The organism is Streptomyces sp. NPDC094448, assembly GCF_044763775.1.
Lineage (GTDB): Bacteria > Actinomycetota > Actinomycetes > Streptomycetales > Streptomycetaceae > Streptomyces.
In genome coordinates, this window is the sequence record NZ_JBIWGU010000003.1 from 57,672 (window position 1) to 113,076 (window position 55,405).

Sequence of the window (55,405 nt, forward strand, 5' to 3'; positions counted from 1 at the left end):
GTGCCCGGTGGCACCACCGAATTTATCGAAGGGATCCTCTCGGAGGACCGGATGCCCCGGGGATGGCCCAAGGGCAGGCCTGCGTGGAAGTCGATCGAGGACTCTCCGCTCATCTGAGAGGCAGTCCTCAGCGCGACCTTGCGAGGGCATGGACCGTCCGGCTCGCCGGCCGGGGCCCCCTTTGACGGGCGCCGGCGGCGTGCTGGTGTGCACGGACGATCGTGGAGTCGACGGCAACAACCCAGTCCAGGTCGCCCTCGACGTCGGCCTGGGCGAGCAGGGCGGCGAAGACGTGGTCCCACGTGCGTCGATCGCTCACATCCGCAGCCGGCTGTAGGCGCCCTTCCACGACCCGTACCGCTCGGGCAGGTCCATCCACGACGTCCCGGTGCGGTACTTGAACGCGATCGCGTCGATCACCTGCCGGTGATCACGCTACCGGCCACCGCGCCTCGGCGTCCGGTCAGGCAGCAACGGCTCGATCCGTGCCCACTGCGCATCAGCCAACGACACACATCAACCAACGATCCGGTGATCGATAAGAAACGGCCTACTGATCTTTTGGTTAGTTCTGTGGGTGTAGTGGGTGGATGGTCAGCCCGGTGTGGGCGATGAATGACCATGGCAGTTGTGGGTTGTGGTTGATGCGGTGGATGCCCTCTTCGGTGGCGTCGGCGAGGTGGTCGCCGGCGAGGTTGGCGAGTTCGCGTTTCTTGAGTGAGGACCACAGCAGTTCCACCGGGTTCAGCTCGGGAGCGTAGGCGGGCAGCCGTTCCAGGGTGAGCCAGTCCTCCCCGGCGACCCAGGCCCGCGTCGCCCGGCTCCAGTGCGCGGACAGGCCGTCCCGGACCAGGACCACCCGCTCACCGCGGTAAAACACCTTCATCTGCTCCAGGACCTCGATGAGCCCGGCGGTGTCGTAGCTGCCGGGCCTGAGGTGGAAGCACAGACGGGCCCCGCGGGCGGGGTCGGTGGAGTAGTAGCCCAGCGCGGCGGCCATCGACGCGCGCTTCCAGTTCAGCCGGTGCCTCAGCAGCGGGGTCCGACCCCGGGGAGCGTAGGTACGGCGGACCTGCGGCAGCAGGGAGACACCCGATTCGTCGAGGAAAACGATCCAGGCACGTGTGTTCACGGCCCCTCTTTGATGCGCGGCCACTCGTGCGCGATCCAGCGGGCGAACTCCGACTCGTCCCGCTCGACCGCCCGACGCTCCGGCCGCTGCAGACTCCACCCGAGCCGGCCGGTCAGCAACCGCCACACCGACGCCCTCGCCAGCACCACCCCCGTCACCCGCTCCACGACGGCGCCGACCCGCTCCAGAGTCCACAGGTCAGCCTCGAACCCGTGCGCCTGAGCACCTTGCTCCAGCGCGGTCCGCACCCGCTCGACCTGGCCGTTGTCCAGCTGGGGCGGACGGCCGGTGGCCGAACGCCGGCGCAGGGCGGCAGCGCCGCCCTCCTCCCACACCCGCTTCCACCACCGTACGCTCTCGTCTCTGACTTCCAGCATCCGTGCAAGATCTCGCATGAATCGGTGGCACTCAGGACTTCGCATGCGCAGCAAGCTGCCGCCAAGCTTCAGATAACGCCGCTCGGGCGTGACATAGCGGCGAACCAGAGCCAGCAACTCGGCATCGTCACGAGGATCGCGTATCACACGGCTGATCCTGCCTTGCCGGTGCAAAACGAGGCCATCCCATTCTTGCCTCCTCGTCCGCCGCCGCCGCCACCGCCACCGCCACCGCCACCGCCACCGCCACCGCCACCGCCACCGCCACCGCCACCGCCACCAGCGCGACGGACTGAACGAGATTCGTCAAGCGGGACTGGACCGGGCCGCATCAGCAGCCCGCGAAGGGACAGCTGAGAAGTCGGTTTCCCTCGGGGGTGAGCCCCGACATCATGGTCGTCGGTATGTCCATACGCCAGATGGGCGAGTGCGGCGGGTGTCTGGAGACGGGCAGGCGGATTTGGCGGAGCTGTGGCAGCAGCGTTGGCCCAGTTGCCCTCCAGTTGGGTACAAGCTTCGTGACCCGTACCGGGATGTCTGGGTACGTTTTCACAGCCTGCCGGAGTCGAAGCGGTATCCCGAGGACGAGAGCGAGTACACCATCGTCCTGGAGCGTTACAACACCGTCCTCGATGAGTTGTTCGCTGGTGCGGACGTGTACGTCATCACTCCGACCTGGACGACTGAAGCCGTGGTTCCGTCAGTGAAACCCGGAACGGGGTATTGGCAGAGCCTGCTGGCGGAGGACGATCCCGACCCTGAGTTCCGCACGTACTGCCACCTCTTAGCCGCCCACCGGCCCTGGCACGGTGGCTGCGTCGACGACTTGCTCCGAGATACCGCCGACGACAAGGTGGCCGGAATCCTCATCACCGATACCCGCATGCAGCGCATCCACCACCCCTACGACGGTGGCGCCGACGTCTTCCTCACCACATCCGACGAGCGGAACCAGATGCGCGATCGGAATACCGACTGGCTCTCCCGTCACCCCTCGGGTCTCTGACCGGCTCGGATCGCCGCCCCGCTCAGAATCGTCTCCACTGCAAGTACCGGGTTGAGGGACTCCACGAGCACTCTGGTGGCGACAGCCACGAGACGCGCGGGCACATCACCATCCAGCAAGGCGCTCACATATTCGATGGCCTCCGCAGGCGAAAACATCGGCAGCCTCTGGCGCAATGTCCGCACAGCGTGCACGCGTCCGCGCGCAGCGGCAACTTCGCACAGCGTATCGTGTAGATCGTCTACCGCGGTGCGCACCGGCAGCCCACGTATCCGGACTCGATAGTCGGCCTCCCACTCCCCGGTTACCGCAGAGACGACGCCGACCCGGTGAAGTCCACCGTCGACACGGTCGACCAGATAAGGCCCGTGACCGGCCAGCATGAACTCCGGGTTCCGGGTGCGCACGAACTCCTCGGAGGTCCAGGAGACGATCCACACCAGCTCGTGCTCCTCGACGTCGACCACAGCCATCCGCATCGCGTCCACACTCGCAGCCCGCCACTGCCGATAGTCGCGCTCCAGCTGCTCCTCGACAGCCTGAACGGCAGCCTCTCGCTCGATCACGCATGCAGCTTCCCGCGCCAACCCCCCTCTCGACCAGCGAATTTGCACGACCCCGGGGGTACGTACGAGCCGTCTGACGGACCTTCTCGGCCAGGAATACGACAGCAACGGAACAAGCGCTCTGCGCCAATACCGCTGCGCACCCAGGGCTGCTGCGACCTCTGCGCCCGCGGCTACGAGCCCAGCCCCGACACCTACATGGCGTCCACGCCCCCGTGGCCCACCGGCTCGCCGCCTTAACGACCCCGCCCCGGCCACGCAGGCCGGGGCGGAGCCCGATCACGGGTCGGCCGCAGCATCGGCAAGAGGCCGGCCGCCCCGCTCCCCTCACCCGAAAATTTCGAGATCAGGAGAACACCAGCATGCCTCGTCTGCCCCTCACCACCGAGCGTCTGGCCCTCTTCGGCACCCTGCTCGCCACCTTCGGCGAGCTCCACCCCGCCTGCGACCACTGGGTCCAGGAAATCGAAGACGGCTTCGCGCAAGTGTCTGTACGGCGACGACCTGGTCCACGCCGACGGCTCCCCCGCCACCGAGGACTCCACCCGCCCGACCATGACCGCCGGCACCCTCGGCCGCCGCGCCGTTGCCTGCCACGTCATTTCTGTCGGACTTCTCGGAGGACGAGCTGTGGGCGCCCTTACGTATGTCGTGATCAGTGCCTCTGCTCCGGGCCGCTGCGGTGCACGACACGTGATGCGGACCGCGGCGGCTTGATGTGGCGACGTAGGCGCGGCCCACCGGCCCTACCCCGAAAAATCAAGTGAGCCCTTCGCCGTAGGCGAGGCACAATCCCAGGGGAATTTGGGGCGAGGGGGAGTTTGTTTGGACGTGTTCGCGTGTGCCGAGTGCGGCTCGGAGCTGACGGCGCCGATGTCCCGAGTGGCCCTCCCGGTCCACACCCATCACGGGGGATGGGAGGAACTTCATCCTCCGCTGATGGAGCCCGCGACGTACGCCGTCGACCCCCGACCCACAGGACCGCCGTGGCGGTTGTGGGAGGAGGTCGGAGAGGACGCTGCTGCCAGGCAGGGCGTGTACGCGCCGGTGTACTCCGTCTCCTTCGGCGCGCGGAACAGGATCGTCATCGCCCCCGGCGACTCCCGGTCCATGACTCTGATACCCGAGAAGTGCGAGGGCTACTGCCAGGGGTTGGACGGCCGGGCCGGCCCCAACCTGGCGTGCGAGGGGTGCGGGCGGGCCGTGGCGACCCGCCTGGACGACTGCGGACTGTGGCAGACCGTGTGGCTGGAGCCCGATGCGGTCGTACGCCGCCCCTCGGGGTTCCCCGCCGGTCCACCTCTCGACTGGGACGAGCTCGAGCGCGCCGAACACCGCGTACTACCCGTCGAACCCGACGGGTCGTGGAGCCGTCGCTGGGAGGCAGCGGTCGGGGTCGCGCTGGCCCACCTCGTGGCAGCCACCGAGGACCGCCCTGTGATCCTTCCCGCAGGTCCCGTCACCGAGCTGCTAGGCCACGCCGCCGGCCGGTACCTGCCGGCCGGGCCCGATGCCCGTACCGTGGGGCTGGCCGGCCCAGGAATCTGCCCGCCCCGGCCCCGTCCCGACATCCTCCTCGTCCCCTGCCACCCCCTCACGGGCGCACCCTGGCGTCCACCCGGCGACGACGCGGCCGTGGTGCCGCTGGACAGCGGAGTCTGGGCGTACCTCGCCTACCCGGGCGAAACCTCACCGATGCCCGCTGCGGGGGTACTTCCGGACGGCGTCCTGCGCGACGACTATCCCCTGCCGCCGCGCCCCTGGCGCCCGCTGACGCCCCACCACCGCGCCTTCGTGTACACCCTGGTCGGACTGCCCGCCATACGCACTCCCCGGCTGCGCAGGCACCACGACGCGTACCGATCATGAACGCCTGACCGGGCGTCCAGGGCGCCGCGATCGCAACGGTCCGCTCATCCTTCGGTTCGGATCACAGGTCCCTCTGATCCTCCAGGCCCTTCCTGGTGGTTCCCGTAGGACGGGGGTGGGATTCCTCGGTGTGAGTAGCGGCTCAGCGGGGTCGGCATACAGAGCTTTTGAGCTGGCCCATCAGTCCTCAAAGGCGCTGGTGCCAACCACATCGAGACCCTACGCGCCGAGAGCCACATGACCCGTGGCGCGGTCACCCGCCCGCTGGTCGCCCTGCGAGTCCTCTTCGAGGACCAGGCCGTGCGCGCCGCCGCCGACCACATGATCACGCTCACCTACGCGATCCGGAACGCGTACGCCACCACCGAGGACCTGACCGCCGCCCGCGAAGCAGCGAAGGACGCGCACGACCAGTTCGTCAAGGCCGCCGCCCGCGACCTCAGCCCCGCCCCGTCGGGCATTGAGGCCAACCGCACCCCCGAATAGGAGCCACCCGATGAAGCGCCCTCTCTTCCGCCGCTGCGGGACCGCTCCCGGCGCTCTCTCCCCCAAAGACCAGGCCGTCCTCGACGAGTTCCGCGCGATGCTCGCCGCCGTACGCACCCCGAAGCCGTGGACGCCCGGCAACGGCCGGGACGTCGCCGTGAGGGTCGGCCCGTTCATCGAGCGCGCCCACGCCCGGCCCGGCGACGACCACGGCCCCGACCTGATCGCCGTCACCCTGGTCCACCCCGACACCCCGCACGCCGCGGCCTACCTCCACGGCCACCAGCTCGGCTACACCGGCAAGGGCTGGCTACGCTGCGAGGCGACCGCGATCCTCGACACCTGGCAGCCGGCCTACACGATGCTCACTCACGCCGCCGCCAACCTGCCGCTCCCCGACGACGTCGGCATGGCCCCCGCCCGCTACGGAGTCCACGTCGAAGCCCGCCGAGCCGACGGCACCGGCCACACGCTGCTGCGCCTCGGGCCGTACTTCCAGACCTGGGTCGCCTCCCACGACGCCGACCACCTCAACAACGCGCTCGCGGGCCGGGCGGCCACCGTCATCCCCGGGGTCACAGTCACCGCGAAGGAAGCGCTGTTCGACATCAGCGACCACGAGAGCTACACCGACCCGTACCTCGCCGACGTCACCGCGCTCCTGACCGACGCCCTTGCGGGCGGCCAGGAGACAGACGACCGTCGGCGTCTGCGGCCGTTGTGGTCCAGCACCAGCGGCTGTCCCGGAGATCCCATCCCACACTCACACAGGAGGAGTTGTTCATGGCCCAGGCCCGAATCACCACCGCTGTCGCCACCCGGAATGGCACCCGCAAGTACAGCTGCGACGCCGCCTGGGTCCACCGGGCCCCCGGCACCGATATGGTGGCCGCCGTCATCGTGGACGGCATCGGCAACACCCCGAAGAAGGCCGCGTTCTCCCGCTTGGCCGCCGACTGCATCGCCCGCCTCTCCCTCCGCCGCGACCCCCTCCTCGGCATCCTCCACGGCGCCGCTCTCAACGCCATGCCCGTGGGAATCCGCATCCCGGAGGACGGGGTCGCCGTTGCGGCCGTGGCCACCCCGAACGGGCGCACCGCCATCGCCCGGACCGGAGATGCCCTCATCTCCGGCTGGACGGTGAGAAGCTGGTGCACCGCTCCACCGTGCAGACCATGGGCACGTGGCTGCGGGCCTGGGGCGGGACGGCGTCACCCTCCACCCCCAGGACGGCCCTGACGAGACCATGCCAGTGGAACAGGGAGCCCTGGTCCTGGACGATCTGGCGCGCTCGACGCTGGGAAGGTGCAGCGCCGACACCATCCCCCTGTGCTTCATCGAGGACCCGGTCGTGATCCTCACGAGCGACGGCGCCCACGGGCAGATCCCCCACCAGGTCATGGAAGACCTGGCCCGCGAGCACGCCGAAAACCCCCGCGCCCTGGCGGACGCGACCGTCGCCGCCGCCAGGCCGGACAAGACCGGCTACAGGGATGACGCCACCGTGATCGTGCTGAAGACCCGGGCGTAGCTGTACGCCTGGCTCCTCCGATGAGAGCAATCAGTTCCCCGTGAAGCCCTGCCCCGGACTCCGGGGCAGGGCTTTTTCCATTTTAGGAGGTTTTTGGTGATCTGTCTGTCTGCCGTTTCCAAGGGAAACGACAGACAGGATCCCGACCCGGTTCGAGCACGGCCCTCCGTCAACCCCCAGACAGGACAACGTGATCCCCCAATCCCTTCCCCTGCCGGCCAGGCCTGGCCACACTAGTGCGATGCCGATAGACCCCAGAACGGTCCTCGTGGTAACAACGGAAACTGACGGCTTCGACTACGGGCGAACTGTCCTGCACCGGTGGCTGGTGTGGAGTGGGTTGCAAGCTGATGTGGCCGACTGCCTGACAGAGATTCAACAGCAGGCAGCCTCCGGAGGCGCCACAGCAGTCGTGGCTGCGCGAATCACGACCGAATCGAACACCTACACCGCCATACCTCGCGCCTCTGACCGCGTAGAGACAACGGTGCTCTACCAGATGTACGGCACCGCCGTCAGATACGAATAGTCCCAGAGTTCCCTCCCACGACGGTGCGGCGCAGAATGCCGGTGTTCAGCGCGGGGCTGCAACCGCTGCCGCGGCCGCAGTCAGGATGCGGCGAAGGACGGGGAGCGGGATGGCCGGGTTGGTGACCGCAGCACGTGCCGTGTCGCGGTCGTGCAGCAATCCGGCCAGGACGCGGGCCGGCAGCCGCGGATTGCGCACCGCAGCGTCGCGGACGCAGGCCTCCGGGTCGTTCAGCAACCGGACCGCATCGGCCGGCGCCAGCCGTGGGTCCTGCGCCGCGCGGCGGCGCACCTCGGCTTCGGGATCCCGGGCCAGGCGCGCGACGTCGGCCGGTGCCGACTCAGGATCATCCAGGGCCAGACGGCGCATCCGCCCGCTGGGGTCGGCGATATGGCGCAGCAGCCCAGTACGGGGGAAGTTGGGGTGGCTGCGGGGCCGGTCGGGACGGCTGAGGCTCCCGTCCCACCAGCGCCAGACCTCAAGCAGCACGTCGGCCGGGGCGTCCTCGCACGATTCGGCGAGGAAGAGGCGGACCACCTGGTCCTCGTCCCGGGCCAAGAGCGCGACGACATCCTGCGGGAGGTGCCGGGCCCGGGCCACACTGCGGCGGACCAGCGGATGGGACGATGCGGCGAGACGACGCATCGCGTCGGCGTCACCGTGCAGGTCTTCGACCCAGGGCAGGGTGTGCGACATCAGGGACGGGTCGAAATCGTGGCACACGGCCGCACGCTGCTCCTCGGTGAGATCGGCGCGCCGCGCCACCTCGGAGCGGATGTCACCCCGCAGGTCCTGCGCCAGCACGATGACACCGTGTTCGCCCAGGCCCGGGTTGGCGGCCAGGGTCCGGCGTACTTCCGCGTCCCCGTCGCCGACCAGCTCCGTCTCCAGCTCGGGTGCGAGACGGCACCGTTCGAGCGCTCGCCGCGGTTCGGGCAGGGCGGCGAAAACCTCCCGGGGCATGGGTACCCCGGTGTGGTGGGCGAGCAGCGCGGCCGTACGCACCGCCTGGTCGGCATCGGCAGCAACCGTTCCCGCAGCGGCGCAGCGAGATCCTCCCAACGGGCGCAGACCGCCGCCCGCACCCGAGGATCGGCGTCGGCCGCAAGGCCGGGGAGGTGCTGCACGGGGAGCCCCGGGAGCTCGGCGGCCCACGCGCGGGACGGGCCGGCAAGGAGATCGTCGTACAGGTCCTCGGGAAGCTCGGCACCCTGGAAGCAGGCGCGCTCCGCCCAGAGCACACGTCGGTACGGCGACGGCTCGGCACGGACCAGGCGTACCCAGTGTTCCGACGTGAGCCCGGACCGGCAGCTGTCGGCGACCCTCGACCGTACCTGCGGATCGGGGTGCGCCACGGCGGCGTCGAGGACGGGGACCGATCGCATCCGTGCAGAAAGTCCTCGTGCACATCCAGCAGCCTGATCAGCATCTCATCCGTCGCGGATGGATTTGCCCCTATCCCCTCCGCCCAGTGCACAGGCCACGCACGCCGGCCCGGCACCGCCGCCCACACCTCGGCGCGCTCGCACTCCGTCTCGATCCCGGAGGCCGCAGCGCCCTCCTCCAGCCGCTCCGGCAGCCGGTCGAGGGCGGTCACCCGAGGCCCGCCCGCGCCGGGCAGCTCCGCCAGCAGCACCTGCCCGTCGAGGGAGAGCGCCACGAACCCGGGTTCACCGGTCAACTCCGGTACGCCGCTCCCGGTGTACCGGACCCGGGTCCACTGGGCGTCGTTGCCGCCGATCCGATGTCCGAGGACCGCCACCAGGAACTGGCCGTCGGCATCGCAGAGACGGCGCCACCACGCGGCATCGAGTGCTTCGCGGCCCACTCCGTCGGGCGCGGCGATCCCCCGCGCAATCCGCCAGCCGGCCTCCGGCGGGAACAACCTGCCCGGGCGTACGTCCTCGACGACCATGAGTCCGGCGCACGCGAGGAGCTCACGGAGTTTCTCTTGTCGCTGCACACGGCCATGATCCCCGTCGGCTCACACCCGAACAAGATCGAGCACATCGACCCCGCACGCAGATCTGACCGCTCCGCTCCCCCAGCCGGAGACCCGTGCCCAGAGCGACTGCCCCCATCTCTCCTGGCGGTCAGGGCGCTTCGGCGCATTCGTCGACGTACGCGCAAACCCGATGAACCCCAAGCTCGGTAGTCGGCCTCCCATGCCCCCGTCACCGCGGAGACGACGCCGACCTGATGCAGTCCCCCGTCGACACCGGACTTGACGAGCACCAGGTCCGCCGCTGGACCTCCTGGCATCGCTGGACCACCCTGGCCTTGCTCGCTCACGCCTTCCTGGTGGTCACGGCCGCTCTCGAACGCGCTGCCACAGCAACAGCCACCGAGCTCACCCCACTGACCTGCGGAGAGATCCAACGCCTCTTCGCCGCATTCGCCGCGGCCCGGCGCATCGACTCGACTGGTCACGCTGGCGCCGAAGACATCAGCCCCGTGCGCGCAGCAGCCATTACCAGCGCCAGGCCCTCCAACAGTAACCTTCCTGTCACGGCACTAGCTTTCCCCATCGTCGGCCGGAGCGATGTCAACGTGAAGGAACACGGATGAGCGTGATGGGGGTCTGGGTGGTCGGCGTCGTGGCGGACGACGTCGTTGAGGAAGCACGCCGCCGATTCCCCGACGCTGCCGGAGCCCACGGCACGTGGCCGGAGTCGTCCGCCGACATGATCCAGTGGCGCGAGCGTTTCGAGCCCGCAGGGTTGTTCGAAGGGATGCCCGAACGGCCGTCGCGCACCGGCGAAATCGTGCGCTTCGCCGACGCGGTCAACAAAGTTCGTAACGACGAGACCGAGGTGGATGAATTCCAGGACTATTTGCTGCAAGCGGGCCCTCAGCAAGACGGCGAAGGCCTGTTCTGCGCTGCCGTACCCAGGGGCGACGGCGCGGCGGCGCTCATGTGGGCGCTCGGCCTCGACACGACGCTCCGACTCCCAGGGTGCTGCGGACAGTTCCTGTTCGATGCTGCCCAGGTATGTGCCGCGCTCCCCGCGGCCGAACAAGCGCTCGTTCTTCACCCGCTGCGTCGGGCCCACGTGGCCGCCCGGGTACGGCTGTGGCTGGACGAGATGGCGGACGACCCAAACCACGACGTCGACGAGCTGATCGACGGCCCGCTTCGGGTGCTGCGTTACGCGGCGCGCACGGGAGTTGGCGCGGTCGGTCTCACCCTGTGGTACTGAGAGGAACTCAGGGAGCAATGCTCAAGACCTGTCGATCGGTTTCGGAAGGGACGCGAAGGGCGTACCTTCCCGAATGATCCTTTGATGGTCACCGAGTAGGCCCGTGTTCGCAGCGCGGGTCGGGAAGGCACGCCCGTGACCCGTCTGACGAAGCAGTGGCAGGAGAACCACGCCGCCTTCCAGGACCGAGACCTGTCCGACCGGGACTTCGTCTGCGTATGGGCCGACGGGGTCCACCCGAAGGTCGGGCTCGGCCAGGCGCACTCGTACGTGCTGGTCCTTCTCGGCGTCCGCCTGGACGGCACCAAAGAGCTGATCGCTCCGGCTGAGGGGCTGCGGGAGTCCACCGAGTCGTGGGCCGACCTGCTGCGCGACTGCCGCCGCCACGGCATGCGCGATCCCGAACTGGTCATCAGTGACGGCGCGATGGGGCTGTGGAAGGCGCTCATCGAGGTGTTCCCCGCCGCCCGGCACCAGCGCTGCTGGGTCCACAGAGCCCGGAACGTCACAAACTGTCTTCCGACAGAGCACTGGGTCCACCTGCGGACCACGAACCCGATCGAGTCCACGTTCTCCACGGTCAAGCTGTTGACCAAGGTCACTTGCGGGGCTGGCAGCCCCGCCGCGGTCCTCGCGATGGTCTTCAAGCTCGTCGAGTCCGCCCAGACCCGCTGGCGCGCGATCCCCAGGGCCCATCTCGTCGCCGTTGTCCGTTCCGGAGCCCTCTTCGAGAGCGGCGTCCTGGTCGAGCGCGCCGAGGCGGCGGCATGACCGCGCACGCCAACCCGGACAAGCACGCAGTCAAGGTCGAACTGCAGATCGACCAGGTCGCCGTCGTGACCGCGACCGAGGCAACTGCCACCGTGCGCTGCACACTCGGGCCCGTTCGTCGCGGAGCGCGCTTCGACCGCATCCGCGACGCCGTGGAAGCCATCGACCTGGAACTGACGCAGATCCTCGCCTACCACCGCTCCGCCGAGGAGCTCGACCCCGTCCACACCGCACTCGTGACCCTCCGAGGCCGAGGCGTCCAACACCTCACGTCAGCCACCCCGGGCTCCCGCTGGCAGACGATCCAGGGAACCAACCCTCCAACATCATGAGCAACCCATCCACAGATATTGACTATTGCTCCCTTCCCCGCACCGCATGGCGACTACTCGACAATGACGGGTTCTTCGTCAGCAACCCCCGGATTTCAGCACTGCACAAACGCCACCTGCGCTTGGCGCAAGGTCGGATAACAACACCTGACGGAGTGTGGGGCCGACACGAGTCGCCCCACGCACACACATCACGCCGTGAAGGCATCCCAGGGCGCCTCCGGGTCCGCCCAGGTTGGCGGCCCCCACGCCAGCGCACCGTTCACCAGCCCCGCCATGGCCCCCGTCACCAGTGACGGCACCTCAAGCGCATCGGCAGTCTCCTGCAAATACTCCGTCAGCGATCCGAACTCGCACCGCCGGTCCGCGTACCGGCTCCAGAACCACAACTGCCCCGTCTCCATGTCCACGCACAGCCCCGACGTGCGATCGTCGGCCCCGAACGAGCACACCGGAATCCGCACGGGCCGCCAGGTGACGATCTCCTGATGCGGCGAGTGCCGGCCTCCGCCGAATTCATCCCTCGGCTCGCGGACGGCCTGCGCCGCATCAACCCGCGCCACCCCCAAGCCCCGATCCCCGCGGGCCTCTACCTGAGCTGCCTGGCCGACCTCGACGACCCCCGCGCCGTACCCGTGATCGCCTCAACCCTGGACTGGGCCGTCGGCCAGGAATGCTGGAGCGTGGTGACTGAGTGCCACAAAGCCCTCACCGCCTTCGGTCCGCCGCAGCATCCACCCGGAGCCTCGTCAAGCCCCTGGCCAGTCGCGATCACCCGAGCAGCCTACCGAGATGCCCGGCGGGAAGTCCTGAGGCGAGTCCTTGACGCGGATGCCTGGCCGGTCTCGGACCTGGCCTGTTCCGGATGCGCGTACAGGGGGCGTCTTGTCAGGGATTGCGGGCGATGGCGGCGTAGGTGGAGGCTTCGGCGTCGGTGACGGTGTCCATGGGGCCGTCGGGGTCGGGGCGCCAGGTGCGGGTGGGGACGAGTCCGGGTTCGGCGAGGTCCCGGCCGGTGAAGAACTCAGCGATCTCCTCACGGGTGCGGGGCGTACGGGGGTTCCGGCGGCGGCGTAGGTCTCGGTGACCCGGGCGACGCCGACGGGGTCGAAGTCGGGGGTGGCGTGGCTGATGCCCTGCTGGGCTGCGTGGCGGGTGCCCCGGCGCATGAAGCGGCGGTTGACGCGGGCGGCGACGAATGCCGAGGGGAAGATCTGGAGGGTTTTGACGGCGGTTTCCCGGTCGGCGGGGAAGTTGGTGATCCCAGCAAGGTAGAAGTCGTACATGCGGGCCGAGTGCGCACGGTCCATCGCAAGATCGACTTTATCGTTCATGCACGCTGAGCCCCCTGTTGCTGATTTTTTCGGCCGCACACCGGCCGAATTGATGGAACTGGCATCATTTTGCGCAGGGTCACAGAGGACGGGAGCCGAGTCTCCGACCCTTCTCAGGCAACCTCGGTCGCGCTCCTCGTACACGGGCTCAGTCTTCACGAACACGACCATGGGCCTGACCCAACGTATCCACGACCTCAGCGCGGGCACCCCAGTTCATGCCCGGGGGGCCCGCACCGGGGCACCGCCAACTCCGCACCTTGTCGACTTCGCACAAAGAGGCAGACCGAACGCCACGATCTCCGCAACCCGAACATGGGCGGCCGCTTCCCGGCTCGGACTGCACCCATCGCGTACGAGCCCCCACGCCGCCTCACCCCACGGCCAACTCACCATCGCCACCTGACGCCCCGCCAGTAAAGGCAGCAAAAGTCAGCAAGCGTTCTGCCACAGCCAGCCACAACCGACCACAGCCCGGACTGCCGCGAGCGCCGCGTACCAGCTACCGAACAGGCCGGGGGCCCACCGCGCACAGAGACGGAACGTGAGAGCAAAGCGCAGCCGCAGGTAACTCATCCGCCACGGGCGCACCTTCATTCATACAGGTCAGCGCACTCTTCCCCGGGGTTTCAAGGGCACCGGCGGCAGCTCGGGGGCCGGGAGGGGATCGCCGTCGTAACCCATGACCTCGCCGAAGCGTGTGCCTTCCATCCAGTCTTGGCGCGCCTGCACGATCTCCTCCTGGGACCTTCCGATCCAGTTCCAGAACATGATCAGCTCCTCCTCGAAGGGCTCCCCGCCGAGGAGCATCAGAGCGGCGTCGGACCCGGCGCGCAGGGCGAGGCCGGTCCGGCCGCAGCCGAGGTAGAGCATGGAGCCGGGGAGGACGGGAACGCCGTCCACCACGGCCTCTCCGGACATCGCCAGGACCGCGTACTCGAAGTCGCGGTCGAGGGGGAGGCGCAGCTCCGCGCCGTCACTGAGCGTGAGGTCGGCGCCGACGATGGGGGTGTAGGCGGTGCCCGGTGAGGTGGTGCCGTCGAGGGTGCCCAGGATCACCGTGGCGGTCAGGCCCGGGGCGGTGACGGCGGGCAGGTCGGGGTGGTGTTCGAAGTGGGGGTCCACCTGGCGGTGGGCGTCCGGGAGCGCGACCCAGAGCTGGGCGCCGTGGAGGTAGCGGGCGTGGGAGCGGGGGCTCTCCTCGGAGTGGCTGATCGCCCGGCCGGAGGTCATCAGGCCCAGTTCGCGGGGGCGGATGGTGGCGAGGCTGCCGGTGCTGTCGCGGTGCAGCACCTCGCCCTGGTGGAGCCAGCTCACCGTCTGGAGGCCCATATGGGGGTGGGGCGGTACCTGCATACCGGGCTCGTCGGCGATGTCGTCGGGGCCGTAGTGGTCGACGAAGGCCCAGGCGCCCACCATCCGGCGGCCCAGATTGGGCAGCAGCCTGCGGACCTCCGTGGACTCCCCGAGGCGGACCGTACGGGGGCTGAGGAGTTCGCGTACCGGCTCGGCGACGACGAATCCACGACCGCCGCAGACGGAGAGGGCGGCCTGACGATCGAGATTGCTCATGGCGCTCAACCTATTCCCGCGGGGGCGCGCCGGGCAGCCCCCACGCCTCGCGGAGGGGACGGATGCCGGAGCGGCCGTACCCCGGAACCGGGTAGTGGAATATTGAACGAGCTGCTCGGGTTGGCAGGGACAGCGGCGATCGGAAGCCGCCCGAAGCCACCCGAGGGAAGGAAAGCCGTGAGCGAGACCTACTACGAGTTCGGCACCCCCGCCGAGCGGTGGGACCGGGCGCAGATGTTCTTCGACAGCAAGGAATACCTGACCGCCGCCCGGATCCTGCGCGGACTCGTCGAGGAGGCGCCGGAGCAGCTCGCGGCGCGTCTGCTGCTCGCGCGGGCGTACTACCACTCCGCCCGGCTCGGGCCGGCCGAGACCGAGCTGCGGACCGTCCTGGAGCAGAACCCCTCCGAGTACTACGCCCGGCTGATGCTGGGGCGGACGCTGGAGCGGCAGGGACGGGCCGCCGAGGCGGCGCCGCATCTGCGGATGGCCGCCGTGATGAACGGCGACTGAACCGCTCCGGCGGCGCAGAGCAGGGAAACACCGCACCGGCGGGCGAGAACGCCCGCCGGTGCGGTGCTGTGCCGTGGGGCGGCTCAGCTCAGGGCGCTGCGCTTCTGCCACTGCTCCCAGGTCTCGTTCCAGTTGCTGAAGCCGTTGCCCTGGACCGGGATGCCCTTGTGGTCCTTGCCGGTGGTCTCGAACGGCGTACCGACCTTGATGTCCTTGTAGAAGGAAGAAGCCTCGGCGGTGCTCATGCCGATGCAGCCGGAGCTCTTGTTCGCCCTGCCGAAGTACGAGGCGTTCCACGGCGCGGCGTGGACATACATCCCCGACCAGGTCAGCCGCATCGAGTAGTCGACCATCTTGTTGTAGGCGTCGCCCAGGCCCACGGTCTCGGAGTTCATGTTGATGGTGCCCTCCTTGGAGATGAGCACCGTGGTTCCGCCCCAGGACCGCTTGTCGCCGCCGGGAGTGCCGCCGGAGACCGGGATGGTACGGACGGGGCTGCCGTTCCGCTCCAGGACGAGCTTCTTCCGGTCGAGGTCGACCTTGACGACCTCCTGGGCTCCGATGGTGAACTTCGTCGCGTAGTCGCGGGCGAACATCCGCTTCTCGGACGTGGCGATGCCGTTCAGCGGGGCGTCGACGGTGACCTGGGTGCCCGGCTTCCAGTACTCCTCGGGCCGCCAGTCGATGCGGTCCTTGCCGTCGTAGTGCTTCAGCCAGCCCCAGGAGCCCACGGTGTTGTTGGAGGTGGTGACCTTGAGGGCCTTCTCCACCTCGGCCCGGCTTTCGGCCCCGACGGGGTAGTCGAAGACGAGGGAGATCGGCTGCCCGATGCCGACGGTGGTGTTCTTGCCGGGCCACCAGGTGACCAGGTTCTTCTTCTCCGCCTTGGCGGTGGTGAAGGCGGCGTTCGTGCTGCCCGCGGTGCCGCCCTCGGTTGTGGTGGCCGCGGTGATCCGGTAGGAGGCGCCGGCTCCGGCCTTGCGGTCCGAGGTCCAGACCGTGTCGTTCGCCGACAGCTTTCCGGTGACCGCACCGCCGTCGCCGTCGGTGACCTGTACGGAGGTCAGCTTGCCGCCCTGGGCGGTCACCTTGATGGGCTGACCGGCCTTCACACCGCTGCCGCTCGGGGTCACCGCCACCGTCGCCGGCTTGTCCGCCGCCTTGGCCGAGCCCGCCTTGCCGTCGCCGCCCGAACCGTCGGAGGAGCAGCCGGCGAGGGCGAGGGGAGCGAGCACGGCGGCCGCCACCGCGAGGCGTGTGGCCGGGTGACGAACGGGGCGCGCGGATATCGGGCGCAACGGATCCTCCGTGGGGAGCGGGGATTCGAGCCCGCCGGCAGGGTCCGGCGAGTTCGGCGAATCCGGGATTCGGCGGTTGTCGGTGGTGTCCGTCCGGTGTCGAGGGGGTGGGTGCACGGCGCGTTCCAACGCAACACCCGTCCACCGCTCAAACGTTCCATGGGGACATCCCTGACCCTAATGCCGAAAACCAGCAGGTGAACGCCCTGACCCCGATGTAACGGCCTCTGATGAGGAACGGTCATCGTTCTGTCACATTCCTCGCGCGATGCGGTCATGGGCCGCTGTGAGCATCCTGCCGTCCCCGCCGTCCGGCGGGCTCCAGGATCACGACCGGAAGGCGGCTCACACCGTGTCAGCACTTCTTGTGACAGGCCGGGACGGACGAGAGGACTCCACCGGCCCGCGTATCCGGCTGGCGCCCGTCGACGCGGTGACGTATCGCGCGTTCCTCGGCTCCGCCCGCGGGGTGGCACTCGGCGCCGGTTTCCTCCAGTGCCCTTCCTGGGCCGAGGTCAAGGAGGGCTGGCAGTCCCTGCTGCTGGGCTGGGGGCCCGATCCGGCGGCGGGCCCGGCCGGGCTCACCGGGGTCGCCCTGGTCCTGCTGCGCCAGTTCCCCGGCACCCGGCGCTGTTTCGCCTATCTGCCCGAGGGCCCGGTGGCCGACTGGTCGGACCCGGAGCCGGACCTCTGGCTGGAACCGCTGCTGGAGTATCTCCGCGGCGCGGGTGTCTTCGCGGTACGGATCGGCCCCTCCCCCGCCTACCGGACCTGGCGGGGCGGCGCCCTGAAATCGGCTACGGGGCCGGGCCGGAGGCTGGCCGATGTCCTCGACTGCGAGGTCGATCCGCTGGGCACGGCCGTGGCGGAGCGGCTGCGCGCCCGGGGCTGGCGGCGCTGCGGCGGTGCCGACGGCGGCGATGCCCAGCCGCGTCACGTCTTCCGGGTGCCGCTCGCCGGGCGGTCCCCGGAAGAGCTGTGGGACGGGCTCAACCAGGAGTGGCGGCGCAATGTGCGGCGGGCCCGCAAGGAGGGTGTGGAGGTGGTCGTCGGCAGCGCGGCCGAGCTGCCCGACTTCTTCCGGCTGCTGGAGGTGACCGAGCGGCGCGACGGGTTCCGGCTGGGCCGCTCCCTGGCGTACTACCAGCGTCAGTACGCGGCCCTGAACGCCGAGGAGCCGGGCCGGATGAAGCTCTGTCTGGCCCGGCACCGGGGCGAGATCCTGGCCGCGCACACCATGGTGACCGTGGGCCGGCGGGTCTGGTACCAGACCGGCGCCTCCGCCGACCACCGCCGCGAGGTCCGGCCGTCGAACGCGCTCCAGTGGCGGATGCTGATGGACGCCCACGCTTCCGGCGCACAGGTGTACGACATGCGCGGGGTACCCTCCACACTCGACCCCTCGGACCGTTCGTACGGGCTTCTGCGCTGGAAGCTCGGCACCGGGGGGCATGTTGTGGAGACGCTGGGGGAATGGGAGAGACCGCTGGGCGGGGCCACCAACCATGCGCTGTACCGGGCGTTCCAGGCCTATCTGGCACGCCGGTGAGTCCGGCGCCCACGGCCACCGCGCCGGCGGAGCCGGGGGCCGGGCGGAAGAAGGCCCCTTCCGTCGCGCGCAGCGGCGCCCTGATGGCCGCCGGGTCGATCGTCTCCCGGGCGACCGGTTTCGTCCGCTCGGCGGTGGTCGCCGCCGCCCTGGGCATCGGGCTGACCGCCGACGGTTACGCGGTGGCCAACGCCGTGCCCATGATCCTCTACATGCTGCTGGTCGGCGGGGCGCTGAACGCCGTCTTCGTGCCCGAACTGGTCCGGGCCGCGAAGGAGCACGCGGACGGCGGCATCGCCTACACCCAGCGCCTGCTGACCGTGTGCGCCGTCGCCCTGCTGGCGATCACCGGGGCGGCGGTCGCCGCCGCCCCGCAGATCGTGGAGCTGTACACGGGCTACCGCGGTGCGCAGGCGGAGCTGACGGTGGCCTTCGCCCGCTACTGCCTGCCCCAGATCTTCTTCCTCGGGGTGTTCACCGTGCTGGGGCAGGTGCTCAACGCCCGCGGCAGGTTCGGCGCGATGATGTGGACGCCGGTCCTCAACAACATCGTCGTCATCTCCGTGTTCGGGCTGTATCTGGTGGTCGGCGACGGCGGCGCGCTCAGCTCCGCGGAGCGGGCGCTGCTGGGCTGGGGCACCACGGCGGGCATCGCCGTCCAGGCGCTGGCGCTCGCCCCTTCGCTGCACCGGGCGGGTTTCTCCTGGCGGCCCCGGTTCGACTGGCGCGGCAGCGGGCTGACCCGCCCGTTGCGCGCCGCGGGCTGGCTGGTGCTGCTGGTCCTGTCCAACCAGGCCGCCTACTGGGTCGTGACCCGGCTGGCGACGGCGGCCGGACGGCGGGCGGCGGAGCTGGGCATCGACGGCGGCGCGGGCTTCAGCGCGTACAGCAACGCCTATACGCTCTGGATGGTGCCGCACGGCATCATCACCGTGTCCCTGGTGACCGCGCTGCTGCCGCGGATGAGCCGGGCCGCCGCCGACGGCGATCCCCTCACGGTGCGCCGGGACGTCTCCTACGCGCTGCGGACGAGCGCGTCGATGATCGTGCCCGCCGCCTGTGCCCTGCTGGCGCTGGCCCAGCCGGTGATGACGGTGGTGTACGGGTACGGGCAGACCGATCCGGGGGATGTGGCGCTGATGGCGGGCATCCTGATGGCATTCGCACCGGGGCTGGTCGCTTTCTCCGGGCAGTACGTGCTGTCGCGGGCGTTCTACGCGCTCTCCGACACCCGGACCCCGTTCTTCCTCAATCTGGTGACCGTGGCGGTGAACGCGGGGCTGGCGGTGACGGCGTACTTGCTGCTGCCCGCGCGCTGGGTGGTCACCGGGCTGGCCGGGGCGTATTCGGTGGCGCTGTTCGCGGGCTGGGCGGTGACGGCGCTGGTGCTGCGGCGCAGGCTGCTGCCGCCGCCGGCGGCAACGGTGCCCGGGCAGCGGGGCCGGCACGGCCGCCGGTCGCGGCGCCGCCGTCCGGAGCCGTTGTGGCGCTCGGCGTCCTTGGGGACGGTCGCGAGGCTGCTGGTGGCGGCGGTACCGGCCGCAGGTCTCGGTTACTTGACGGCCCGGGTGACGGGCGACGCGGCCGGGGCTCCTGCGGCGGGCGCGGCGGGTGCCCTGGTGGTCGGGGCCGTCTTCGTCACCCTCGCCCGGCCGCTGCGGCTCACCGAACTCGACACCGCCGTCTCCGGTGCCGTACGACGGCTGCGCAGGCGTCCCGCGCGCGGCTGACCGCATGGGAGCGAACCCGGAAAACAGTGGGGAAAGAGGGGTGTGATGCCACGCGTACTGCTGATCGAGGACGATCCGTCGGTCCGTGAGGGGGTGGAGCTGGGGCTGCGGCGCCGCGGCCACGAGGTCGCGGCGACGGCCACCGGCGAGGAGGGGCTCGCGGCGCTGCCGGAGTTCCGGCCGGATCTGGTGCTGCTGGACCTGATGCTGCCCGGGGTCAACGGGGTGGAGGTATGCCGCCGGATCCGGGAGGCCGGCCAGTTGCCGATCATCATGCTGACCGCGCGCGGCGACGATTTCGACATCGTCATCGGGCTGGAGGCCGGTGCCGACGACTACATCGTCAAACCGGCCCGTACGGAGGTCATCGAAGCCCGGATCCGGGCGGTGCTGCGGCGCATCGAAGAGCCGGGCGCCGGACAGCCCGCGGTGGAGCGCCACGGTGATCTGGCCCTCGACCGTTCGGGGCTGACCGTCACCAAATGCGGGCGGGAACTGGCGCTGGCGCCGTCGGAGCTGAAGCTGCTGCTGTATCTGAGCGCGGCACCGGAGCAGGTGTTCAGCCGTCAGCAGTTGCTGGAGCAGGTGTGGGAGCACGGCTACCACGGGGACGCCCGGCTGGTGGACGCCTGTGTGCGGCGACTGCGCAACAAGATAGAGGATGTGCCCGGTACGCCCCGCTACATCCAGACGCTGCGGGGCTTCGGCTACCGCTTCGGCCCGTTGTGAGCGGGACGGTGTCCCGATTGCGGAAACGTAGCGGCAGGGCGGACGGACCCAGCCCGGCGGGGGCCGGAGGACGGCATTCGGGTACGGGCCGCAGGCCGCGGCGGCGGGCCCGCGAGGACCGGCCGGCGCACGGGTCCGCCCGTTCCCCGGGGCCCGGTTCCGGTTTCCGGCGGCGGTCCCGGCGTTCGACCCCGGGGCTCCGGACCCGTATGGTCTTCGCGTTTCTGCTCGTCGCAGCCGTCACTGCCGGATCGACCGCCACGCTCACCTACCGCGAGGCGCGCAATTCGGTGCTCCAGGCGTCCCAGGATCTCGCCGTGTCCAGCTTCCGCGAAGTGGTCAGCGAATCCGCTTACGATCTGCCCCCCGGTCCCGACGATCTGAAAGGACGGCTGGAGGCCTTCGCCCGGCGGGGGAAACCCCGCCACTGGCACGTCTTCGCCGAGTACGGGACGACGGTGCGCGAATCGTCGGGAACGAGCCCCGTCTCCACGGTGATCACCGACGAACTCCGGCGGCAGGCGGCGGACCGTCCCACCGGCAGCTTCCAGCGGGTCGTCAAGAACGGGGTGCCGTATCTCGTCATCGCCATGCCCATGGTGCTGCGGATGGGCCTGCTGGACACCGGCCTCGACACGGGCATGGTCCTCTACGCCGTCGTTCCGCTGGAGCAGGAGGGGGCGCAGGTCGACGCCCTGGTCACCGCCGCCCGCAACGGTGCCGTCCCGGGGCTGGCGATCGCGCTGATACCCGCCCTGCTGGCGGCCCGCAGCGTCCTGCGCCCGGTACGGGAGCTGCGGCGGGCCGCCCTCAGCATGGGCAGCGGCAGACTGGACACCCGGATCGCCGTCCGGGGCGGCGACGAACTCTCCGATCTCGCCCGGACCTTCAACGATACGGCAGCCGAGCTGGAACGGTCGGTGACCGGACTGCGCGAGGCGGAGGCCCGGGCCCGCCGCTTCGCCTCCGACGTCTCCCATGAACTGCGCACCCCGCTGGCGGGCATGCTCGCGGTCACCGAGCTGCTGGACGAAGACGCGGCCGCGGCCGGGCTCGACCCCGATACGGCCCGCGCGGTCCGTCTGATCAGCACCGAGACGGAGAAGCTGGCCGTGCTGGTCGAGGATCTGATGGAGATCTCCCGCTTCGACGCCCGTGCGGCCGAACTCAACACGGACGAGGTCGACGTGGCCGAGACCATCCGCCGCACGCTGGCGATCCGGCACTGGACCGGCCGGGTCGGCACGGAACTCCCGGACGGGATCCGGGCCCGGCTCGACCCGCGCCGCTTCGACGTGGTGATGGCCAATCTGGTCGGCAACGCGCTGCGGCACGGCGGGGATCCGGTGACGGTCACCCTGCGCCGGGGCACGGCCGACGACGGCAGCCCGCTGCTGGTCGCCGAGGTCGCCGACGGCGGCCCCGGGATCCGGCCGGAGGCGCTGCCGTACGTCTTCGACCGTTTCTTCAAGGCGGACCAGGCCCGGACCCGGTCGGCGGGCAGCGGGCTGGGGCTGGCCATCACCTCGGAGAACGTCGCACTGCACGGGGGCACGATCCGGGCGGCCAACGCGCCCGGCGGGCGGGGCGCCGTCTTCACGGTGGCACTGCCCCTCGACGGCGGACCGCGCGGGCGGGCCCCGGAGGAGGAAGCATGATCCGGCGAGGGCAGGCGGTACGCGGCGGACGGCGAGCCTGCGCGGCGGCGGTGGCCGCCGTACTGCTCACGGGCTGCGGGGTCGGCGCCACCGAGCCCGTCGAGGCGGGCGGTCCCGCGGTCTTCGCCCTCGGGGCCCGGCCGCAGGAGTGGACGATGCTCTTCTTCCGGTCCCCCACCGACCGCCCGGTTCCCGTACTGCGGGTACGCGACCCGTTCACGAGCAGAGTTCCGACGCCCGTTCTGCTGGCGGAGGCCGTCGACGCCCTGCTGGCGGGGCCGTCGGCGACGGAGCGCGCCACGGGCCTGTCCACCGCGCTTCCGAAGGTACGGGCCGGAGCTGCCCGGGAGACGGAGAACGGCATGCTCGGCGTCGATCTGCCCGTTCCCGTGCGGAATCTCGACGAAACCGCCGTACAGCAGCTGGTGTGCACGATGGCGTACACGAGGGACCGGAACGGCCGGGCCCGGGTTGTCGTCACCGGCACGGACGGAGCCAGGGAACCGGCCGGCTGCGAACTGGCCGTCGACCTCGCCCCGACCCGGCCGACGACCAGCCCGGTACCGGAGCCGCCGCCCGCGCCGAGCGGAGCGGGGTGACGGCCCCGGCACGGTCGGCCGGTCGCGTCGGCGGTTACAGACCGCCGGTGTACAGCAGACGGTTGGGCGATGTCTTGCTGATTGTCAGGATGTCCTTGGTGGACTGGAGGACCAGCCAGTCCGCGATCTGCTCCGGGGTGGCCGCGGGGTTGGCGGCCTTGTAGAGGAGCGCGACCCCGGCGACATGGGGGCTGGCCATCGACGTACCGTCCAGGGCGATGCTGCCGCCGCCCAGTTTGGCCGAGAAGATGGCCTTGCCGGGGGCGTAGAGCGACAGGCAGGGACCGAAGTTGCTGAAGTCGGTCTCCTTGTCGAGATGGTCGGTCGCGCCGACGGTGACCGTGCGCTGCGCGCTCGCGGGCGAGACGTCACAGGCGTCGCGGGCGTCATTGCCCGCCGCGACGACCGGAAGGGTCCCCCGCAGGGAGACATTGGTGACCGCGTTGTTCACGGCCTGGTTGCGGTCGCCGCCGAGGGAGGCGTTGATGACGGCGGGCTGGCGGGCGTTCTGCGCGACCCAGTCGAAGCCCGCGATGATCCCCGACCAGGGCCCTCGGCTGTCGCAGCCGAGGACCCGGACGCTGACCAGCTTCGCCTGGCGGGCGACACCGAAGTCGGCGCCGCCGACCGTGCCCGCGACATGGGTGCCGTGGCCGTTGCAGTCCCGGCCGTTGCGGCCGTCGCCCATGGCGTCGAAGCCGGGGACGGCCCGGCCGCCGAACTCGGGGTGGCTGTAGTCGATGCCCGTGTCGACGATGTAGGCGGTGGCACCGACCCCGGTGCCCTCGATGTTGAACTCCTGGTTGAGCGGGAGGTACGGCTGGTCGATCCGGTCGAGGCCCCAGCTGAAGGCCTGGAAGCGGTTCTGCGGGGAGGGGACGGGGCGGGCGGATGCGGTGCCGTCCTCCTCGACGACCTTGACGGCCGGTACCGCCCGTACGGCCCTGAGCTGTGCGGGGGTGAGTTTGGCCGCGAAGCCGTTCAGTACCGCCGCATAGGTGAAGAGCGGTTTGAGTCCGGGCAGCGTCTGCTTGACGAAGGCGCCCGGCTTCGTTCCCTTGTGCAGCGTCACGATGTACTGGCCGGGGATGGGCGCGGGCGTCTTCCGCAGGGGCGCCGGGTCGGCGCGCGTGACACCGTCGGTGGACGGCCCGGGTTCGGGTGCGGCGGCCGCGCTGCCCGCCGCCGACAGCGGTGCGACGGCCGTGAGCAGAACGGCCGCCGCGGCACAGGCACGGAGCCTGGAGTGGATTTTCATGGCCCGACCCTGACAAACCATGATCGATAATTCCATCACCTTATGTGGCGATTTGCGGTACTGGCTCAGGGTGCGGAGGGCGGCGTCCCCCGATCGGATGCCCGCCCCGCCTTCCGGGCGCCGTCGGACCGCTCCGGCTCGCCCGCTCCGGCGGCCGCGGCCCGGGTGATGTTGCGGACCATTCCGCCGAACACGAACGCATGGAACGGTGCCACGCTCCACCAGTACGCCTGGCCGAGCAGTCCGTGCGGATGGAAGAGGGCCCGCTGCCGGTAGCGGGCGCGCCGCTCCCCCAGCGGTTCGCAGCGCAGCTCCAGCCAGGCCAGGCCGGGCAGCCGCATCTCGGCGCGGAGCCGCAGCAGCCTGCCCGGTTCGATCTCCTCCACCCGCCAGAAGTCGAGGGAGTCACCGATCCGCAGCCGGGTGGCGTCCCGGCGGCCCCGGCGGAGTCCGACACCGCCCGCCAGCCGGTCGAGATGGCCGCGAACGGCCCAGCCGAGCGGAAAGGAGTACCAGCCGTTCTCGCCGCCGATGGACTCGACGACCCGCCACAGCTCTTCGACGGGCGCGTCCACCGTCCGTTCCCGCTCGTCGGTGTAGAGGCTGCCGCCCGCCCAGTCGGGGTCGGTGGGCAGCGGATCGCTGGGGGTGCCCGGTACCGAGGCGGAGGACCAGCGGGTGGTGACCCTGGCCTCCCGTACGCGGCGCAGCGCCAGCGCCACCGAGGTGTCGAAGTCCAGCGGATGGCCCGGGACCTCGGGGACATGGCGGGCGATGTCGTTCTCCCGGCACACCACCTCGTGGCGGAGCGACTCGGCCAGCGGGCGGGCGAGCGCGCCGGGGACGGGGGTGACCAGCCCGACCCAGAGCGCCGACAGCCTGGGCGTGAGGACGGGGACGGGCAGGATCAGCCGTCGCGGGAGTCCGGCGACCGCCGCGTAACGGAGCATCATCTCGCGGTAGGTCAGTACGTCGGGGCCGCCGATGTCGAAGGTCCGGTTGATGTCCGGGGGCATGCCGGCGCTCGCGGTGAGCGCGCGCAGCACATCGCGGACGGCGACGGGCTGGATCCGGGTGCGGACCCAGCGGGGGGTGATCATGACCGGCAGCCGTTCGGTGAGATAGCGGAGCATCTCGAAGGAGGCGGAGCCCGAGCCGATGATGACAGCGGCCCGCAGGACGGTGGTGGGGACGCCGGAGTCCAGGAGGATGCGGCCGACTTCGGCGCGGGAGCGCAGATGCGGGGAGAGTTCCCGCTCCGGGACCCCGGCGGGGGTGAGCCCGCCGAGGTAGACGATCCGCCGGACGCCCGCGGCGCGGGCCTGTTCGCCGAAGATCCGTGCGGCGCGCCGGTCGGTCTCCTCGAATCCCTTGCCGGTCCCCAGTGCATGGACGAGGTAGTACGCGACGTCGATGCCGTCCATGGCGGCGGCGACGGACGCGGCGTCGGTGACATCGCCGCGCACCACTTCGGCGCGGTCGGTCCAGGCGTGGTCGCGCAGGGCCAGGGGCGAGCGGGCCAGGGCCCGGACGCGGTGTCCGGCCGTGAGCAGTTCGGGGACGAGCCGGCCGCCGATATAGCCGGTGGCGCCGGTGACCAGGCAGTGCAGTCCGCCGCCCGGCGGCGTGGGTTCCGGGGTCATGGGGGCCTCCGAGGTGTGCGGGTGGTACGGACGATGCCTACCACGCCGGGCCGGGGAAGGCGGTGGACGGCGGGGCCGGCCGGCAGGGCGCGGCGCGGCCGGCGGGGTTCGGCTCCGCCGCCCCCTTGCGCCGACGGCGCGGCGTCTGTCAGATTCTCCCCGCGGCTTACATGTCATGAACACGCCACACATCACGCATATGCCGTACCACCGGCGTGTGCGTCTCCTGCCACACCCGGCAGGACTCCATCCCCCACACAATGGAGAAACCACATGCGCATCACCCGAGTCATACCCGCCCTGGCGACCGCAGCGGCCACTCTCGTCGCGCTGGCCCCCACAGCCACCGCTGCCACCACGGCACCGGCGCCGGTCGTCAAGGGCGCGCCGAGCGCCGTGACCGGCACGGCGGCCCTGCCGATCATCGGCGGGGGCTACGCCACCGACGCCCCCTGGGCGGCCCGGCTGTTCTCCAACGGCCGTCAGACCTGTAGCGCCACGATCATCGCGCCGACCTGGATTCTGACCGCCCGGCACTGCGTGAGCGGCGGCGGGCTGTCGTTCCGCATCGGCAGCCTCGACCAGACCAGCGGCGGCACCCTGGCCAACGCCTCCGGCGTGTACAACCACGCCTCCTCCGACCTCTCCCTGGTCAAGCTGGACCGCTCGGTGTCGGCGGTCTATTCGCGCCTCGGCCAGCCGGGCTCGGTCTCGGTGAACCAGAACGTCCAGGTCTACGGCTGGGGGGCGACCTCCCAGTGCGGTTCGGAGATCAACTGCCAGTCCCAGTATCTGAAGGTCGCGAGGGTCGTCGTGACCGGCGGCTGCCGCGACGCCTACAGCGGTTCGGCGATCTGCGCCCGCCGCGGCGACGGCATCACCGCGGGCGGTGACTCCGGCGGCCCGATGATGGCCAACGGCGTCCAGGTCGGCGTCGCCTCCACCAGTGACCGGCAGACCACGACCGCCTACACCAATGTGACGGCGTACCGTCCCTGGATCCAGTCGATCGCCGGAGTCTGACGCACCGGTACGCAGGGGCCCGGCCGGAGTCCGGCCGGGCCCTTTCGGCTGTCGGGAGCGGTGTCACCCCCGGTCCGTGCGCCGCCGCGCGGGCGGCGGCGCCGGGATCGGCGTCAGAGCGTCGACTTGAACAGCAGCCGGTTGGGGGTACCGGTCACGTTGCCGCGGATCGCGTTGGCAGTGCTGTTGTTGATGATCCAGTTGTTGACGGTGGTGCTGGAGGCCTCGCCGTAGGCGCCCTTGTAGAGCGCGGCGACGCCCGCGACGTGCGGCGCGGCCATCGACGTACCGCTCATGCTGGTGGTGCCGCCGCCCATCCGGGTGGAGACGACACCGACACCGGGACCGTAGAGGTCGGTGCAGTCGCCGAAGTTGCTGAAGCTCGCCTTGTTGTCGGCGGAGTCCGATGCGGCGATGGAGAGGGCTCCGGGGGCGCTGGCCGGGGAGTAGTTGCAGGCGTTCTGGTTGCTGTTGCCCGCCGCGACGGTGGTGTGGACACCCGAGTTGGCCAGCGCCGTGGCCGCGTTGTTGAGGGCGGCCGAGTAGCCGCCGCCGAGGGAGGCGTTGGCGACCGCGGGCTTCACCGCGTTCTGCCGGACCCAGTCGAAGCCCGCGATGATGGCCGAGAAGGAGCCCGAACCCTGACAGTTGAGGACCTTCACACCACGGAGCTGGACGCCCTTGGCCACACCGTGGACGGAGCCGCCGACGGTGCCCGCGACATGGGTGCCGTGGCCGTTGCAGTCCTGGCCGTTGCCGCCGAAGGCGTCGAAGACGTTGCGGGCGCGGTTCCCGAAGTCGGGGTGGGCGGTGTAGATACCGGAGTCGATGATGTACGCGGTGACTCCCGCGCCGGTGCCGGTGTAGGTGTACGTGGTGTTGCGCCCGGTGCGCTGGTCTATTCGGTCCAGGCCCCAGGGCGCGTTGTTCTGGGTCGCCTTGGAGACGACCTTCTGGTCCTCCTCGATGGACGCGATGCGCTGGTCGGCGCGGAGCGCGGCGAGCTGCGACGAGGTCAGGGAGGCGGCGAAGCCGTTGATGACCTCGTCGTAGACGTAGTCCGTTCTGACCGACTTCGCTTCGGCGACGGCCGCCGCGTCGTTGCCGGCCTTCACGGTGACGATGTACTGGCCCCTGATTTCACTCTCCGCCGGGGCCTGGGCGACCGAGACCAGCGGTGCGGGGACGGGGGCGGCGGAACCGGTGGCGGGAACGAGGGCGATCGGCAGGGCGAGCCCGAGGGCTCCGGCGGCGATACCGGAGATCTGGGTCTTGCGCATGGGGGCTGACACCTTTCGTCGTCCGGCCGGGGCATGCCGCCGGCCGGTGTGTGGGGGAACGCGCCCGGGCCGGGCGGAAGGGGGGAACACCCGATGAACGGGGGGCCGGGGCACGGAAGGTGGAACAGCTCGCCGCACGGATGCGGCGCGAGTGGTGCGCTGGACACAGCGGGGATACGGACGGCGACGAGTACCGCCCTGGGCCCGGTCACCCTGCTCGTCATGACAGGGCGTCGGGCACACACCGGGTCGGTGGTCCCGGCGGGATCGCCGCTTTCCGGACCTCCGTGTCCGCTGTGCGTGCGACAACTTACCGGCTTGACCGGCCTTTGACCATGGTTGAAATGCCCATGACCGATTGGGCATACTGGCGCGCCACGCGGGCCTTTTTCAGGGCCTGTTGGCGGGACCGCGCCGTGCTGCCCGCCGGCTTCCGCATGCGCCGCCGCCGCGCTTGACGGTCCTCCCCCGGGGCCGGGGGCTCGGAGGCCGTCGCTCCGCGGCACCGGCCGTGGTGTGCCGCACGGGGGTCAGCCTCGCGCCCCGGCTGCTCGGGCGACGGCGTCCGGGAGGTCCTTGCGGACCGCGGTGACCAGGGCCAGGCCGGCATCGCGCGCGGCGGCGCTGCCCTGGGCGGGAGTGGTGCCCGCGCGCTGGCCCAGGACGACGCCGAGGACGAGCCGGGAGGTGCCGCCGATCCGCTGGGTGGTGGCCCAGACGAGGTTGCCGCCCGCCGGGGTGGAGGAGCCGGTCTTCAGCCCGATGACACCGTTCCGGCCCAGCAGCTTGTTGGTGTTGGGGATCCGTACCCCGCCCGGAGGGGTCACCGCGGGGGTGGCCACGATCGCGCGGAAGACCGGGTCCTTCATGGCGGCGCCGGCCAGTTTCAGCTGGTCGGCGGCGGTACTGCGGGTGTCGGACTCGATACCGCTCACCCCGGTGTAGGTGGTGCGGTTCATGCCGAGCGCGGCGGCGGTCCGGTTCATCTTGGCGACGAACGCCTCCTGGCTGCCGGCGTCCCAGCGGGCCAGCAGCCGGGCCACGTTGTTCGCGGAGGACACCATCATGATCTCCAGCAGCCGGCGCTGGGTGTAGGAGTGTCCGGCCAGTATCGGCGCGGCCGATTCGCCGGCGGAGAACGATTCGTCGGCCGCCTGCCGGTCCGCGACGACGGTCGCGCCGTTCGTCCCGTCCTTCATCGGACGGTCCTTCAGGATCACATGGGCGGTCATCACCTTGGTGACGCTGGCGATCGGGACGGGCGTCTGCCCGCCCCTGGTGCCGAGGCTGCCGATGCCCTCCACGGACACGGCCGCCTGGCCCTCGTCCGGCCAGGGCAGGTCCAGTGACCCGGCGACGGGCGCGACGGCCGGATTGCCGGGGTCGGGAAGCGGCTCGTCGCCCGCGGGCCCGGCGCACGCTCCGGCGAGCAGCGCTCCGGCCAGCAGGGGGACGAGGAACAGACAGCGGCCGGGGAGCGCGGCGGGCCGGGCTCCGGGGCCCGGCCGGGTGCGGCGGCGAACGGGGGACATAGGGGGAACACCTCCGGTGATTCAGGTGCGTCAAGCACCTGAAAACACCTTCCGGGAAGCGTTCTTCGGGGCCGGTGCGGCGCTGTTTCCACCGCCGCGAAGCTGTGTTGCGGTTCTGTTTCACCCCGAGCGGGGGCCGTTCGCCCCGGCGCTCCGGGAGCGAGGATCTACAGGTCGAGGGTGGCGACGGCGCCGCCGTCAGGAGCGTTGGCGAAGGTCAGCCGGGCGCCGAGGACTCCGGCCTGCCCCTGGGCGACGGTGAGTCCGAGTCCGTGCCCCCGCCCCCTTTCACTCGCGCCGGTACGGAACCGCTGCGGGCCTTCTTCGAACAGCGCGGCGGGGAAACCGGGCCCGTGGTCGCGGACCGTGACACGGTCTCCGGTGACGGTGACCACGACCGGTTCGGCGCCGTGGCGTTGGGCGTTGGTGACGAGGTTCACCACGATCCGCTCCACCCGGCGCGGATCGGTCTCCACCCGGGTCCCGTCGCCGGCGGGCACCGTGACCGTGACCCCGGGGCCCGCTTCCAGACGCCGTACGACATCGGTGACGAGTTCGCCGAGCGGTACGGCGTCGAGATCGGCCCGCTCCACGCCCGCGTCCAGCCGGGAGATCTCCAGCAGATCCTCGACCAGCGCGTTCAGCGCCCGTACCCGGTCCCGGAGCAGTACGGCCACTTCGTCGTCGTCGGGCAGCAGTCCGGCGGTGGTGACCAGGCCCATCAGCGGGGTGCGCAGCTCGTGCGCGACATCGGCGGTGAAGCGGCGTTCGTTCTCCAGGCGGCGCTGGAGGGCCGCGGCCATCTCGTCGACGGCCGCCGACATCTCCGTGATCTCGTCGCGGGCCCGGCCGGGGCGGCCGATCCGGGCGTCGAGGTCGCCGTCGGCGATCGCCCTGGCGGTACGGGCGCCATGGCCGAGGCGCCGCACAACCGGCTCCGTGGCCAGCGCGGCGAGCGGGACGACGACGGCGAGGGCGGCGAGGACGGCGGTGGCGAGGGAGCGGTTCTGGAGCTGGAGGCTGCGCTCTTCGACCTGCATATCGGCCCGGAAGATCAGCACCTGGTCGTCGCCGACGACGGCGGCGGCCCACATCCAGTGCATATTGGGCTTGTCGACCTGGTACCAGAAGCCGTAGCGGCCTCCGTTCCGGGCCTGTTCGGCCAGATCGCGTACGAGCGGCTCGGGGACCTGGTCCAGGGGGCGGATATCGGCGTTCGGCGGCCGCTCCCGCGTGCTCTCGTACTCCTTCTCCACGTTCTCCAGTCCGGCCTTGGCCCGCTGGCGGCCGACGTCGACCAGCCGGTCCTGGTTCGCGTCCTGGACCAGGAGGCCGATGACGGCGGCGACCGCGCAGCAGGCCGCGGCGGTCAGCGCGGCGATCTTCCAGCGCAGGGCGCGGGGGTGGAACAGGCGCACGGGGGTCAGCCGCGGACGAGTTTGTAGCCGAAACCGCGGACGGTCTCGATGCGGCCGCTGCCGATCTTCTTGCGCAGCCGCAGGACGCAGAGGTCGACGACGCGGGTGTCGCCCTCCCAGCCGTAGTCCCAGACGTCGCGCAGCAGCTTGCGGCGGTCGAGGACCACCCCGGGGCTGGCGGCGAACTCCAGCAGCAGGCGGAGTTCGGTGGGGGTCAGGGGGACGAGTTCGCCGGCCCGGTGCACCTCCATACCGAGGGTGTCGACGCTGAGGTCGCCGAAGACCAGGGGCTTGCCGCCGTCGCGCTCCGGCGGACCGGCGGTGGCCGCCTCGTGGAAGGTGGCGCGGCGCAGCAGGGCCCGGATGCGGGCGACCATGACGGCGGTGTCGACGGGCTTCACCACATAGTCGTCGGCGCCCGCTTCGAGACCGGCGACCACGTCGAGGGCGTCGCCGCGGGCCGACATCATCAGCACCGGGACCTGGCTCTGCTCGCGGATCCGGCAGCACAGGCCGATACCGTCGAGTTCGGGCAGCATCACGTCGAGGATCAGCAGTTCGTGGCCGCCGGCCCGGAAGGCCTCCAGTCCGCCGAGTCCGTCGGCGGCCACCGTCACGCGGTAGCCGTAGCGCTCCAGGGCGAGCTGGACGGAGCGCCGGATGGCGTCGTCGTCCTCGACGAGGAGCACGCTGAGAGGGTCCGGGACCCGGGGTTCCGGCACACCACTCACCCGGGGTTCCGACACGCCACTCACCTGGTCCTCACCGTTCATCCGACCCTCGTATCGTAGTCACCGGCCGGGGCCGCTCCGGTGTCGCGGCGGTCACAGGCTCAGGGAAGCCGCGACGGGCAGATGGTCGCTGCCGGTGGCGGGCAGGGTCCAGGAGGAGCGCGGGGTGATCCCCTTCACTCTGATGTCGTCGATGCGGACCATGGGGAACGCGGCGGGCCAGGTGAAGCCGAAGCCGTCACCGGCTTCCCGCTGTGCCGAGCGGAACGCGGAGAACACCGGGGCGAGTGCCGTATCGCGGGAGGTGCCGTTGAAGTCGCCCATCAGTACGACCCGCGGCAGGGGCTCCGCGCGGAGCGCCGCTGCCAGGGACCGGGCGGACGCGTTGCGGCGCCCGGTGGTGAATCCGGCGGCGGGGTGGACCCGTACCGACGCGAGGTGCGCGGCGTAGAGCGCGACGGGTCCCCGCGGGGTGTCGGCCGTGGCCCGTACCGCGCGGGTCCACGGCAGGATCGGCACCTCCGCGACATCCCTCAGCGGATAGCGGCTCCAGATACCGACACCGCCCCGTACCGCATGGTGCGGATAGGTGCCGGCCAGGGCGCGTTCGTACTCGTCGACGGAGTCCGCGGGCAGCTCTTCCAGGGCCAGTACGTCCGCGTCCGCGGCCGCCAGGGCTCGCACGGTGCCCGCGGGATCCCGGTTTCCCTCGTCGACGTTGTGGCTGATCACGGTCAGATCGCCGCCGCCCGCGCCCTTGCCGGTGAGTTCGCCGCCGAAGAGCACCGCCCAGACCGCGGCGGGTGCGAGGGCGGCGACGGCGGCGGTGCGGGAGCGGCGTACGGCGGCCAGTCCGAGCAGGACGGGCACGGCGATGCCCGTCCAGGGCAGCAGGGTCTGGAAGAGGCTGCCGAGGTTGCCGATCGCGTTGGGGATCAGGTCGTGCAGTGCCATCAGCCCGGCCCAGAGCAGCGCGGCGCCGATGAGCACGCGCCCCCGGGGCCGGACGGCGGGCCCCGGAGCCTCCGTCTCCGGGTCGTCTGCGGGTTCCAGGACCGTCGGAGCGTTCGGCACGTGCGGTGTCTCCCCATCTCGTCCGTACCCGGTGCCGGGTACTCGCCCAGCTTCGGGGAGCGGGGCTTCCGCCTGGTCAGCAGTGGGTTTCCGGGGGCGCGCGGCTCTGTTTCAGCCGAGTATCGGCAAGCCGGGCCGGTTCGGGGACGGAAAACCCGTGGACGGTGTTCCGTGTTCAGCCCTATCGTGCGGGGCGTGTCCAGTCCCGAGGCATCCAGACTCTAGCCACCGGTTCCCCGGTGGCTCGTCGTGATCAGAGAGTGCGTCCACGCCCTCTCCCTTCCGCGTGCCGCCGCGCCACCGTGCCCCGGCCGGACCCTTTCCGCCTGCCGCGCCCTTCAGGGCCCGCGGTACGGGCGCATGCCTCCGGCCGTCTTCATCGCTTCGTACCGAACGCCGCCTATGCGCGGTGCGCGCCGTCGCGCGCGAAACAGGGAGAGAACTGTGATCCACGACCATGAACGGGACTGGGATCTGATCGTCGTCGGCGCCGGTTCGGCCGGTGCCGCGCTGGCCGCCCGGTCGGCGGCGAAGGGAAAGCGGGTCCTGCTGCTGGAGGCCGGTCCCGACCACCGTTCGCGGCAACTGGCCGAAGTGTGGCGGCTGCCGAATCCGCTGCGGGCCCTGGGGGACCCGGCGGCCGCCCGGCCGCTGCTCCAGCAGGGACTGACGGCCCGCCGGACGGAGGTCCAGCCCCCGCTCCCCTATCTCCAGGGCCGGGGCGTCGGCGGCAGTTCCACGGTCAACGGGCAGATCGCGATCCGGCCGCCGATGGAGGACTTCGACGACTGGGCCCGGGCCGGCTGCACCGGCTGGTCCCCGCGCGACGTCCTGCCGTACTTCGCCCGGCTGGAGGACGATGCCCAGTACGGCGGGGAGCCCGGGCACGGCCGGGGCGGCCCGATCCCGGTGACGCGTACCCCCGCGGCCGCATGGGGCGCGGTGGACCGGGCCCTGTACGAGACGGCCCTGGCCGCCGGTTACGGCTGGGCGCCGGACGTCAACGCCCCCGGGGCGACCGGGGTCTCCCCGTACCCGGTCAACTCCCGCGGCGGACGGCGGATGACAACCAACGACGGCTATCTGGAGCCGCAGCGGGAGGATCCCCTGCTCACGATCCGGTGCGAGGCCACGGTCGACCGGGTGCTGCTGTCGGGGCGCCGGGCGACCGGGGTGCGCTATCTCACCGGGGGCCGGGTGCGGGAGGCGCGGGCCGGCCGGGTGGTGCTGAGCGCGGGCGCCGTCCACTCCCCCGCGATCCTCCAGCGCTCCGGCATCGGCCCGGCCGACGGTCTGCGGGCGCTCGGGATCGCTCCGGTCGTGGACCTGCCCGTCGGGGCGGGACTCCAGGACCATCCCCTGAGCATCATCGGGCTGCCGCTGGCGGAGCGGTGGGCGGCGGGCCCCGACGACCGCTACACCAATGTGTGCGTCCGGTACACGGGCGGCGGGCCCGGCGGGCCGCCGAACGACATGATGTTCGTGGCCTGCAACCAGAACGTCCTCGCACTGGCCAGCGCCGACACCGGCCGGGGCGCGGGCGCGGTCCTCGTCTGGGTCAACCAGGTGTACGCGCGGGGGCAGGTGGTGCTGCGGTCGGCGGATCCGACGGCCCTGCCGTTCCTGGACCAGCGGATGCTGTCCGACGTACGGGATCTCCAGCGGCTGCGCGACGGGGTCCGCGCCCTGCTGGAACTGGCCCGGACCCGGCCCGTCGCGGAGCTGGGCGACGGACGGTTCGACGAGGTCAACGCGGAACTGCTGGCCGTCGTCGACGACGACCGGGCCCTCGACGCGTATCTCCTGCGGACCGCCGCCGACGGCCAGCATCTCACCAGTAGCTGCCGGATGGGCGATCCCGCCGATCCGGCGACCGTGGTCGACCCGGGCGGCCGGGTCCTGGGCACGGAGGGGCTGTACGTGGCCGACGCCTCGGTGCTGCCGTCGTGCCCCCGGTCCAACACCAACCTGGTGTCGATCATGGTGGGTGAGCTGACGGCGGACCGGCTGGACTGACGGCGGCGGACGGTACGGCCCGCGCGGATACCGCGCGGGCCGTACCGGAACCCGGTTCGCCGGGCGCCGCGGACACTTCGCCGGGGGTCAGCCCGCGTGCCGGGCCATCCACGCCTCGACCTCGTCCGCCGACCGCGGCAGACCGTCCGACAGGTTCTCGTGGCCGTCCTCGGTGACGAGCAGGTCGTCTTCGATCCGGACGCCGATACCGCGCCACTCCTCGGGCACGGTGAGGTCGTCAGGCTGGAAGTAGAGGCCGGGCTCGACGGTGAGCACCATGCCGGGCTCCAGTACGCCGTCGACGTACTCCTCGTTCCTGGCCTGGGCGCAGTCGTGGACGTCCAGGCCGAGCATGTGCCCGGTGCCCGCCATGGTGAAGCGGCGCTGGAGTCCGAGGTCGTACGCCCGGTGGGCCGGGCCCTCGATGAAGCCCCAGTCGACCAGCCGGGCCGCGAGGTGCCGCTGGGCCGCCTCGTGGAAGGCACGGTAGGGGGCGCCGGGCCGGACGGCCGCCATACCCGCCTCCTGCGCCTCGTACACCGCGTCGTACACCTTCCGCTGGACGGGGGTGAAGGTGCCGCTGATCGGGAGGGTGCGGGTGACGTCGGCGGTGTAGAGGGTGCGGGTCTCGACGCCCGCGTCGAGGAGCAGCAGGTCGCCGGGGCGCACCGGGCCGTCGTTGTCCGTCCAGTGCATGATCGTGGCGTGGTCGCCCGCGGCGCAGATGGAGCCGTAGCCGACGGAATTGCCCTCCAGCCGGGCGCGGCGGAAAAAGGTTCCTTCGATCCACCGCTCGGAGGTGGCGACCGCCCGGGACAGTTCGCCGATGGCGTCGGTGAATCCGCGGACGGTGGAGTCGACGGCCTTGCGGAGTTCGCCGATCTCCCAGTCGTCCTTGACGAGCCGGAGGTCGCTCAGCGCCTCCTCCAGTTCGGCGTCGCGCTCCTCGTCGGTGGTGACGGCGGCCTCCAGCAGCGGGGCGATCCCGCGCACGATCCGGGTCGGGGCGCCGGAGGCGGCGGCGAGATCGTCGGCGGCCGTACGGACGTCGCGGCAGGGCAGACCGAGGACCTGCTCCGCTTCGGCGAGGGAGCGGCGGCGGCCCATCCACAGTTCGGCGGTGGGGCCGGTCCAGAACTCGTTGTCGGTCCGGCTGTCGCGCGGCAGCTGGTAGCAGTAGGCGTCGTGGCCGCCGTCCGCCCGGGGTTCGAGGACGAGGGCGCCGTCCCGGGCCCGGTCTCCGGTCATATGGACATAGCCCGTGTACGGCCGGAAGGGGTAGGTGTCGTCGTTGGAGCGGACCTTGAGCCCGCCGGAGGGGATCACCAGACGCTCGCCGGGGAAGCGCGCGGAGAGCGCGTCACGGCGGCGGGCCGCGTGCGGGGCCTGCTCGTCGGGGAGCAGATCGTGCTGTTCGGTGTCCGCCCATCCCGTCCGCATCAGCGCGGACAGCTCCTCGGAGATCCCCGAGTAGAGACCGTTCTTCCGGCCCTTCGACACGTCGTCCGCCTTCCCTGGGCTTCCCTGGGCAATTCGTCGTCGGCGAGGGGTGTACCGCTGCGGTCTCCGGGTTCCCGTGGTACGGCCCGGGAGCCCTCGCCGCCGCCGGGTCCGACCGGCGGCCTCCGGACGGTATCCCGCGCGGAACCCGTCCGGTGCCGGAACGTGCCAGTGGCACGGATCGGCCACAACCGGCTCGGGGCGGTCGATAATGCGGTGCATGACGAACGCGAAGCTCGGTGAGGCGCTGCGGCTCCTGGGGCTCGGCCCCGCTGCGGCCGGGGTCTATCTGGCGCTCCTGGAACGGGCCCCGGCCCCGCTGCGGACGATCGCGGACGCGGTGGGCCTGGACGGCGACGAGCTGGCCGCGGCGTACGGCGCCCTCGTCGACGCCGGTCTGGCCAGCGCCGCCGGGGACGGTGACGACACGGTCGCACCGGTTCCGCCCGCGGCGGGCCTGGAGCTGCTGGCCCGGCACCGGGCGGCCGCGGTCGAGGAATCGCGGATCGCGGTGGGCGGCGCGTTCGAATCGTTCCGGCGGCAGCGGCTGGCCGCGTACAACGACGATCTCGTCGAGGTCGTCACCGGGGAGGCGATCGGCCCCAGGATCCGCCGGGCCTGGGCGAGCGCCCGTGAGCAGATCCGGCAGTTCGAGTCGCCGCCGTACTTCCCGCTGACCGAGGCCACCGGCGACGCGCTGGCCACGCTCGCCCGCGGGGTGACACAGCGGGTCGTGTACTCACGGGAGTCGCTGGAGCACCCGGGGCGGCTGAAGGACGTCATCGAACCGTGCGTCGAGGCCGGCGAGCAGGCCAGGGTGCTGCCGTCGGTACCGGTCAAGCTCGTGATCATCGACGATGCGTACGCGCTGGTGTCGCTCTCCATCGAAGAGGCCGATGTGCACAACACCATGCTGGTGGTCCAGCCGTGCGGACTGTTCTCGGCGCTGGTGGCACTGTTCGAGCAGTCCTGGCGCAACGCCCTGCCGTTCCAGGGGCGCACCACCCGCCCCGGGGGTCTGCCGCCCGCGGACCGGCGGCTGCTGTGGCTTCTCGCGGGTGGTGCGAGCGACGAGGTCATCGCCCGTGAGCTGGGCGTCAGCCGCCGTACGCTCTACCGCCGGCTCCAGGTCCTGATGGCCCGGCTCGGCGCGGCGAACCGCTTCCAGATGGCGTTGCAGGCGCAGCGCAGCGGGTGGCTGTGACCCGGGAGCCGGCGCCCGTCCGCCCCGGGGGGGCAGAGCCGGGCGCGAGGCGGCCGGCGGTCGCGGGGGCCCGCCGGGGAGTTGCCGCGGCGCGCCCGGTGTCCGCCGCGGGGGCGGTTCGTCTCGCCGGTGATCCGCATGATGCAACCGCGCCGCCGAAACGGCCCTCCACACCGTAGGCCGGCCCCGCAGCCGGTTCGCCCCGTCGGCCGGACGGGAGCGTCGCAAGAGGGAACCCGGTGGGAATCCGGGACTGCCCCGCAGCGGTGAGCGGGAACGACAGCCGTCATACGCACTGGGTCCGGGAGGTCTGGGACTGAAGGCGATCCCCGCCGAACGGCTCTGGGTCAACCCCGGCTGCGGGCTGAAGACCCGCAGCTGGGCGGAGACCCGGGCCGCCCTGGAGAACCTGGTCGCCGCGGCGCGTACCGTCCGGGGTGAACTCTCCTCGTCCTGAGCCGGGTCCGGCTCCCGGGCCGGATCCGCCGGGGCGGAGGGGGGCTGCCCTCCGCCCCGGCACCGGCCGGACGCCCGGACGGGGAGCCCGGGTTCGGAGCGTCGGTCAGAAGGCGGTCCAGACGAACGAGACCTGGTCGCCCGCGTGGATACGGAACTGGCAGCCGCCCACCGGAGTCGGCGTCCCGTTCACGGCGATGCTCCAGTAGGCGCTGCTGCCGCCGCTCACGTTCTTGATGGTGTCGACGAAGAAGTCCTCGAACGAGGCGTGCCAGGGGCCGTCCCAGGTGAAGCCGTTGTGGCGGGCGGCGTCGTCGAGCGCGGCGGTCGGGGTGGGCACCTTGGTGGGGTTCGCGCCCCCGTTGGTGCCGTCGCACTTGTGGGTACCGCCGGTCGCCGTGGTCACATCGTGGCCCCTGGTTCTGACCTTGCCGTGGAACAGCAGACCGTCGGGGCCCTGGACCGTGAGGGAGACCTTCACCGGCGCGTTGGTGCCGCGGTGTCCGGACTCGGCTCCGACCGCGGCGGGAGCGGCGACGGAGAAAGTGAGGGCGAGAGCAGCCGTGGTGACGGCGGCACGGTGGACGAGTTGCCTGCGCATGAGATGCCTTCCGGGTTGGCCGGGGGCCGCGACACGACCCCGGCGACCGGGGGCGATGCGCCGGTCCCGCACGGCGTGCGGCGGAGCAGGCACAGAGCACCGGTGGCACAGGGCTTCGCGCTGCGGACCATGACAGAGGAAGCGGAACCGGGCCGTGTGCTGGGCATCCCGACTCGCGGCGCGAGGCACCGCACACGGTTGCAGGTCAGCGCCGGATTCCCACCGGCTTCCCCCCGGACACACGGCTATGCAGTTGTCACCCGGCAGGAGCCGGGATGACGAATCGTACGATCACAGAAGCGAGTTGACCATGGGTCCGGGGCGGCGGCCTCCGCCGCGCCGCACGGCTCAGTCGCGGCGCAGTCCCGCAAGCTCCGCGTCGATCGCGCCGCGCACCAGCTCGCGTGCGTGATCGACCCGGACGCCACCGCTGAGCCAGCGCATGCTGAGCCCTTCCAGCAGGGCGGTGAGCCGTTCGGCGGCGGCGGCGAGGGCGGAGGCGGGGGCGAGGGGGTGGACCCGGCCCAGCAGTGCCGCGACCTCCTGCACCCAGACCAGTGTCGCCCGGGCGAGATCCTCGCGCAGGGCCTCCTCGAAGACCGCGCTCGCGCGCAGTTCACCCCAGGCGGCGCTGTTCTCCCGGACCTCGACGGTGTCCTGGAGCTCCAGCAGGAGCGCCTCCTCCAGTTCCTCGCGGGGGGTGGGGGGCGGCGCGTCCGGGTCCCGGTCGGTGGTGTAGCTCTCGGCGCGGTCGCTGATGAACTCCAGCGTCCGGCGCAGCACCCCGGTGCGGTCCTTGAAGTGGTAGTAGACCAGGGCGGTGGAGACCCCGGCCTCGGCAGCCAGCTCCTCCACACGCAGGCCGCGGACGCCGCGCCGGGCGATCACCCGGGCGGCCGCTTCGAGGATCCGAGTGCTGCGAGACGACATGGCGGGCACTCTACCGGGAGCCGGCAGCGGGGGTGCGTAGCAGGTCATGAGGGGTACGGGACGGCAAACGTCCCGCTTCGGGCCGGAGTTCCCCGCTCACCCCGACCGGGACACCACCATCCTGACTACATTTTCAGTTTTCTACAGGGAGGGGCGTCCGCATCGATCCGTCATCGCGACATTTACGCCGCAGCGATCGCGAGACTCGACAGGATTCTTCCCATTTATCCACGGAGTGTGATGGATTAATTGCACACTGTCGAGAAAGTTGACTGACATTTCAGTCAGTGGCATGGTGACGTCACGTGCCGAGCCTCCGTTGCTGCGGACCGGCCGATCCCGGTGCACCGTGCGCATCCTGAACCCTGGGCGCCCGCGCGCGCCCCGCACTACCCGTACCACCCCATGACAGGAGCCGTCCGTGTCCTTCCTCTCCCCCTCCCGGCGGGCCGCCCTGCGGGCCTTCGCCGGTCTCGGCACCCTGGTTCTCGGCGCCTCGGCCTGCGGTCCGGCCGCCCCCTCGGCCACGTCCCGGGCCACCGGTGTCCCGCCCCGGGCCGCCGCCGCGACCGGCGCGCGCCGGCTGGGTGCCGAGTGGGAGAGCCACACCCGTACCTTTATGTCCTGGCCCGCCCTGACCTCCGTCTGGGAGGAGGATCTGCCCTATGTCCGCAAGGACATCGCGCGTATCGCGCGGGCCGTCGGGGAGTACGAGGCGGTCGTGATGATGGCCAGGCCCGACCAGGTGAAGGCTGCTCAGCGGGCCTGCGGCTCCCAGGTCGAGGTCATTCCCCTGGCCGTGGACGACCTGTGGGCCCGGGACACCGTTCCCGTCTTCGTCGAACAGGGCGGCAAGGTGACCGGCGTCGACTTCAACTTCAACGGCTGGGGCGACAAGCAGGAGCACACCAACGACGCCCTGGTCGGGCGGAAGCTCCTGCCCGAGTACGGGATCCCCCGGGTCCAGGCCCCGCTGGTCTCCGAGGGCGGGTCCTTCGAGACCGACGGCGAAGGCACCCTGCTGATCACCGAGAGTTCGATCGTCAACGTCAACCGCAATCCCGGCAAGAGCCGGGACCGTATCGAGGCCGAACTCAAGGAGTTGCTCGGTATGGAGAAGGTGGTGTGGCTTGCGGGCGTACGGGGCGAGGACATCACCGACGCCCATGTGGACAGTCTCGTCCGGTTCACCGAGCCCGGCGTCGTCCTGCTCGACCGGGCCTTCCCCGGCACCCCGCCCGACTCCTGGTCCCGCTCGGCCGACCAGGCGGAGTCCGTACTGTCGAAGGCGACGGACGCCCGCGGACGGCGCTTCGAGATCGTCGAACTCCCGCAGCCCGATCTGCGGAAGATCACGGGTGAGGGCGAGGACTTCCTGGCGTCGTACGCCAACTTCTACGTCGCCAACGACTCGGTCTTCCTGCCCCGGTTCGGCGACCGGAAGGCCGACGGCCGTGCCCGTGGCATCCTGCGGGAGCACTTCCCCGGCCGGGACGTCGTGCTGATCCCGATCGACACGGTGGCCTCGGGCGGCGGCGGTATCCACTGCGCCACGCACGACCAGCCGGGCAAGCCGGCCGCCTGAGCCGGGCCGTGACCGGAGTCCGCGCGGGGTGCGCATCCGGTGGGTGCGGCGCGCGGGCTCGTTCGGCCCGAGCGGGGGTCTCCGACCGGAGGCCCCCGCGCGTTTCCCCGGCGGGACGCGGACCCCCGGGGATGATCGCGGGGCCCGCCCCCTGCCGCTCCCGGAGGTGTACCCGACCCGATCCCCGACGGCCGGTTGGCGCGATCGTTCAAGACATTCCGGCGGGGCCGGACCTACCGTTTGCCGCAGAGCGGAAGCGGAGGGAACGGCCATGGAGGAGTACGCGAGTGCCGGACTGCCGGCACTGGTCCGGCAGTCGCTGGCGGCCGAGGGCATCCGCGTCACCGCCCCCACGAGCGGCGGGGCCCTGCTGCCCCTGGCCGCGAAACGGGTGTTGCTGGGGGGCATCGCACGCGATCACGGGCTGCTGCCCCTGCTGCGTGTGGGCTCCCTGGTACCGGCCGCCCCCTCCGATCCCGCCGTCGCCGCCCTGCTGTGCTCCGTCGGCCCGCACGATCTCTTCGAGCGGTGGCAGCGGCTGGAGCGGTTCACGCACTCCCGGCACCGGATGGTGGTGCGGGAGCGCGATAGGGAAAGGCTCGTCGTGGAGTACGCCGGCCCCGGGGGAACCACCGGACGCAGCCGTGGACGCCCTCGTCCTCGGGGTGCTGACGGCCCTGCTGCCGCTGTGCGGCGCACAGGAGCTGAGAGTCGCCGTGGGCGGCGGGGAACCGGTCACCGTCTACTCGCGCGGCGCCTTCACGGTCCCCCCGCCCCGGCACGACAGCGGGCTGTGGCGGTTCACCTGGTCGCGCACGGCGCCTTCCGTGCCCTTCCGCGCCCGGCTGGATCCCCGCCGGGACGAGGTCACCCGTACCCGGCAGCTGTCTCGCCGTCGCCGCCAAACCCTCGGCGCCCGTCTACTGCGCGGCCAAATCCGCGGTACGCACCTTCACCCGGGCCTTGCGCTACCAGCGCGAGGACACCGCCCCGGGGATCCGGGTGATGGACGCGATCCTCCCCTCGTCGACACCGAGATGACCGCGGGCCGCGGCCGGGGCAAGATCAGCCCGGACGAGACGGCGCGGGCGGTGATCGCGGGCATGGAGCGCGAACGCAACGAGATCTACGTCGGCAAGGCCGGGCTGCTGCCCGCCCTGATGCGGATCGCGCCCTCCGTCCGCTACCGGGCGCTGCGCCATGGCTGACACACCGGCCACCGGCCCCCGGAGTCCCGGCACCCGCGCCGGGCGGATACTGCTCCGGCTCGACCGCGCCGCCGACCGGCCGTGGTTCCTCCCGGCCCTCTCGGTCTTCCCGTTCGGCGACTACGTCCTGCCGGTCCTGCCCAACCAGCTGCTGCTCGTGGGTGTTTCGGCCCTCCACCCCGGGCGGTGGCGGGCGGTCGCCCTCACCTTTGTGGCCGCGTCCGCCGCCGGGGCCTTCCTGGTCGCCTCGGTCGTTGAGTCGGCCGGGCTCCGGCTGCTGGAGAAGGCCGGGGGCGAGACGGGCGGGGCAGGCGAGTTCGTCGCAGAGCACGGCGTCCCGGCCCTCGCCGTGCTCGCCCTGCTGCCCTGGACGCCCCGGCCGGCCGTGGTGGCGTGCGCGCCGGCGGGCGTATCGCCCTGGACCATCGCCCTGGCCGTGCCGGCGGCCCGCCCGTTGCCCGTCACCCTCCTCGCGGCGACCGGTGCCCGCGCACCCCGGCTGCTGCGGCGGTTCCGCCGGATCGACCGGGTGCTGACGGAGGTACGGGCGGCGGACTCGGCGCGCAGCCGGCACCCGGCCAGGGAACCACCGGGTGACGGCCTCTCCGAACGCCTCCGAAGGCCCTCCGGCGTCCGGATATGTCGGGAGTGTTGCGGCCGTGTGGCGGCTCGGAGTGCCCTCTTTCCTGTTCGAATCCAACGTCGTTACGTTGCTCGGCACCGGGCCCCCGGGCCTCCTCCGGACTCCTTCGGCCTTGGCCCGGCCGGCCGCCCTCCGCCTCGTAAGGAAGTGCCCATGAGCCAGCCCATCGACTCCGTGACCGCCGGTCACACCCCCGACGACACGCCCGCGCCCAGGCCGGGCTGGTCCTTCGAGACCCAGCAGGTGCACGCCGGGACCGCACCCGATCCGGCCACCGGGGCCCGGGCGGTGCCCATCTACCAGACCACCTCCTTCGTCTTCCGGGACACCACGCACGCGGCGGACCTCTTCTCCCTCGCCGAGCCGGGAAACATCTACACCCGGCTCCACAACCCCACCCAGGACGCCCTGGAGCAGCGGATCGCCGCGCTGGAGGGCGGTGTGGCGGCGGTGGCGGTGGCCTCGGGACAGGCCGCGGAGACCCTGGCGGTGCTCACGGTCGCGAGCGCCGGTGACCACATCGTCTCCAGCGCCTCCCTCTACGGGGGCACGTACAACCTCTTCCGCCACACCCTGTCCCGGTTCGGGATCGAGGTCTCCTTCGTGACGGACCCGGACGACCCCGAGGAGTGGAACGCCGCGGTCCGCCCCAACACCAAGGCCTTCTTCGCGGAGACCCTCGGCAATCCGCGCGGGAACGTGCTGGACGTCCGGGCCGTGGCCGACGCCGCGCATGCGGCCGGGGTCCCGCTGATCGTGGACAACACGGTGCCGACGCCCTATCTGCTGCGGCCCGTTGAGCACGGTGCGGACATCGTGGTGCACTCCGCGACCAAGTTCCTCGGCGGGCACGGCACCACCCTCGGCGGTGTAGTGGTGGACGGCGGCACCTTCGACTTCGGGGCCCACCCCGAACGCTTCGCGGACTTCCACCGTCCCGACCCGAGCTACCACGGCCTGCGGTACTGGCCCGATCTCGGCCACGGCGCGTTCGCCGTCAAACTCCGGGTCCAGCTGCTCCGCGACCTCGGCCCCGCGATCTCCCCGCACTCCGCCTTCCTGCTGCTCCAGGGCGTCGAAACTCTCAGCCTGCGGATCGAACGCCATTCGGCCAACGCTCTGGCGCTCGCCGAATGGCTCCAGCAGCGCGACGAGGTCGCCGCGGTCCACTACCCCGGGCTGCCCGGAAACCGGTGGTACGAGGCGGCCCGCCGGTATCTGCCGCGCGGCGCCGGTGCCGTCCTCTCCTTCGAACTGCGGGACGGGGTCGAGGCCGGAAAGCGGTTCGTGGACGCCGTAGGACTCTTCAGCCACCTGGCCAATATCGGTGATGTACGGAGCCTGATCATCCATCCGGCCTCCACCACCCACAGCCAGCTCGCCCCGGAGCAGCTCGCCGCCACGGGCACCACCCCCGGACTGGTCCGGCTCTCCGCCGGCATCGAGAACATCGCGGACCTCACGGCGGATCTGGAGACCGGGTTCCGCGCGGCCAAGGGCGCCTCCTGAGCACCGGAAACGCAGCGACCGGGGCGCGCACCACGCCCGCCCCTCCCGCCGGCGGCGGCTGGCGGGAGGGGGATCCGCCGGGCCGCCGCCGGTGGGTCCGGCTGCCCGGCGCACTGCGCCTGGAGGCGGGGGGCCAACTGCCGGGGCCGGGGGGTGCCGACTCCCCGGCCGGAGTCCGGCTCGCGTACGAGACCTGGGGCACGCTCGCCGCCGACCGGGCCAATGCGGTCCTGGTCCTCCACGCCCTCACCGGCGACAGCCATGCCGCAGGCCCGGCCGGACCCGGCCACCCCACCCCCGGCTGGTGGGACGGTCTGATCGGCCCCGGCCGGGCGCTCGACACCGACCGGTGGTTCGTGGTGGCGCCCAATGTGCTCGGCGGCTGCCAGGGCAGTACCGGCCCCTCGTCACCACGGCCCGACGGCCGGATCTGGGGCGGCTCCTTCCCCTTCCTCACCACTCGCGACCAGGTCGCCGCCGAGGCGCAGTTGGCCGACGCCCTCGGTATCGACCGCTGGGCGCTGGTCATCGGCGGCTCGATGGGCGGCAACCGGGCGCTGGAGTGGGCGGTCACCCATCCCGACCGCACCGGCGCGCTGCTCCTGCTGGCCTGCACGGCAGCCGCGAGCGCCGAGCAGATCGCCTGGGCCGGGATCCAGCTCCGCGCAATCCGTGCCGACCCCGGCTGGCGCGGTGGCGACTACCACGGCGCGGGGCCCGGCCATGGTCCCCACCGGGGCCTCGGCATCGCCCGCGGGCTGGCCCATGTCACGTACCGCTCCGAACCGGAACTCGACCAACGCTTCGGACGGTCCGCGCAGGCCTCCGAGGACCCCTGGAGCGGCGGGCGCTACCAGGTGGAGTCCTACCTCGACCACCAGGCCCACAAGCTCGTCGACCGGTTCGACGCGGGCAGTTATGTGGTGCTCACCGAAGCGATGAACAGCCATGACATCGGCCGGGGCCGGGGCGGTGAACGGGCCGCGCTGCGCCGCGCCCCGATGCCCGCGCTGGTGGCCGGTGTGGACTCCGACCGTCTCTACCCCCTCGCCCAGCAGCAGCGGCTCGCCGCCCTCCTGCCGGGCGCGGACCGGCTCCGGGTGATCACCTCCCGCCATGGACACGACGGCTTCCTCATCGAGACCGCCCAGGTGGGGGCATTGGTACGGGAACTGACCGTGGGTCATATTCCCAGCCCGGGGCCACCCCCCGACCCCTGACGCCAAGTGGCGCCATACATAACCCCACATGGCGCCACCTCTGTGCCATAATGACATCAACGACGGCACCCCCCGGTTCGCCAGGCCGGGGGGTGCCTCCGCGGAGTCAGCCGAAAAGGGGTCGGGGATCATGGAAGCGGCGCAGCGCGAGCAACAGGCGGCACCCGGGGCCCTCAACGCCTTCGCGCGCTTCGTGCTCTGCGGAGGCGGCGTGGGGGTCGCCGCCGCATTCGCCGTGACGGCCCTCGCCTGCTGGATACCCTGGCCGCTCGCCAACGCCGTGGTCACCGTGGGCTCCACGCTCCTCACCACGGAGTTGCACGCCCGCTTCACCTTCGGCGGGGGCGGGCGGGCGACCCGGCGCCAGCACCTCCAGTCGGCCGGGTCGGCGGCAGCCGCGTACATGGCGACCTGTACGGCCGTCCTCCTGACGCAGCTGCTGGTCGCGGCGCCCGGTCCGGCGCTTGAACAGGCCGTCTACCTGGCGGCCTCCGCCCTGGCCGGTATCGCGCGGTTCACGGTCCTGCGCCTGGTGGTCTTCGCACGGAACCGTGCGCAGACCACGGCCCGCGTGCCCGCTCCCCGTACCGTGGCCCCGACGGTGGCGTCCACCGCGGCGCTCTGCCGCGCCGCGTGACCGGCCCGGCGCGCGGGAACCGGGCGCCGGTGCTCAGCGCTGCGCCGGGTCGGTCGCGATAACGCTGTACGGGTACGGGAGCGGCTGGTCGCCGGCCTCCGTGAGCAGGGCCGCGTCCGCCGGATCCAGGTCGGCACCGGCCGCACCGAGCAGGTTCTCCAACTGGCCGGTGGTGCGGGCACCGATGATCGGGGCGGTGACCGTGGGGCGTCCGCCCAGCCAGGCGATGGCGACCTGGGCCGGGGTCAGCCCGCTGCGCCCGGAGACCTCGAACAAGGCGTCGAGAACACGCCAGGTCCGCTCGTCCTGATAGGCGCTCCAGGACTCGCCCCAGCCGAACCGCTCCGCGGTCTCCACCCGGCTGCCGGCCGGGGGCGCGGTGTCGCCGCGCCGGATCGAACCGCTGAGCCAGCCGCCCCGCAGCGGGCTCCAGGGGATGACACCGAGGCCCTCGTGACGGGCGACCTCAACCAGCTCCCACTCCGTGGAGCGGTCCAGGAGGTTGTACAGCGGCTGGAGCGCGGTGAAACGCTCCCAGTTGTGCCGGCGGCTGAGGTCGAGGGCCTTCTGGAGCTGCCAGCCGGAGAAGTTGCTGACCCCCAGATAGCGGACCTTGCCGGACTTCACCAGGGTGTCCAGGGTGGACAGGGTCTCCTCCAGCGGAGTCGCCGGATCCCAGGCGTGCACCTGGTAGAGGTCTATGTGGTCGGTGCCGAGCCGGCGCAGGCTGGCTTCGACACCGGAGATCAGGTGTTTGCGGCCGAGCCCCCGGTCGTTGGGGCTGTCACCGGTCCCGTACCGGACCTTCGTGGCGATCACCAGATCGTCGCGGCGGCGCTGCTTCAGCCAGCGGCCGATTATCTCCTCGGAGGCGCCCGCCGAGTAGATATCGGCGGTGTCGACGAAGTTTCCGCCCGCCTCGACGAACCGGTCCAGGATCGCATGGGCCTCCGGTTCGGCGGTCTCCCGCCCGAACGTCATGGCACCCAGGCAGAGTTCGCTTACCGCCAGGCCGGTCGATCCCAGGAAGCGATGACGCATCTCAAGTCCTCTCGGAAGGTCGGGAGGCGCGGCACGGATCGGCAGCCCGCCCGGCGCGCGCCGCCCAGGGTAACCGCGATCATCCGCGGCCGAATCTCAATTACCGGGCGGCCGGGCCGATTCGGGCCGCGGACGGCCTCCTCCGCGGACGGTGCACCGCCCGTCAGGCGGTGACCCGGCCGGCCGCCGTCCGTCAGGCGGCACGCCCGCCCGGCGCGGAAGACTCGGCTCTCCTCACCTGCACCACCCGCGAAGCGCGGCAGTGACGAGGTGCGCAGTCGGATGCCTCGTGGTGTCCGTCCGTCAGGTGTGGAGTCCGAGGTGGTGGCGGACTGGTTCGTAGGTGCCGGGGGCGTAGGTGCCGAGGAGTCGGGGTGGGATCCACCGGGTGTGGGTGCGCCGTGACGTGGGCGGGGCGATGACCGCAACAGCCACCAGCCGCAGGGGTGCCCCCGACCCCAGGCCGTACGCGAGCGGGCCCCGGCCGAGGAAGACGGCCGGGGCCCGCTCACGGTGCGTACACCGGGTGGTCAGTCCGTGAAGTGGACCCCGCTGTCGCGCCGGGTCCGGTCCACGGACAGGGTGAAGACGTCCGGACGGCCGTAGTGGCCCGCGACGTCCAGGTCCAGCGCTTCCTCGTAGCGCCGGCCGCGGTCGAGAGCAGCCGTGATGATCCCGGGCTTCCCGTAGAGGGGCTCCACGATCCACGTGCCGTCGGGACCCACGACACCGGAACCGCCGGTGAAGAGGAGACCGTCCGCCGGGGCGTCGGGACCCACTCCGGCCCGGTAGGCGGCCAGCAGGTCGTCGGGGACGTCGTCGGTGGAGAGGAGCAGGCCCGCCGATACCACGAAGCAGCGTCCCTCCAGGGCGTACGACCTTGCGGCGATCGTGTGGCTCTCCGGCATATCGGGCCAGGCGGCGACGTGGATCTCCTCGTGCTGGGCGTGCAGCGCGTGCCGGGCGAGGGGGTGGAAATGCTCCCAGCAGACCAGTGAGCCGACCCGGCCGGCCGGGGTCTCGACGACGCGCAGGCCCGCGCCGTCTCCGGCGGCCCAGACGATCCGCTCGGTGTGGGTGGGGGTCAGCTTGCGGTGCACATTGAGGGTGCCGCCGTCCGGGCCGATGGTCAGCAGCGAGTTGTACAGGGATCCGGAGGCGGGCGCGGCCCGCTCGTTGAGGCCGAGTACGACGGTCACCCCGTGTTCCCGGGCCGCGGCCCGGACCGGGGCGAGGGCGTCGTCGCCGCCGGGGTCCAGTACGGGGCTCTGCTCCAGCAGCCGGGCGTGCCAGTGCCTGGCCTCGGCGTCCCGCCAGCCCGCGAGCCCGAAGACCCAGGCCGGATAGCAGGTCAGCCAGGTTTCGGGGAAGACCACGAGGTCGGCACCCGACGCCGCGGCCTCGGTGATGTGCGCGGCGGCGCGGCGCAGGGACTCGTCGAGATCCAGCAGGGCGGGCGGCTGCTGGACGATGGCCACGGTGGTGGTCATGACCGCTCCTCCCCGGGGCGCGGGCCGGTGTACAGCCCGGGGCGCCGGTCCGCGTGGACGTCGTTGTTCTCGCTGATGGCCTTGTTCCTCGCCTCGGCGAGGTCGAAGGTCGCGGTGTGGACCGCCTCCTCGCCGAGGCCCGGCACGGTCAGCGGATAGCCGTCGGCGTCGACGATCACGCTGCCGCCCAGCCAGTCCTGCCCCCGTTCGGTGCCGGTCCGGTCGGCGACCGCGATGAACATGCGGTTGACGGAGGCACCGGCCTGGACACGGACGATCTCGGTCGGCCGCTCACCCTCCGGCCGCGGGTACAGCGGCCAGTTGACGGGTCCGCAGAGCAGTTCCGCTCCGTCCAGGGCGGCGAGCCGTACCCACTCGGGGAACTCCAGGTCGTAGCAGACCATGAACCCGATACGGCCGTACGGGGTGTCGACGACCGGTGGGCGGCCGTCCCCGGGGGTGAAGCCCCAGGTCTTCTCGCCGTTCCAGAGATGGGCCTTGCGGTAGACGGCTCGCAGCCCGGCCGGGTCGACGAGGGCCGCCGCGTTGTACACCCGGCCGTCCTCGCCGCGCTCCGCGAAGCCGCCGACGACGACCAGGCCGTGGCGGGCGGCGAGCGCCTCCCACTCCCTGATCGTGTCGCCGTCCGGCGGCTCCGCCAGGCTCCGCAGCTCTTCCGCGCCGGTGAAGACATAGCCGGTGGCGGCCAGCTCGGGCAGGACGACGACCTGCGCGCCGCGCTCCGCCGCCGTCTCGACCGCCGTACGGATCCGCGCCCGGTTGCCTTCGGTGTCGCCGACTTGTGGGGCGATCTGGCAGACGGCGACGGTGATCTCGGTGCTCCGCCCGGTGTCCGGGCGGGGTGACTGCGGGCTCATCGTACGGATTCCTCCTGTGCGGCCGTGCCTTCCAGTTCGGCTTCGCTGGCCGCGCGGGCGGCGGCTTCCGCCTCATGGTCCAGGTTCCGGGAGAACAGCAGGTAGAGCACGCCGGAGACGACGAGTCCGACAGCGAACGAGAAGTCCGCGCCGCCGAGGGCGTCCGCGACGGGGCCGACGTAGAAACTCGTCGAGAAGAAGGGGACCATCGCGGCGAACCCGATGACGTAGGCGGTGACGCCGCGCCAGGCCCAGCGGCCGTAGATGCCGTCCGGCTTGAGGATCTCGGCGATGGCGTACTTCCCACGGCGGACGAAGTAGAAGTCGACCAGGTTCACCGCGGTCCACGGAACGAGGAAGTAGAGCATCATCAGCACGAAGTTGTTGAAGCTGCCGATGTAGTCGTCGGGGATGAGCAGGGCCACCACCAGGGAGAGCAGGCCGACCGCGATCAGACCGACGACGCGCAGCCGCACGGTGGGGCGCACCTTGCGGAAGCCGTCGAGGGCGCTGGCGCCGGTGAGCATCGCGCCGTAGGCGTTGACGCCCATGATGGAGATCAGGGCGAGCACCGAGGTCATGACGACGATCAGGCCGAAGCCGGGGAAGAGCAGGTCGCCGACCTCGCGCAGGGCGGTGATGGGATCGGGGTCCGGCAGATAGCTGGCAAGGATCGCGCCCAGGGACATCAGCCAGACGGCGGAGAACGCGGCACCCGCGTACACCGCGGTGATCAGCTTCCGCGCGGGGACCTTCGCCGGGAGGTAGCGGGTGTAGTCGGAGACGTAGACCGAGTAGCTGATGTTGTACCCGGCGGCCAGGGAGAACTGGACGAGGAAGGCCGTCAGGTCCCAGCCGGCGGTGGCCGCGGGCACGTCGGCGGGGGTGGGGTTGGAGCCGAAGTGGACGATGGCGACCACGGTGAGCACGGCGAAGACGACGACCAGCAGATACGTCAGCCAGCGCTGGACGAAGTGGAGCAGGTCGTGGCCGACGACCGCGATGACGATGGAGAGCGCGATCAGGACCGGGTACCAGAACAGCTCACCGCCCGGCAGCAGCAGCCCCAGGCCCTGCTTGGCGAGAACGGTGTCGAAGACCAGGAAGCCCACGTAGACGAAGACGGTCGCGGCGAAGGGCACCGTGGAGCCCCGGCTGCCGAACTGGGCCCGGGACTGAATCATCTGGGGCAGGCCCATCCGGGGGCCCTGGTTGGCGTGGAAGGCCATGAAGAAGGTGCCGGCTCCGACGCCGAGCACGATGGCCAGCACGCTGTACCAGACGCTCAGTCCCATGGAGGCGCCGACGAACCCGGCGACCATCGTCGGCAGCACGAAGTTGCCGGTGAACCAGAACGGTCCCTGGTGCCAGACCTTGCCGTGCCGTTCGGACGAGGGCACATAGTCGATCGAATGCTGTTCGATCGCCGATTCGCGCTGAGTCGCGGTGTCCGAGGAGGTCATCGCATTCCCCTGTCGTTCGTGGGGTCGTTCTTGAGGTGGTTCTCCGGGTCGTTCCCGGGGACGCCGTCGGGGTCGTTCCCGGGGCCGGTCGCCGGACCGGCCGTCCGGCGGGGGAGGTGGTCCGGGGTCATCGCCGAGAGGATTTCGTACGCGGTGTGGGCGGCGGCGACGGCGGTGAGCTGGGCGTGGTCGTAGGCGGGGGCCACCTCGACCACATCGGCGCCCACCAGACGGGTGCCGCGCAGAGCGCGGATCATCGCGAGCAGTTCGCGGCTGGTCATCCCGCCCGCCTCGGGGGTCCCGGTGCCGGGGGCGTGTGCCGGGTCGAGGACGTCGATATCGATGGAGAGGTACACGGGGCGGTCGCCGAGGCGCGCGAGCATGCGTTCGATCGCCCGGGGCAGGCCCTCGGCCTCTATCTCGGGGCTGGAGATCACGGCGAATCCGAGGCGTTCGTCGTCCCGCAGATCCTGGCGTGAGTAGAGCGGGCCCCTGGTGCCCACGTGCAGACCGGCCGTGAGGTCGATGAGTCCCTCTTCGGAGGCACGGCGGAAGGGGGTGCCGTGCGTGACCGGGGCGCCGAAGTAGGTGTCCCAGGTGTCGAGGTGGGCGTCGAAGTGGAGCACGGCGACCGGGCCGTGCCGCTTCGCGACGGCGCGCAGCAGCGGCAGGGCGATGGTGTGGTCGCCGCCGAGGGTGAGCAGCCGGGTGCCGTCCGCGGTCAGCTCTTCGGCGGCGGCCTGGATCTGGGCGACCGCTTCGTCGAGATTGAACGGGTTGGCGGAGATATCGCCCGCGTCGGCGATCTGCTGGGCGGCGAAGGGCTCCACGTCCTGTGCGGGGTTGTACGGGCGGAGCAGCCGGGACGCCTCACGGATATGCGCGGGCCCGAAGCGGGCACCCGGCCGGTAGCTCACGCCGCTGTCGAAGGGGACGCCGACGACGGCGATGTCCGCGCGTGGAACGTCGTCCAGGCGGGGCAGCCGGGCGAAGGTCGCGATACCCGCGTAGCGCGGGCTCAGACTCGCGTCCGGAGGGCCGATCGGGGGCCCGGGGGGTTCGACGGCGTTCATCGGAACCTCGGATCTGTAACCAGAAGGGAAGTTACCTATACACAACAAAGAATGCTTATTAGGCAACTTTCATTCCGGGTAGTGTTTGCCCTGAGTCACCACCTTGTCAAGGGTGGTCCGGAAGCCGAACGAGCGACGCGAGGTCTTCGATGAAAGCGCTGCACCCGACGCCGTCCGCCGATCCGGTCCGGGTCGGGGCACGGCTGCGGGCCTGTCGCAAGGCGCAGGGCCTCACCATCGAGCAGGTTGCCGCTGCCACCGGCCTGACCAGGGGATTCCTCAGCCGGGTCGAGCGCGACGAGACCTCGCCGAGCGTCACCTCGCTGGTCACCCTCTGCCAGGTGCTGTCACTGCCGGTGGGTTCGCTCTTCGAAGGGGCCGAAACCGAGGTGATCCGCCTGGACACGGCCCCGCGGCTCAATATGGGCGGGCACGGCGTGGAGGACCGGTTGGTCACTCCCCGTGCTCAGTCGAAGGTCCAGGTGCTGCGTTCGCGGCTGGAGCCCGGCGCGCACGGCGGCGACGAGCTGTACACGATCAACTGCGAGGTGGAAGTGCTGCACGTGGTCAGCGGCGAGGTCTCCGTCCGCTTCACGGACCGCACCGAGTCGCTCGCCGCCGGGGACACGCTGACCTTCTCCGGCCGGGAGCCCCACACCTGGCGCAACGCGGGCCCCGGCACCGCCGAGGTCACCTGGACCTTTGTGCCCGCGCCCTGGAGCGGTTCCCACTGACGGAGGGGCAGGCGGCCGCGAGGCGCTGCCGGGGGCGAGCGCGGAGGCCGGTGCCGGTGGTCAGAGCTGCCACCACCAGGCCGCGAGGTCCTGGGGATCGGTGAACTCCACGGGGACCGCGTAGGGCATCCGTTCCGCAACGGCCGACGCCCCGGTGCGGCGGACCACGGCACGCAGGTCCCGCACGGCAGGCAGCTCGGCGAGTTCGTCGACGTCGAAAGGGCAGCCCGCAGGACCGCCGAGCAGGGTTTCGGGGCCGAACGCGTACCAGATGGCGATCAGTTCGCGGTCCCCCTCCTGCTCGGCGGCGACGGCGATCTCGCGGACCACGTCGATCAGCTGGACGCGCCGTGGCGCTTCGGCGTCGGGACCGAGGAGTTCACCGGCGGCGGCCATGCGCCGCCACAGGGCGGTACCTGCGTCGCAGTAGAGGAACGGCGGGTCGACGTAACCGTCCTCCAGCCAGGAGTCGTAGCCTTCGAAACCGGGTGCCTCCTCGTCGAAGGTCCGCAGTCCCGTGAACTCGGCCAGTGCGTCGAAGTATGCGCGGCGCGCGGGGTAGTCGGGATGCCGGTCGACCGGGAAGCGGTACGTGTACCGGCGGCGCAGCAGAATGTCCATCACGCGGAAGTGCGTGAACGAGCAGTCGTATCCGGCCTGGAAGGCGTACAGCGCGGTGAACCAGTCCCGGACCCGCGGATCGTCCGGCGCGGTACGCCCGTCCAGGACACGGACCGAGTCCGCGACCAGGTCCTCGATTTCGTGCAGGGACATCGGGTTCCCCCTTGGGCCGACAGTGCGTGCAGGGTTCCCGGCCGGTCGCCCATAAGCCGTCCGGGCTCGTACGGGTTCCGCGTACGCGGGAGTTCCCCATCCAAGCAGCCCCCACCGACACCCGGTTCCGGGGGCGGCCGGGCCGGGAGCGGCCGCACCACGGAGGGACATTCCTTCTCTCCATGAGCGGCGACGGCCGGTGGATCGCCGAGGGCGCGGGCCTCGCCGATATCGGTCCGATCGCCGCCCGGGAGGGCCTGAGCGTCCTCGAAATCGCCGCGGAGGAGCCGTCCCTGGAGGAGGCGTATCTCGCCCTGACCTCCGGTCAGGAAAGACCGCAGATCGCCCCAGTAGGGTCGAAGCCATGACATCCACCCTTGCCGGCAGTGCCTTCGACTCCCTCCTCCTCGACTCCGTGCCCGACCAGGAGGCCCTTCGCCGGGTCTACGAACTCCCCGGCGAAGCGGCCGTGCGCAAGCAGATGACCGAGCTGACCGAGCAGACCCGGCAGTTGATCGCATGCTCGTCGCTGGTCCTGGTCGCCAGCGCGGACGCCGAGGGCAACTGCGACGTCTCCCCGCGCGGCGGCCCCGCGGGATTCGTCGCGGTCCTGGACGCACGGACGGTGGCGATACCGGACGCGACCGGCAACAAACGTCTGGACACCTTGCAGAACGTCGTCGCCACCGGACGCGCCGGGCTGCTGTTCGTCGTCCCCGGGCGCACCACGACGCTCAGGGTCAACGGCCGGGCCTGTGTCTCCACCCGCCCGGAGCTGCTGTCGCAGCTGACCCCCGTGGGCAAGCCGCCGGCCAGTGCGCTGGTGCTGGGGATCGAAGAGGTCTATCCGCACTGCCCCAAATCGCTGCTGCGCGGTGCGGCCTGGAAGCCGGAGCAGTGGCTGCCGGCGGACGCCCAGCCGACGTCGGCGGAGGTGACGCTGGCCCAGTTGCGGATGCCGGAACTCACGATCGCCGATATCGAGCAGCGGGAGGAGGACGCGCTGAAGTACCGGTACGAGTAGCCGCACCGGGCCCGGACGCTTTCCGGTCTCCGCGACCGGTTCCCCCGCCCGGATGTGGACCCGGGGCGCAAGCGGTGACGGCCCCCGGTTGCTTGACTGAAGAGGTGTCCCCCAGGGAAACCGCATCTGCCGATGAGGAGCCGCAACCGTGACAGTCACTTCAGCCGGCCGGCCCGGTCCTTCTCCGCAGGAGTTGGTGAACCGCGCGCACGAACTCGTCCCGGTACTCCGCTCCCATGCGGAGCGGACCGAGCAGGAACGTGATGTCGTACCCGAGAACATGCGGGCCCTGCGCGAGTCCGGGCTGCTGCGCCTCACCGTGCCGCCGCGGTTCGGCGGCCACGACCTCAGTGTGCGCACCCAGGTCGAGGTCCTCTCCGGAATCGGGCGCGGCTGCGCGTCGACCGGGTGGATCGCCGCCAACCACGCCGCTTCCACGGACTTCGCCCTGCTGCTGTCCGAGGAGGGGCTCCAGGAGGTCTTCGGCGACCACCCCGATTCCGTACTGCTGTCGGCGGCGAGCCCGCAGGGCACCCGGGCCCACCGGGTCGACGGCGGCCTCGTCGTGAACGGCCGCTTTCCCTACGCATCGGGGTGCCGGGTCTCCGACTGGGCGCTCCTGGTGGCCGTACCGCTCATCGAGGGCGGCGAGCAGGTCGGCGTGGTCGACGCGCTGGTG

General features: G+C 71.4%; 55 protein-coding genes, 4 pseudogenes and 2 riboswitches (2 of these 61 only partly in view). Of the genes and pseudogenes, 30 read left to right on the top strand and 29 right to left on the bottom strand.

The genetic code is table 11. The features are described 5' to 3' along the window. Positions 1–117, top strand: partial view of a hypothetical protein gene (locus tag ACIQ9E_RS06730; protein ID WP_403703028.1) — the final stretch only. The gene continues 411 nt to the left of window position 1, outside the view; the window shows 117 of its 528 coding nt (coding positions 412–528); the start codon falls outside the window, past its left edge; its stop codon occupies positions 115–117. 10 nt (positions 118–127) lie between these two features. Here the strand turns inward: ACIQ9E_RS06730 and ACIQ9E_RS06735 are convergent, their stop codons facing one another. The 5 genes and pseudogenes from ACIQ9E_RS06735 to ACIQ9E_RS06755 all read right to left on the bottom strand — a co-directional run. Next, positions 128–319: a hypothetical protein gene (locus ACIQ9E_RS06735; RefSeq protein ID WP_403703031.1), complete on the bottom strand. Its 192-nt coding sequence runs from the start codon at positions 317–319 to the stop codon at positions 128–130. Next, positions 316–420, bottom strand: coding sequence for a transposase (locus ACIQ9E_RS06740; RefSeq protein WP_403703034.1), 105 nt, complete (start codon positions 418–420; stop codon positions 316–318). Before ACIQ9E_RS06740 ends, ACIQ9E_RS06735 begins: the two co-directional genes overlap by 4 nt. A gap of 145 nt (positions 421–565) precedes the next feature. After that, complete coding sequence (locus ACIQ9E_RS06745) at positions 566–1,132, bottom strand: transposase (protein WP_403703037.1); 567 nt, start codon at positions 1,130–1,132, stop codon at positions 566–568. Further along, positions 1,129–1,509 (bottom strand): winged helix-turn-helix domain-containing protein, encoded by a 381-nt coding sequence (locus tag ACIQ9E_RS06750; RefSeq protein ID WP_403704017.1) that lies wholly within the window; start codon positions 1,507–1,509, stop codon positions 1,129–1,131. The genes ACIQ9E_RS06745 and ACIQ9E_RS06750 overlap by 4 nt, the downstream gene beginning before the upstream one ends. 33 nt (positions 1,510–1,542) lie before the next feature. After that, a pseudogene (locus ACIQ9E_RS06755) lies at positions 1,543–1,656 on the bottom strand (hypothetical protein); the annotation flags it as partial. A gap of 313 nt (positions 1,657–1,969) precedes the next feature. On the opposite strand from ACIQ9E_RS06755, the gene ACIQ9E_RS06760 reads away from it, so the two are divergent. Then, positions 1,970–2,515, top strand: coding sequence for a hypothetical protein (locus ACIQ9E_RS06760; RefSeq protein WP_403703040.1), 546 nt, complete (start codon positions 1,970–1,972; stop codon positions 2,513–2,515). Here the strand turns inward: ACIQ9E_RS06760 and ACIQ9E_RS06765 are convergent. Beyond that, positions 2,497–3,081 (bottom strand): YrhB domain-containing protein, encoded by a 585-nt coding sequence (locus ACIQ9E_RS06765; protein WP_403703043.1) that lies wholly within the window; start codon positions 3,079–3,081, stop codon positions 2,497–2,499. The genes ACIQ9E_RS06760 and ACIQ9E_RS06765 overlap by 19 nt on opposite strands. 939 nt (positions 3,082–4,020) lie before the next feature. Here ACIQ9E_RS06765 and ACIQ9E_RS06770 point away from each other — a divergent pair. The 5 genes from ACIQ9E_RS06770 to ACIQ9E_RS06790 all read left to right on the top strand — a co-directional run bounded on the left by ACIQ9E_RS06770 (position 4,021) and on the right by ACIQ9E_RS06790 (position 7,496). Beyond that, positions 4,021–4,950, top strand: a complete 930-nt coding sequence (locus ACIQ9E_RS06770) for a hypothetical protein (protein WP_403703046.1) — start codon at positions 4,021–4,023, stop codon at positions 4,948–4,950. Positions 4,951–5,187: 237 nt separating this feature from the next. Then, on the top strand, positions 5,188–5,436 hold the full coding sequence (locus ACIQ9E_RS06775; RefSeq protein ID WP_403703049.1) for a hypothetical protein: 249 nt from the start codon (positions 5,188–5,190) through the stop codon (positions 5,434–5,436). 10 nt (positions 5,437–5,446) lie between these two features. Then, the gene (locus tag ACIQ9E_RS06780; RefSeq protein WP_403703052.1) at positions 5,447–6,580 is read left to right on the top strand and encodes a hypothetical protein; all 1,134 of its coding nucleotides are present in this window, start codon (positions 5,447–5,449) and stop codon (positions 6,578–6,580) included. A gap of 39 nt (positions 6,581–6,619) precedes the next feature. Beyond that, positions 6,620–6,967, top strand: a complete 348-nt coding sequence (locus tag ACIQ9E_RS06785; protein WP_403703055.1) for a hypothetical protein — start codon at positions 6,620–6,622, stop codon at positions 6,965–6,967. 241 nt (positions 6,968–7,208) lie between these two features. Next, positions 7,209–7,496 (top strand): hypothetical protein, encoded by a 288-nt coding sequence (locus ACIQ9E_RS06790; protein ID WP_403703058.1) that lies wholly within the window; start codon positions 7,209–7,211, stop codon positions 7,494–7,496. A gap of 45 nt (positions 7,497–7,541) precedes the next feature. Here the strand turns inward: ACIQ9E_RS06790 and ACIQ9E_RS06795 are convergent, their stop codons facing one another. After that, positions 7,542–8,501: a hypothetical protein gene (locus tag ACIQ9E_RS06795; RefSeq protein WP_403703061.1), complete on the bottom strand. Its 960-nt coding sequence runs from the start codon at positions 8,499–8,501 to the stop codon at positions 7,542–7,544. Between the two features lie 1,218 nt (positions 8,502–9,719). On the opposite strand from ACIQ9E_RS06795, the pseudogene ACIQ9E_RS06800 reads away from it, so the two are divergent. The 4 genes and pseudogenes from ACIQ9E_RS06800 to ACIQ9E_RS06815 form a co-directional block, all read left to right on the top strand. Next, positions 9,720–9,994: pseudogene (locus ACIQ9E_RS06800) on the top strand (IS701 family transposase); the annotation flags it as partial. Between the two features lie 66 nt (positions 9,995–10,060). Continuing rightward, entirely contained in the window at positions 10,061–10,696 is a 636-nt protein-coding gene (locus tag ACIQ9E_RS06805) for a hypothetical protein (protein WP_403703064.1), read from the top strand. A gap of 114 nt (positions 10,697–10,810) precedes the next feature. Continuing rightward, a pseudogene (locus ACIQ9E_RS06810) lies at positions 10,811–11,467 on the top strand (transposase); the annotation flags it as partial. Beyond that, positions 11,464–11,799, top strand: coding sequence for a hypothetical protein (locus ACIQ9E_RS06815; RefSeq protein WP_403703066.1), 336 nt, complete (start codon positions 11,464–11,466; stop codon positions 11,797–11,799). The pseudogene ACIQ9E_RS06810 and the gene ACIQ9E_RS06815, both read left to right, overlap by 4 nt. Before the next feature lie 191 nt (positions 11,800–11,990). Here the strand turns inward: ACIQ9E_RS06815 and ACIQ9E_RS06820 are convergent, their stop codons facing one another. The 4 genes and pseudogenes from ACIQ9E_RS06820 to ACIQ9E_RS06835 form a co-directional block, all read right to left on the bottom strand. Then, positions 11,991–12,362 (bottom strand): hypothetical protein, encoded by a 372-nt coding sequence (locus tag ACIQ9E_RS06820; RefSeq protein WP_403703068.1) that lies wholly within the window; start codon positions 12,360–12,362, stop codon positions 11,991–11,993. 325 nt (positions 12,363–12,687) lie between these two features. Next, positions 12,688–12,999: an SAM-dependent methyltransferase gene (locus ACIQ9E_RS06825; protein WP_403704019.1), complete on the bottom strand. Its 312-nt coding sequence runs from the start codon at positions 12,997–12,999 to the stop codon at positions 12,688–12,690. Next, positions 12,987–13,304: pseudogene (locus tag ACIQ9E_RS06830) on the bottom strand (SAM-dependent methyltransferase); the annotation flags it as partial. The gene ACIQ9E_RS06825 and the pseudogene ACIQ9E_RS06830, both read right to left, overlap by 13 nt. A 435-nt stretch (positions 13,305–13,739) precedes the next feature. Then, the gene (locus ACIQ9E_RS06835; protein WP_403703071.1) at positions 13,740–14,705 is read right to left on the bottom strand and encodes a pirin family protein; all 966 of its coding nucleotides are present in this window, start codon (positions 14,703–14,705) and stop codon (positions 13,740–13,742) included. 177 nt (positions 14,706–14,882) lie between these two features. Between ACIQ9E_RS06835 and ACIQ9E_RS06840 the strand changes: the two genes are divergently transcribed. Beyond that, positions 14,883–15,218, top strand: coding sequence for a tetratricopeptide repeat protein (locus ACIQ9E_RS06840; RefSeq protein ID WP_403703074.1), 336 nt, complete (start codon positions 14,883–14,885; stop codon positions 15,216–15,218). Between the two features lie 83 nt (positions 15,219–15,301). Here ACIQ9E_RS06840 and ACIQ9E_RS06845 read toward each other — a convergent pair whose 3' ends face one another. Next, positions 15,302–16,465 (bottom strand): Ig-like domain-containing protein, encoded by a 1,164-nt coding sequence (locus ACIQ9E_RS06845; RefSeq protein WP_403703077.1) that lies wholly within the window; start codon positions 16,463–16,465, stop codon positions 15,302–15,304. Between the two features lie 403 nt (positions 16,466–16,868). Here ACIQ9E_RS06845 and ACIQ9E_RS06850 point away from each other — a divergent pair, with 403 nt between their 5' ends. The 5 genes from ACIQ9E_RS06850 (at position 16,869) to ACIQ9E_RS06870 (ending at position 22,781) form a co-directional block, all read left to right on the top strand. Further along, on the top strand, positions 16,869–18,065 hold the full coding sequence (locus ACIQ9E_RS06850; RefSeq protein WP_403703080.1) for a lipid II:glycine glycyltransferase FemX: 1,197 nt from the start codon (positions 16,869–16,871) through the stop codon (positions 18,063–18,065). Further along, positions 18,062–19,795: a murein biosynthesis integral membrane protein MurJ gene (gene murJ, locus ACIQ9E_RS06855; RefSeq protein ID WP_403703083.1), complete on the top strand. Its 1,734-nt coding sequence runs from the start codon at positions 18,062–18,064 to the stop codon at positions 19,793–19,795. Before ACIQ9E_RS06850 ends, murJ begins: the two co-directional genes overlap by 4 nt. A gap of 45 nt (positions 19,796–19,840) precedes the next feature. Then, a complete protein-coding gene (locus ACIQ9E_RS06860; RefSeq protein ID WP_403703086.1) occupies positions 19,841–20,524 on the top strand; it encodes a response regulator in 684 nt (227 codons plus the stop codon). A gap of 209 nt (positions 20,525–20,733) precedes the next feature. After that, on the top strand, positions 20,734–22,182 hold the full coding sequence (locus ACIQ9E_RS06865) for an ATP-binding protein (protein WP_403703089.1): 1,449 nt from the start codon (positions 20,734–20,736) through the stop codon (positions 22,180–22,182). After that, positions 22,179–22,781 (top strand): hypothetical protein, encoded by a 603-nt coding sequence (locus ACIQ9E_RS06870; RefSeq protein ID WP_403703091.1) that lies wholly within the window; start codon positions 22,179–22,181, stop codon positions 22,779–22,781. The genes ACIQ9E_RS06865 and ACIQ9E_RS06870 overlap by 4 nt, the downstream gene beginning before the upstream one ends. A 34-nt stretch (positions 22,782–22,815) precedes the next feature. Here ACIQ9E_RS06870 and ACIQ9E_RS06875 read toward each other — a convergent pair whose 3' ends face one another. Together ACIQ9E_RS06875 and ACIQ9E_RS06880 are read right to left on the bottom strand one after the other, a co-directional pair. Continuing rightward, entirely contained in the window at positions 22,816–24,039 is a 1,224-nt protein-coding gene (locus ACIQ9E_RS06875; protein WP_403703094.1) for a S8 family peptidase, read from the bottom strand. A gap of 65 nt (positions 24,040–24,104) precedes the next feature. Further along, positions 24,105–25,682, bottom strand: coding sequence for an SDR family oxidoreductase (locus ACIQ9E_RS06880; protein ID WP_403703097.1), 1,578 nt, complete (start codon positions 25,680–25,682; stop codon positions 24,105–24,107). 273 nt (positions 25,683–25,955) lie between these two features. Between ACIQ9E_RS06880 and ACIQ9E_RS06885 the strand changes: the two genes are divergently transcribed. Continuing rightward, positions 25,956–26,705, top strand: a complete 750-nt coding sequence (locus ACIQ9E_RS06885; protein ID WP_403703100.1) for a S1 family peptidase — start codon at positions 25,956–25,958, stop codon at positions 26,703–26,705. Positions 26,706–26,818: 113 nt separating this feature from the next. Here the strand turns inward: ACIQ9E_RS06885 and ACIQ9E_RS06890 are convergent, their stop codons facing one another. The 5 genes from ACIQ9E_RS06890 to ACIQ9E_RS06910 form a co-directional block, all read right to left on the bottom strand. Then, positions 26,819–27,985 (bottom strand): S8 family peptidase, encoded by a 1,167-nt coding sequence (locus tag ACIQ9E_RS06890; RefSeq protein WP_403703103.1) that lies wholly within the window; start codon positions 27,983–27,985, stop codon positions 26,819–26,821. 530 nt (positions 27,986–28,515) lie between these two features. Then, complete coding sequence (locus ACIQ9E_RS06895; RefSeq protein ID WP_403703105.1) at positions 28,516–29,517, bottom strand: D-alanyl-D-alanine carboxypeptidase family protein; 1,002 nt, start codon at positions 29,515–29,517, stop codon at positions 28,516–28,518. 167 nt (positions 29,518–29,684) lie between these two features. After that, a complete protein-coding gene (locus ACIQ9E_RS06900; protein WP_403703108.1) occupies positions 29,685–30,935 on the bottom strand; it encodes a sensor histidine kinase in 1,251 nt (416 codons plus the stop codon). 5 nt (positions 30,936–30,940) lie between these two features. Then, positions 30,941–31,708 carry a two-component system response regulator CseB gene (gene cseB, locus ACIQ9E_RS06905; RefSeq protein WP_403703111.1) on the bottom strand — a complete coding sequence of 256 codons (768 nt, stop codon included), beginning with the start codon at positions 31,706–31,708 and terminating at the stop codon, positions 30,941–30,943. A gap of 51 nt (positions 31,709–31,759) precedes the next feature. Beyond that, a complete protein-coding gene (locus tag ACIQ9E_RS06910) occupies positions 31,760–32,719 on the bottom strand; it encodes an endonuclease/exonuclease/phosphatase family protein (RefSeq protein WP_403704022.1) in 960 nt (319 codons plus the stop codon). A gap of 465 nt (positions 32,720–33,184) precedes the next feature. On the opposite strand from ACIQ9E_RS06910, the gene ACIQ9E_RS06915 reads away from it, so the two are divergent. Continuing rightward, entirely contained in the window at positions 33,185–34,756 is a 1,572-nt protein-coding gene (locus ACIQ9E_RS06915; RefSeq protein ID WP_403703114.1) for a GMC family oxidoreductase, read from the top strand. 87 nt (positions 34,757–34,843) lie between these two features. Here the strand turns inward: ACIQ9E_RS06915 and ACIQ9E_RS06920 are convergent, their stop codons facing one another. Further along, a complete protein-coding gene (locus ACIQ9E_RS06920; protein WP_403703117.1) occupies positions 34,844–36,256 on the bottom strand; it encodes an aminopeptidase P family protein in 1,413 nt (470 codons plus the stop codon). A 220-nt stretch (positions 36,257–36,476) separates the two neighbouring features. Here ACIQ9E_RS06920 and ACIQ9E_RS06925 point away from each other — a divergent pair, with 220 nt between their 5' ends. Together ACIQ9E_RS06925 and ACIQ9E_RS06930 are read left to right on the top strand one after the other, a co-directional pair. Next, complete coding sequence (locus ACIQ9E_RS06925; protein ID WP_403703120.1) at positions 36,477–37,460, top strand: LuxR family transcriptional regulator; 984 nt, start codon at positions 36,477–36,479, stop codon at positions 37,458–37,460. 226 nt (positions 37,461–37,686) lie between these two features. After that, a riboswitch (cobalamin riboswitch) is annotated at positions 37,687–37,834 on the top strand. Then, positions 37,825–37,917, top strand: coding sequence for a hypothetical protein (locus tag ACIQ9E_RS06930; protein WP_403704025.1), 93 nt, complete (start codon positions 37,825–37,827; stop codon positions 37,915–37,917). Its footprint overlaps the riboswitch before it by 10 nt. 105 nt (positions 37,918–38,022) lie before the next feature. Here the strand turns inward: ACIQ9E_RS06930 and ACIQ9E_RS06935 are convergent, their stop codons facing one another. Both ACIQ9E_RS06935 and ACIQ9E_RS06940 read right to left on the bottom strand, forming a co-directional pair. After that, positions 38,023–38,517, bottom strand: a complete 495-nt coding sequence (locus ACIQ9E_RS06935) for a DUF4430 domain-containing protein (protein ID WP_403703123.1) — start codon at positions 38,515–38,517, stop codon at positions 38,023–38,025. Positions 38,518–38,678: 161 nt separating this feature from the next. Continuing rightward, a riboswitch (cobalamin riboswitch) is annotated at positions 38,679–38,750 on the bottom strand. 115 nt (positions 38,751–38,865) lie between these two features. After that, positions 38,866–39,447, bottom strand: coding sequence for a TetR/AcrR family transcriptional regulator (locus ACIQ9E_RS06940; RefSeq protein ID WP_403703126.1), 582 nt, complete (start codon positions 39,445–39,447; stop codon positions 38,866–38,868). A gap of 421 nt (positions 39,448–39,868) precedes the next feature. On the opposite strand from ACIQ9E_RS06940, the gene ACIQ9E_RS06945 reads away from it, so the two are divergent. The 5 genes from ACIQ9E_RS06945 (at position 39,869) to ACIQ9E_RS06965 (ending at position 46,249) form a co-directional block, all read left to right on the top strand. Further along, entirely contained in the window at positions 39,869–41,032 is a 1,164-nt protein-coding gene (locus ACIQ9E_RS06945) for an agmatine deiminase family protein (RefSeq protein WP_403703128.1), read from the top strand. A 644-nt stretch (positions 41,033–41,676) separates the two neighbouring features. Continuing rightward, the gene (locus ACIQ9E_RS06950; protein ID WP_403703131.1) at positions 41,677–42,240 is read left to right on the top strand and encodes a hypothetical protein; all 564 of its coding nucleotides are present in this window, start codon (positions 41,677–41,679) and stop codon (positions 42,238–42,240) included. A 796-nt stretch (positions 42,241–43,036) separates the two neighbouring features. Continuing rightward, positions 43,037–44,392 (top strand): bifunctional o-acetylhomoserine/o-acetylserine sulfhydrylase, encoded by a 1,356-nt coding sequence (locus tag ACIQ9E_RS06955; RefSeq protein ID WP_403704028.1) that lies wholly within the window; start codon positions 43,037–43,039, stop codon positions 44,390–44,392. Then, on the top strand, positions 44,389–45,612 hold the full coding sequence (locus tag ACIQ9E_RS06960; protein WP_403704031.1) for a homoserine O-acetyltransferase: 1,224 nt from the start codon (positions 44,389–44,391) through the stop codon (positions 45,610–45,612). Before ACIQ9E_RS06955 ends, ACIQ9E_RS06960 begins: the two co-directional genes overlap by 4 nt. 130 nt (positions 45,613–45,742) lie before the next feature. Continuing rightward, positions 45,743–46,249 carry a hypothetical protein gene (locus ACIQ9E_RS06965; protein ID WP_403703134.1) on the top strand — a complete coding sequence of 169 codons (507 nt, stop codon included), beginning with the start codon at positions 45,743–45,745 and terminating at the stop codon, positions 46,247–46,249. 33 nt (positions 46,250–46,282) lie between these two features. Here ACIQ9E_RS06965 and ACIQ9E_RS06970 read toward each other — a convergent pair whose 3' ends face one another. From ACIQ9E_RS06970 to speB, 6 genes are all read right to left on the bottom strand, one after another. Next, positions 46,283–47,290, bottom strand: a complete 1,008-nt coding sequence (locus tag ACIQ9E_RS06970; RefSeq protein WP_403703137.1) for an aldo/keto reductase — start codon at positions 47,288–47,290, stop codon at positions 46,283–46,285. Positions 47,291–47,593: 303 nt separating this feature from the next. Next, positions 47,594–47,725 carry a hypothetical protein gene (locus ACIQ9E_RS06975; RefSeq protein WP_403703140.1) on the bottom strand — a complete coding sequence of 44 codons (132 nt, stop codon included), beginning with the start codon at positions 47,723–47,725 and terminating at the stop codon, positions 47,594–47,596. A 95-nt stretch (positions 47,726–47,820) separates the two neighbouring features. Then, on the bottom strand, positions 47,821–48,780 hold the full coding sequence (locus ACIQ9E_RS06980; RefSeq protein ID WP_403703143.1) for a carbon-nitrogen hydrolase family protein: 960 nt from the start codon (positions 48,778–48,780) through the stop codon (positions 47,821–47,823). After that, the gene (locus ACIQ9E_RS06985) at positions 48,777–49,658 is read right to left on the bottom strand and encodes a nitrilase family protein (protein ID WP_403703146.1); all 882 of its coding nucleotides are present in this window, start codon (positions 49,656–49,658) and stop codon (positions 48,777–48,779) included. Before ACIQ9E_RS06985 ends, ACIQ9E_RS06980 begins: the two co-directional genes overlap by 4 nt. Beyond that, positions 49,655–51,121, bottom strand: coding sequence for a purine-cytosine permease family protein (locus ACIQ9E_RS06990; protein WP_403703149.1), 1,467 nt, complete (start codon positions 51,119–51,121; stop codon positions 49,655–49,657). Before ACIQ9E_RS06990 ends, ACIQ9E_RS06985 begins: the two co-directional genes overlap by 4 nt. Continuing rightward, positions 51,118–52,194, bottom strand: coding sequence for an agmatinase (speB, locus tag ACIQ9E_RS06995; RefSeq protein ID WP_403703152.1), 1,077 nt, complete (start codon positions 52,192–52,194; stop codon positions 51,118–51,120). Before speB ends, ACIQ9E_RS06990 begins: the two co-directional genes overlap by 4 nt. Positions 52,195–52,343: 149 nt before the next feature. Here speB and ACIQ9E_RS07000 point away from each other — a divergent pair, with 149 nt between their 5' ends. After that, a complete protein-coding gene (locus ACIQ9E_RS07000) occupies positions 52,344–52,928 on the top strand; it encodes a helix-turn-helix domain-containing protein (RefSeq protein WP_403703155.1) in 585 nt (194 codons plus the stop codon). A 60-nt stretch (positions 52,929–52,988) separates the two neighbouring features. On the opposite strand, the gene ACIQ9E_RS07005 is transcribed toward ACIQ9E_RS07000, so the two are convergent. Next, positions 52,989–53,702 carry a hypothetical protein gene (locus ACIQ9E_RS07005; protein ID WP_403703158.1) on the bottom strand — a complete coding sequence of 238 codons (714 nt, stop codon included), beginning with the start codon at positions 53,700–53,702 and terminating at the stop codon, positions 52,989–52,991. 182 nt (positions 53,703–53,884) lie between these two features. Here ACIQ9E_RS07005 and ACIQ9E_RS07010 point away from each other — a divergent pair, with 182 nt between their 5' ends. The 3 genes from ACIQ9E_RS07010 to ACIQ9E_RS07020 form a co-directional block, all read left to right on the top strand. Beyond that, on the top strand, positions 53,885–54,070 hold the full coding sequence (locus ACIQ9E_RS07010) for a hypothetical protein (RefSeq protein WP_403703161.1): 186 nt from the start codon (positions 53,885–53,887) through the stop codon (positions 54,068–54,070). Further along, the gene (locus tag ACIQ9E_RS07015; RefSeq protein ID WP_403703164.1) at positions 54,067–54,726 is read left to right on the top strand and encodes an MSMEG_1061 family FMN-dependent PPOX-type flavoprotein; all 660 of its coding nucleotides are present in this window, start codon (positions 54,067–54,069) and stop codon (positions 54,724–54,726) included. The genes ACIQ9E_RS07010 and ACIQ9E_RS07015 overlap by 4 nt, the downstream gene beginning before the upstream one ends. A gap of 148 nt (positions 54,727–54,874) precedes the next feature. After that, positions 54,875–55,405 carry the beginning of an acyl-CoA dehydrogenase family protein gene (locus ACIQ9E_RS07020; protein WP_403703167.1) on the top strand. 651 nt of this gene lie beyond the right edge of the window, so the window shows 531 of its 1,182 coding nt (coding positions 1–531); the start codon lies at positions 54,875–54,877; its stop codon lies off the right edge, out of view.

What these genes read in the sequence shown, in the direction of transcription:
- ACIQ9E_RS06750 (WP_403704017.1), bottom strand. Translation starts at nt 1,509, where the DNA reads ATGCTGGAAGTCAGAGACGAGAGCGTACGGTGGTGGAAGCGGGTGTGG.
- ACIQ9E_RS06770 (WP_403703046.1), top strand. Translation starts at nt 4,021, where the DNA reads ATGGAGCCCGCGACGTACGCCGTCGACCCCCGACCCACAGGACCGCCG.
- ACIQ9E_RS06775 (WP_403703049.1), top strand. Translation starts at nt 5,188, where the DNA reads ATGACCCGTGGCGCGGTCACCCGCCCGCTGGTCGCCCTGCGAGTCCTC.
- ACIQ9E_RS06780 (WP_403703052.1), top strand. Translation starts at nt 5,447, where the DNA reads ATGAAGCGCCCTCTCTTCCGCCGCTGCGGGACCGCTCCCGGCGCTCTC.
- ACIQ9E_RS06790 (WP_403703058.1), top strand. Translation starts at nt 7,209, where the DNA reads ATGCCGATAGACCCCAGAACGGTCCTCGTGGTAACAACGGAAACTGAC.
- ACIQ9E_RS06805 (WP_403703064.1), top strand. Translation starts at nt 10,061, where the DNA reads ATGAGCGTGATGGGGGTCTGGGTGGTCGGCGTCGTGGCGGACGACGTC.
- ACIQ9E_RS06815 (WP_403703066.1), top strand. Translation starts at nt 11,464, where the DNA reads ATGACCGCGCACGCCAACCCGGACAAGCACGCAGTCAAGGTCGAACTG.
- ACIQ9E_RS06835 (WP_403703071.1), bottom strand. Translation starts at nt 14,705, where the DNA reads ATGAGCAATCTCGATCGTCAGGCCGCCCTCTCCGTCTGCGGCGGTCGT.
- ACIQ9E_RS06860 (WP_403703086.1), top strand. Translation starts at nt 19,841, where the DNA reads ATGCCACGCGTACTGCTGATCGAGGACGATCCGTCGGTCCGTGAGGGG.
- ACIQ9E_RS06865 (WP_403703089.1), top strand. Translation starts at nt 20,734, where the DNA reads ATGGTCTTCGCGTTTCTGCTCGTCGCAGCCGTCACTGCCGGATCGACC.
- ACIQ9E_RS06870 (WP_403703091.1), top strand. Translation starts at nt 22,179, where the DNA reads ATGATCCGGCGAGGGCAGGCGGTACGCGGCGGACGGCGAGCCTGCGCG.
- ACIQ9E_RS06875 (WP_403703094.1), bottom strand. Translation starts at nt 24,039, where the DNA reads ATGAAAATCCACTCCAGGCTCCGTGCCTGTGCCGCGGCGGCCGTTCTG.
- ACIQ9E_RS06880 (WP_403703097.1), bottom strand. Translation starts at nt 25,682, where the DNA reads ATGACCCCGGAACCCACGCCGCCGGGCGGCGGACTGCACTGCCTGGTC.
- ACIQ9E_RS06885 (WP_403703100.1), top strand. Translation starts at nt 25,956, where the DNA reads ATGCGCATCACCCGAGTCATACCCGCCCTGGCGACCGCAGCGGCCACT.
- ACIQ9E_RS06890 (WP_403703103.1), bottom strand. Translation starts at nt 27,985, where the DNA reads ATGCGCAAGACCCAGATCTCCGGTATCGCCGCCGGAGCCCTCGGGCTC.
- ACIQ9E_RS06895 (WP_403703105.1), bottom strand. Translation starts at nt 29,517, where the DNA reads ATGTCCCCCGTTCGCCGCCGCACCCGGCCGGGCCCCGGAGCCCGGCCC.
- cseB (WP_403703111.1), bottom strand. Translation starts at nt 31,708, where the DNA reads ATGAACGGTGAGGACCAGGTGAGTGGCGTGTCGGAACCCCGGGTGAGT.
- ACIQ9E_RS06925 (WP_403703120.1), top strand. Translation starts at nt 36,477, where the DNA reads ATGACGAACGCGAAGCTCGGTGAGGCGCTGCGGCTCCTGGGGCTCGGC.
- ACIQ9E_RS06935 (WP_403703123.1), bottom strand. Translation starts at nt 38,517, where the DNA reads ATGCGCAGGCAACTCGTCCACCGTGCCGCCGTCACCACGGCTGCTCTC.
- ACIQ9E_RS06940 (WP_403703126.1), bottom strand. Translation starts at nt 39,447, where the DNA reads ATGTCGTCTCGCAGCACTCGGATCCTCGAAGCGGCCGCCCGGGTGATC.
- ACIQ9E_RS06955 (WP_403704028.1), top strand. Translation starts at nt 43,037, where the DNA reads ATGAGCCAGCCCATCGACTCCGTGACCGCCGGTCACACCCCCGACGAC.
- ACIQ9E_RS06965 (WP_403703134.1), top strand. Translation starts at nt 45,743, where the DNA reads ATGGAAGCGGCGCAGCGCGAGCAACAGGCGGCACCCGGGGCCCTCAAC.
- ACIQ9E_RS06970 (WP_403703137.1), bottom strand. Translation starts at nt 47,290, where the DNA reads ATGCGTCATCGCTTCCTGGGATCGACCGGCCTGGCGGTAAGCGAACTC.
- ACIQ9E_RS06980 (WP_403703143.1), bottom strand. Translation starts at nt 48,780, where the DNA reads ATGACCACCACCGTGGCCATCGTCCAGCAGCCGCCCGCCCTGCTGGAT.
- ACIQ9E_RS06985 (WP_403703146.1), bottom strand. Translation starts at nt 49,658, where the DNA reads ATGAGCCCGCAGTCACCCCGCCCGGACACCGGGCGGAGCACCGAGATC.
- ACIQ9E_RS06990 (WP_403703149.1), bottom strand. Translation starts at nt 51,121, where the DNA reads ATGACCTCCTCGGACACCGCGACTCAGCGCGAATCGGCGATCGAACAG.
- speB (WP_403703152.1), bottom strand. Translation starts at nt 52,194, where the DNA reads ATGAACGCCGTCGAACCCCCCGGGCCCCCGATCGGCCCTCCGGACGCG.
- ACIQ9E_RS07000 (WP_403703155.1), top strand. Translation starts at nt 52,344, where the DNA reads ATGAAAGCGCTGCACCCGACGCCGTCCGCCGATCCGGTCCGGGTCGGG.
- ACIQ9E_RS07005 (WP_403703158.1), bottom strand. Translation starts at nt 53,702, where the DNA reads ATGTCCCTGCACGAAATCGAGGACCTGGTCGCGGACTCGGTCCGTGTC.
- ACIQ9E_RS07010 (WP_403703161.1), top strand. Translation starts at nt 53,885, where the DNA reads ATGAGCGGCGACGGCCGGTGGATCGCCGAGGGCGCGGGCCTCGCCGAT.
- ACIQ9E_RS07015 (WP_403703164.1), top strand. Translation starts at nt 54,067, where the DNA reads ATGACATCCACCCTTGCCGGCAGTGCCTTCGACTCCCTCCTCCTCGAC.